Below are 50,292 nucleotides of genomic sequence, written 5' to 3' on the forward strand. Positions count from 1 at the left end.
TTTTTCCTAGTTATCGACAAGATTTTCTCGCCTCAAAATAGACCACTTAATTAAGCAAATTGGTATAAAACCTCTACTTTGAGTCGCTGTATATTTCTTTGTCGCTGTTATCCATTATGATTGCTTGATTATATCTCTTAACTAAGTTTGCTATTTTGAGACAAAAAACCTGTTGATAGCACTGTCATCGCCAGCGTCTTGATGTCCTAATCTTTAGAATGTCAGCTGGATCCCCAATGCTTTTAAATATCCCTGCTCTTGTTCTAAATCGGCTTCAAATAATGAATGGGAAGCAAGCCACTGTGCTCCAACGTGCAACACTAGCGTATTGTCTAGGGCTGCGATACTAAGTTCAGGAAGTTGCTCCTGCTGACGCTTTTGGTTCACTAGTATACTCAAGCGAAAAATTGCCAATAGGCGGCTAAAATGACTTAATTCCCCTTCAATCAGCTCAAGTAATTCAGGTAATTTAATTTTCTTTCGATAAAACCGTACCAATGCGCTGAGTGTTAATTGCTGAGCTTGCGTAAAGCCTGGCAGTTGACTGTGTCTAACAATATACGCCCCGTGTTTATGCATTCCTGATGAGTTAATCGCGAGGCCTACCTCATGCAGTTTTGCTGCCCAGCAAAGCATTTCTACATCGTAGTTTGATAACGGCCAGTGGGTTTTCAGTTGCGATGTAAACAACTGAATAGTTTCACATATATTGTCAGCATGTAATTTATCTATGTTGTAATGGTCACTAAAAGCATTGATAGTTCGGGTTCGAATATCAAATGCTTCCGTTTGATGCATTTCAAATAATAAGCCTTCTCTAAGCGCATAATCACTTAGACGCATGGTTGCAATATGTAGCTGTCGGAATAATGCAATTAATACTGCAAGGCCGCCTGAAATACTGACTTTTCTTTCTTCTGGCAGTGATTTTAAAGTGACGTTATTAATATGCTGAGCGTCAATAAAGAGTTGCTTTATTTGCTCAAGCTTTGCAAGTGTTATCTCATCACTTGCGGTTAACTCAGCGACCATAGCTGCAATAGTTTTGATAGTTCCAGAGGTGCCTATCACCGTATTCCAGCCAAGTTTTAAGTAGCTAGCAGCAATACTCTCGATATGCTGTTCGGCTTTGATCTCTGCTTTTTTAAAGCGTTTTGCTGATAACTTGCCATCAGCAAAATATGCTTTATTCATGGTCACACAGCCAACATTACGACTACTCAAAAGCTTATGGGTCAGGTGTTGTCCTATCACCAGTTCTGTACTGCCACCGCCTATATCGATAACTAAGCGGTTGTGCGTATCATGTTCGTAATTTGCTACACCTTGATAAATAAGACGCGCTTCTTCTTGACCAGAAATTACATTAATCGGGTAGGGAAAAACTTGTTTTGCTTTGGCAAGAAAGTAATTGAGATTTTTGCAATTTCGTAATGTATAAGTCGCTACTACTTGAACAGACTCTTTTGGAAAGCCATGCAAAGTTGTCGCAAATTGTGACAAGGTATCTAGTGCTCTTGCGATAGCTTCGTCACTGAGATTAAAGTTGCTGTCCAGACCAGAGGCCAAGTAAACTCTTTGTTTCTCTTTATGGAGCAGTTGTAAGCGACCATCAACTTCTCTTGCAACAACAAGGTGAAAACTATTTGAACCTAAATCCACAGCTGCAATAGAAGGGTAGTCGCGCATACATTAATCCTAACAAGTTTACTCTTTAGTTCCCGTTAATTGCTGTGATTCCCATTTTTTTAGATGGTCATAAATCGCAATTTGAGAACGAATTTTTTTACGGTTGCCACGGCGAACGTACAGATTCTTCTGTTCGGCGTCAATGACTCTTGCTTTCGTCCTATCTTTAAACTGCAACTCAATGACGTCGATGATAAGCTTTTTCAAATGCTCTGCATAAATAGGGGTGCCCACTTCAACGCGGTGGTCAAGGTTGCGGGTCATCCAGTCAGCAGATGAGATAAACACTCGTGGCTCGCCATTATTATCAAATATCATTACTCTAGGGTGTTCTAAAAACCTATCGACAATACTAATGACTTTGATGTTATCGCTAAATTGATGTAATCCCGGTATAAGCGCGCACATACCGCGCACAATCAGGCGGATCTTTACCCCTTTTCGAGATGCTTCGTATAGTTTATCAACAAGCTGTTTATCGACTAAGTTATTAATTTTTATTGTTACTTTTCCGCTTCGCCCTTGCTCTGAGTGTTTGATTTCATCATCAATTAACTCAGTAATTTTACTACGAGCATTAAGTGGTGAAATCATTAGGTGGTCAAACTTAAATGGCAAATAACTACTTTCGATAAAACGAAAGACACTATCACATTCTTCTGTAATATCGGGATGTTTAGTGAATAAGCTAAAGTCGGTGTAGATACGCGCCGTTTTTTCGTGGAAGTTACCAGTACCAATATGCGCGTACTTTACTATTTTTCCTTTTTCTTTGCGGTGTACCACACACAGCTTGCTGTGTACTTTGAGTGCCGGGATCCCGAGCATCACTTTGATGCCATACTCGCTCATAAGCTTTGCCCACTCAATGTTATTTTGTTCATCAAACCGCGCTTTTAGCTCAACCATTACGGTAACTTTTTTACCGTTTTTTGCTGCACTGACCAAAGAGGCAATCAGCCGAGACTGTTTTGCAACACGATAGATATTTACCTTTATTTGGGTCACTCGTGGATCGAATGCAGCTTGACGCACATACTCAAGCATATGATTAAAGGTGTGATACGGATAATACAGCAAAATATCTTGAGCAGATATTGCTCTAAAGACACTGCTATATTTGCTAAAAGCTGCGCTTTGTAGTGGCGGTAATGGTTTATTTTCTAAGTAGCCACGGCCAACATTTGGAAATGAAATAAAGTCTCTGAAGTTACGATAGCGACCTGCTGGGATCATAGCGTCTTGGCCGGTAACACCTAATCGTTTTTTCATCAGCTTAAGCATTTCTTCAGGCATTGTCTCTTCGTATACAAGCCTCACAGGTTCAGCATAAAGGCGCTGTTTGAGGCCCTTAGACATCGTATCAAGTACGCCTTCTTCTAATTCGTCGTCTAAGTTGTATTCAGCATCTCGGGTGAGTTTCATCGAGTAAGCGTCGATACGTTCGAATTTAAAGAAACTCTTGAACACGTCGGCAATAAAAAAGCGCACGACATCATCCAGTAAAACAATCGTTTTATGTCGGCGTGTTTTTTCAGGAGGGAGCTGTACAAAGCGGTTTAGGCGATCAGTCGGAACCTCTAAAAAAGCATGGTGCTGCTTTTCACCATTGAGCTCAACGAACAGATAAGTCATGGTGTCATTCATATTGTCTGAATAGTCTTTACTCTCATTAATCATCATCGGTAGCAAGTGTGGCAAAACTTGATCTTTGAAATAATTTGCTAACCAATTTTTATGAAAATCAGATAAGACTTCAGGCTGTTCAACGTGAATATTATGCTCATTCAAGTCCTTCAATATTTGAGCGTATATAGCATTGAACTTTTTACCGAGTTCTAGTACTTTTTTTTGAATGTCAGCAAGTAGTGCCTCATCTTCGTCAAAGTTAGTATCAGGTAAGTTATTTAGCAGGATACGACGTTTAACGTCTGCGACTCGTACTTGAAAAAATTCATCTAAGTTATTGGAAAAGATACCAAGAAATCGGATCCGTTCGATGATCGGATTAGCGGGATCCTTAGCTTCTTGTAAAACGCGTTCGTTAAACGAGAGCCAGCTTAATTCTTTGGCAAAGTATGTGATGGTTTTATGCTCTAAAGATACGGCCTGCATTGTGCTTTCCATAGGTACAGCTTTTCTACAGCTTAAGTAGGGTGTATGACACTATTATGACAAACACGACGCGCCTGTTGTGTTTGCCATAAGACTATCTTGAGTATAGTGCAGCTTTTAGCTCTCTTCTATGTCGACAATCAAATCACTAGTGATTGATTCAAGTGCATCTACGACGTTTTCTTTCACCATGCCAACGGGTAAAGTAACTGTGGCAAAAGCGCTAAAAATAGGGAGTCCCCAATTCGGTGCACTGCGTTGTTTCGATGTGAGGTGGGTAATATTCGCCCCTTTATGGCGAATAACAGTCGCGAGCTCTTGGACTATTCCCGGTCTGTCATTACCAGTAATCACTAAATTGAGCGTGTCGGGCTCTGCCTGTGTTGCTGACGTTTCGCCTGACTCTATTTTTACCTCTAAACCAGGTAGTGCGTACAGTGCCTCTTGTATTTCTTGCAAATGTTCTTCAGCGACTTCAATTTGCACTATACCTGCAAAGTGACCTGCTAAATGACTTAAATTACTCGTTAACCAATTACCATGGTGAGAAAGAATTGTAGATGATATTTTCTCGACGAGACCCGGCTGGTCCTTACCTATAAGTGTTAATATTAACTGCTTCATATCATGTCTCTTTTTTTGTGGCGCCCGTAGGCGAAAAAACGAATTCGGCGCATGATTTAGACTAGTCTAAATACTGGCTTTGTCCAGTCTCTGGAAACACTTAATGTAAAGAAATGCAACGAGATTTAGGTCTTTACTCTAGCTTAACATTGAGGCTGTTTTTTGTTCTGTTTGGTTTGTTTTTTTTGATAATAAAACTCTGCACTAAGGTAATTGAATAACGTGCAATTGTGTATTGGGTGTAACACAACTGTCATCTTGATGAAATATAATGCCCGCAATTTTAAAACCAAAGGGTATATTGATGACTTCCAATCCGCAAAAGCCATCCTTTAAAACGGATAGAAGCCGTCTATTCAAAGACAGGTTTGCACAATTTGGCATTACCTCCGGTGGAGTAATGGTCTTAATCGCACTTTTACTTATCTTCTTTTACTTACTGTATGTTGTTCAGCCCATTTTTGAATCTGCAAAGGTTGAAAAAAGAATGGACATTCAGCTAGTGCAAGAGCAGAAATACCTAGGTATCGGCGTTGAAGAACAAACTGAAATTGCCTATTTACTTAGCCGCAGCGGTACGGTTGATTATTATCAAATCAAAGGCGAAGGTGCTGGTAAGCTACTGGACTCGCTTAACGTTGATCTTGATGGCAATGTAACTGCATTTGCGGAAAGTGCCCCATTTTTGGGTCAGTATGCATTTGGTCTTGATAATGGACAAGTGCAGCTAGTCAAGCCCATGTTTATGGTCAGCTTTCCCGGTAATCAACGTGTATTGACACCACGTCTAAGTTACCCACTAAACGCCAAGCAACTTATTGTAGATGAGCAAGGTCAAGCAATCCGCAAATTTGCGTTTAGCCATTTTGAAGACAAAACTGCAGTGGTTGCGCAAACAGCTGACAAGCGTGTAATTTTTGCTTCTTACGTTGCTGAAGAGAATATGTTTACTGGTGAAGTTGAATGGGCGGTTGAGCGCACGGAGTTGGATATAGACGGTCGTGTTGACGAGCTACTGATTTCACCAGACACATCACGCACCTTTGTTCGTTCTGCTAACCAAGTCTATGTGTTTGATACACGGTATGCTTCAGAAGTAGAGTTATTCCAATTACTCGCGGCAAATGAAGAAAATGCCAACTTAGTCAATATGAATTTGCTCGCTGGTGCAAACTCGCTGATGCTTGCTAATGATAATGGTGAAGTGTCTCAATGGTTTGAAATCAATACCGATAATGGGCGTCAATTTGACAAAATACGCTCATTTGAGACGCCCAAGAGTAAAAGAGTAAACTTGTTCAGTGAGTTTTATCGTCGCACTTTTTTCACAACCAATGAAAATGGTGAACTTGGTCTGTATTACACCACCAGTGAAGCACACTTATGGCAAGGTAAAGTGACGGATAAAGCAATACAAAAATTTGCTGTTGCACCACGTGCGAACGCGGCTTTACTACTCGCTGATGATACCTTGACGGTTGTTGAACTGCATAATGAACACCCAGAGGTAACGTGGTCTGCATTATGGCAAGAGGTGTGGTACGAAGGTTACCCAGAGCCTGCTTACACTTGGCAATCCACATCAGCTAGCGATGACTTTGAGTCTAAATTTTCCCTAGTACCAATTTCATTCGGTACGATTAAAGCAGCAATGTACGCCATGTTATTTGCAGTACCTATAGCGCTAGCGTCAGCTATTTACACGGCTTACTTTATGTCCAGTGAGTTGCGCCGAGTCGTTAAACCAACGGTAGAAATTATGGAAGCACTACCTACGGTTATCTTGGGCTTTTTAGCGGGTCTTTGGCTTGCTCCTTTAATTGAAACTCATCTACCAGCAGTGGTTGCTCTATTGGTGTTATTACCAATAGCAATGATTGCAACGGCATTTGGCTGGACTAAATTACCCGCAAAAATAAGACACGTAGTGCCTGAAGGTTGGCATTCAATTTTGCTTATCCCAGTGGTACTGATTGTTGGTTGGCTCTCGTTTGCCATGAGCGGTGGTATTGAGTCTTGGTTGTTTGGCGGTAATGTGCGCCAATATTTAACTAATGAACTAGGTCTAACATTTGACCAGCGCAACTCCCTAGTAGTAGGTATCGCAATGGGCTTTGCGGTCATTCCTACTATCTTCTCGATTGCTGAAGATGCGGTATTTAGCGTACCCAAGCACCTTTCAAATGGCTCACTGGCACTCGGTGCTACGCAGTGGCAAACTTTGGTTCGCGTTGTATTACTGACAGCAAGTCCTGGTATCTTCTCTGCTGTGATGATGGGTTTAGGACGCGCAGTTGGCGAAACCATGATTGTATTAATGGCAACGGGGAACACGCCAATTATGGACTGGAGTATATTTCAAGGTATGCGTACGCTTGCAGCGAATATCGCGGTTGAAATGCCAGAATCTGAAGTGGGAAGCTCACATTACCGCATCTTGTTCTTAGCTGCCTTTGTATTATTTATTTTTACTTTCGTATTTAACACCGTTGCTGAATTTGTCCGCCAGCAGCTGCGTGAAAAATATAGTTCAATGTAATTGGAGTGACATGACATGGTAAAGCAGTGGTTTAAGTCAGGTTCTCCGTGGATCTGGATGACAGGTGGCGCGGTCAGTATTAGTTTGATTTCGGTCATTGGACTCTTGGCAATGATAGCGTGGAAAGGGCTCAGCTTTTTCTGGCCATCACAAGTGGTAGAAATGCAATTAGAGGGATCCGTTGCGCAGCAAACAGTGATCGGTGAAATTTATGATCGCGAAATGGTACCAAAGTCTCGACTTGAGGCCGCAGGTTACGACTTATCTGACTATCAGGCCGAATATGTAGAGCGTTTGCTAGTTAAAACAGGTAACCGTGAATATGTGGAGCTTGACTTTAGATGGGTCTTGTCCACTGATATAAAGCGTCAAACAGTACCAGCTGATCTGGCTGTATTTGAGCGCAGTAAAAATGGTAACTTCTATGGCTATGTCGTCCGTGTTTTAGAAGATGGCAATGCCGTTGTGGAGCAACCAGTTGAGAAACTGCATGAGTTAGTAGAGCGCGCCGTAGACTTAAATGAAGAAGCACTAGATCTACAAAACAGTGAAATCGGTCATATTAACTATGAACTTGAGCGTTTACGCTTAAAAGAAAAATCATATCAGTTAGATAATGAACTGACTGATGAGAGGCTAGCTGAGCTAAATGCTCGTCGTGCAGAGTTGCGTGAAGATTACAAAGTATTTGAGAAGCGCCTTTTTGAGCTAAGAAAGCAAGCAAAGCGTGACCAAGTCGTTGTCCGCGACATGCGTGGTGAAGAAGTAACACTTCCATTGTATCAAGTGCTGGATGTGTGGTTCCCAAATGATATGGGCTTTTTCGCTAAAGTAGGTCATTACTTGGTACAAATTAGCAAGTTTGTAAGCGACGATCCGCGTGAAGCAAATACCGAAGGTGGGGTTTTTCCTGCAATCTTCGGTACGGTATTCATGGTGATGTTGATGGCAGTGATTGTGACGCCATTTGGTGTGGTCGCAGCAATTTACTTGCATGAATATGCGGCAAAAAATGCGATCACTAAGATGATACGTATCGCAGTGATAAACCTCGCAGGTGTACCGTCTATTGTATATGGTGTATTTGGTCTTGGTTTCTTCGTTTATATGTTAGGTGGCTCAATTGACGAACTGTTCTACCCTGAAGCTGCGCCAAGCCCTGTATTTGGTACGCCAGGGGTTATCTGGTCAGCGTTAACGTTGGCAATTTTAACGTTACCTGTGGTTATTGTTTCTACAGAAGAAGGTTTGTCACGTATTCCAAGTTCAGTACGTCATGGTTCATTAGCGCTTGGCGCAACTCAAGCGGAAACGCTTTGGCGGATCATTATACCAATGGCAAGCCCTGCAATTATGACCGGCCTTATCCTTGCGGTAGCACGAGCTGCTGGTGAGGTAGCACCACTGATGCTGGTGGGGGTGGTAAAGATGGCACCAACACTACCGCTAGATGGAAACTTCCCCTATATTCACTTGGATCGTAAGTTTATGCACCTAGGTTTCCATATTTATGATGTAGGTTTCCAAAGCCCGAATGTTGAAGCAGCAAGACCTTTGGTTTATGCAACTGCGTTCTTGCTGGTTACGGTGATTATTGCACTAAACATTACCGCTATCGGTATTCGTAACCACTTACGCGAAAAGTTCAGATCACTAGAGCATTAATAGTAAAGATTTTTAACAGGTAAAAACATGATTACAGTAGCGCCAGAAGTCAATCAAGCAAATGCTAACAACAAGCTTGATTTAGCAAATTTAAGTCCAGAACTCACCGCACTAGAGATCAAGAACCTAGATCTTTACTATGGTGATAAACAAGCTCTTAGCAACGTCAACATGTTGATCCCAAAAGGGCAGGTAACCGCATTTATCGGTCCATCAGGTTGTGGTAAATCAACATTACTGCGTTGTATTAACCGCATGAACGACCTGGTTGATAGCTGTCGTATTGAAGGAGAAATCAATCTTCAAGGACAGAACATTTATGATAAGAGCGTCGATGTTGCAGCGTTACGTCGCAACGTGGGTATGGTGTTTCAAAGGCCAAATCCATTCCCTAAATCTATTTATGAGAATGTGGTTTACGGCCTACGCCTACAAGGTATCAAAGACAAGCGTAAGTTAGACGAAGTGGTTGAAAAATCACTGCGCGGCGCTGCGCTTTGGGACGAAGTCAAAGACCGACTTCATGACAGTGCATTTGGTTTATCAGGTGGTCAGCAGCAGCGTTTGGTTATTGCTCGCTCAATTGCGATTGAACCAGAGGTGCTGTTACTTGATGAACCAACATCGGCACTGGATCCAATTTCTACGCTAGTTATTGAAGAGCTCATTAACGATCTGAAAAACAAGTATACTGTAGTTATCGTTACACATAACATGCAGCAAGCTGCGCGTGTATCTGATCAAACTGCGTTTATGTATATGGGTGAGTTAATCGAGTATGCAGATACCAATACTCTATTCACCACGCCGTCTAAAAAGAAAACTGAAGACTATATTACTGGTCGTTACGGTTAAGACGCGCTTGCGAGGAGAATATTATGGAACACAATATTAATAAGCACATTTCTGGCCGCTTTAACGAAGAGCTAGAAAACGTGAGAAATCACGTACTCAGTATGGGTGGACTGGTAGAGCAGCAACTAAACACAGCGCTTGATGCGGTTAATCACAATGATGCTGAAAAGGCGAAAAAGGTCAGTCAGAACGACTACAAAGTCAATGCCATGGAAGTCAACATTGACGAAGAGTGTACGCGAATTATCGCCAAAAGACAGCCTGCTGCCAGTGACCTACGTTTAGTCGTTGCGATTGCAAAAACCATCGCGGATCTTGAGCGTATCGGTGATGAGGCTGAGCGAATTGCAAAAGTAGCACTCGATTCATTTACCAAAGATCAGCAAGATTTATTGGTAAACATTGATAACATGGGACGCCAAGTCTCGCAGATGCTGCACGATGTATTAGATGCGTTTGCGCGTATGGATGCGCAAAAAGCATTTGAGGTTCACAAAGCGGACGCAAAGGTCGACCGCGAGTATGAAGCTGTCACACGTCAAATAATGACTTATATGATGGAAGACCCACGTTCTATTCCAAAAATTATGGACTTAATTTGGTCCGTACGTTCATTAGAGCGTATCGGTGACCGCTGCCAGAATATTGCAGAATATGTAATTTACTTTGTAAATGGCAAAGATATTCGTCATACATCTCAAGAAGATATCGCAAAAACCTTGTGATGCTTATCAAGTAGTTGCGCGCTTTGGGCGCGCAATTTCATACTAAGTTCATCTAAACTTGTAATAAAACCGTTCACAACGGCGCTCAATGCTGTAAAATTACTCTTTGCACATGCATACAAATATGATTTAAGGGTCAGTTATGCCTAGTAACGCGTTTTTAGGAGTGTTTGCTAAATCTCCTATTAAGCCAATTGAAGAGCATATAAAAATAGTCCATCAGGCCAGTGCGGCCTTGATCCCATTTTTTAACCATGTCTTCAAAGGGGAGTGGGCGGAAGCGGATGCAATTCGCATTGAAATCCGAAACCTTGAGCGTGAAGCAGATGAACTTAAGCGTGAAGTTCGCTTACAGTTGCCTCGCGGTTTATTTATGCCAGTAGAACGGACTGACTTACTGGAACTAATTACTCACCAAGATAAGATTGCCAACAAAGCGAAAGATATCGCCGGTCGCGTTATCGGTCGTGAAATGGTGATCCCTGAATCCATTCAAAAAGACTTTCTTGCTTACGTCACCCGTTGTGTAGACGCGACTAAACAAGCATCTGAAGCAATCAATGAGCTTGACGAGTTACTTGAGACTGGCTTTAAAGGCCGTGAGGTTACACTCGTTGAAAAAATGCTCGTTGAGTTAGATGCTATTGAGCAAGATACCGATGAAATGCAAATAAAGATTCGTCAAGAGCTACGTGCTGTTGAAGGCGAGCTAAACCCGATTGATGCGATGTTCTTATACAAAATCATCGAGTGGGTAGGTGGCCTTGCGGATATTGCAGAGCGCGTTGGTTCACGTCTTGAGCTGATGTTAGCTCGTTAATAAAAATCGATCTTTGAAAATAAAGTAAGGTTTGTTATGGATTTTATTGCATCCTACGGCACGGTATTGGTTTTAGTTGCCGCAGCAGTTGGTTTCTTTATGGCTTATGGTATTGGCGCAAATGATGTTGCTAATGCGATGGGTACTTCGGTAGGTTCAAAAGCACTTACCATCAAACAAGCAATTATTATTGCTATGATCTTTGAATTCGCGGGTGCTTATCTTGCGGGTGGCGAAGTAACATCAACGATCCGAAAAGGGATCATTGACTCTACTCCTTTTATTGATATTCCTGAACTTATGATATTGGGGATGATATCAGCATTATTTGCCGCAGGTAGCTGGTTATTATTAGCTTCTATGTTGGGCTGGCCGGTATCAACTACGCACTCAATTATCGGTGCTATCATTGGTTTCGCACTGGTCGCGGTAGGTAGTGAAGCTATCCAGTGGGGCAAGGTTGCAGGGATAGTTGGTAGTTGGGTAATTACTCCTGCTATTTCAGGCTTTATCGCCTATCTTATTTTCATGAGCGCACAAAAGCTTATCTTTGATACCAATAAACCACTAGAAAATGCCAAGCGTTTCGTCCCTATTTATATGGGTCTAGCGGGCTTTGTGATGTCATTAGTTACCATTAAGAAGGGACTAAAACACATCGGTATCAACATGGGTACTTTTGAAGGTTTTGCGCTGGCAATCGGTATCGCTATCGTGATTGGTATCATCGGTAAATTTGCAATTTCTAAATTGAAGATGGATCCAAATGCAGATAAGCAAATGCAGTTTAATAACGTTGAAAAAGTATTTGCTATTCTGATGGTGCTGACAGCGTGTTGTATGGCATTCGCACATGGTTCAAATGATGTAGCAAACGCAATCGGTCCTTTAGCAGCTGTAGTAAATATTGTTGAAAATGATGGTGAAATTGCAAAGAAAGCGGCGCTTGCGTGGTGGATCTTACCATTAGGTGGTTTGGGTATTGTTGCTGGTCTTGCGATTCTTGGTAAAAAAGTAATTAAGACCATTGGTGAAGGTATTACGCACCTTACTCCGAGCCGTGGTTTTGCAGCAGAGCTTGCAGCAGCCTCAACAGTTGTTATCGCCTCTGGTACCGGTCTCCCTATTTCGACAACTCAAACCTTAGTTGGTGCAGTTTTAGGTGTAGGTATGGCTCGTGGTATTGCCGCATTGAATATGGGTGTTATCCGTAACATCGTAGTTTCTTGGGTAATTACATTGCCAGTTGGTGCTGCCCTTGCTATTGTTATATTCTACATTTTGAGATTAGTGTTTGGCGTTTAAAAGCAAACCACACCTTTTCAAAAAGACAGACTTTTAGCTTGAAAAGATCTCAACACCTTTGGTGTTGGGGTCTTTTTATTTGTGCTGTTGAAAATAAAGAGTAAAGCTTGTGACGAATTTACCCAGTATCAAACAACTACAATACCTTCTTGCGGTGCATCAGCATCAACACTTTGGCCGAGCAGCCGAAGCTTGCTTTATCGGTCAGTCGACGCTAAGTAGCGCGATACAAAACCTTGAGGAAACACTTGGGTGTCAGCTTATTGAGCGTGAAAATCGCAGCCTAATGTTTACTGACATTGGCGAAGAAGTGGTAGAGCGAGCACGGAAAATTATCGATGACACCATGAGTGTGAAAGAGCTGACCAAAAGCTATAAAAACCCACTTTCTGGTAAGCTAACTTTAGGTATTATCCCAACTATTGCGAGTTTTATTGCAGCACCCCTTTATCAAGCTTGTAAGAAAGAGTTTGAAGCACTTAACCTAGTGCTAGTTGAAGACACCAGTGATAACCTATTAGATAAATTAGAGCATGGGCATATCGATATGGCGATGCTTGCACTGCCATATAGAACGGATAAGTTCCATACTCAAGTCTTAGCCAAAGATCACTTTAGCTTAGTTCGTCATGCAGATTATAGTGTGCCAGAGCCAATAGAAGATTTTAATTTATTACCAGAGCAAAGCGTCTTCTTGCTGGAAAAAGAACACTGCATGACGGGGCACGCATTGAGCGCTTGCCACTTAAATCGTAGCGCGTGTATCAACCCGTTTGAGGCGGCAAATCTGCATACATTACTGAGCATGGTCGAATACAAAAATGGTGTCACCTTCTTACCACAAATGGCCATTAATGCTGGAATTTTACAAGGTAAGCCCCTTATTGCAACGCCCCCACAGGATCATGCCTATAGGGAAATAGGCTTAATATGGCGCCGTACCACTGGACGGATAAGGGATTTTAGACTGTTTAGTGATTTTGTTAGAGGCTATATTTCATCACAGTGTCAAGCCAAAGCTGACAGTATGAAGTAAGATTCAATCCTATCTATCGCACCAGTAATGGTGCTTTTTTCAAAAAATTCTCTATTGATACAACTTTTTTAATACTTGCAGCGATTAACTGATAAAAGAATTAATGAGTGAGCTGAGTGTTTTTTAATAGCGAAAAACAATTAATAAAAAGAGCACTACAAGGCAATCAAGGTGCTTGGGCATCATTATGTAAACAGCATCACAGTCGAGTATACAACCAGTGCTTAAGGCTCGTGGGTGAGCCGCAAGATGCGCTGGATATAGCACAAGATGTATTTATCAGTATGCACCGTAATTTACATACATTTAATGGTAACTCTCAGTTTTCAACTTGGGTATTTAAAATTACCCACGCAAGGATTGTTGACCATATGCGTAAGCGGAAATTCGAATCAATTGAAGGGAAAGAGCCGGAGGTACTTCAAGCTGGACCTGATGCTGGAGTGGCTCAACAGCAGAGTAATCAAGAAATTTATGATGCACTAAAACAGCTTCCTTTTGAGCAACGGATTGTGGTTGAACTAAAGTTTTTCCAGCACTACACATTCGAAGAGATTGCTATGCAACTTGAACTATCGACTAACACGGTAAAGGCGCGACTATATAACGCGCTTAGCAAAATGAAAGGGCAACTAGAGGTGCGTGATCATGGCTAAATTGGATGTTTTGTTTGCAAAATGGTTAGAGGGAAAGCCAATCACAGAGGATGAATTAGCAGCGCTGCGTAATAACAGTGAATACCGTGACATGCTCCAAGCTGCAACGCAATGGCAGCAACATGCCAAGACGTACCAAGTGCAAACACCACCACCACAACTTACTCAGCAGTCAAATACTGATACTTGGTCCTTGTCGACTGTAGCTGCTTGGTTGGTCGTAGGATTGGGAGTTGCAGGTTTATGGTTACAAAACTTGGGGTTACACGAGCAAATGACTGCGCAACAAATGCAGTTGGCCAAGCAACAAGAGGTAATTCAGAAGGTCTTATCCCAGTTTGATGAAGTGAAACCGATAGAGCAAGAAGCACTCTCCAGATTAGTGACCCAAGTTGTGGAGCAAAATCGCAAAGAACGAAGTTTAGCAATGAATAACTTGGTTGATCTTATCCAAGCGCAACGTGCGCAAGATCAAGCACTACTTAGATTGCAACTAAATGAACTTGCAGAGCAAGTAGAGCAGACACCAACGCAGAATTTAGCACAGTATCGAGGTAAACCATGAAGTTAATTACATTGTGCCTAGGCGCAGCTGCAACATTATGTGCAAGCTTGGTCCAGGCTGAGTCGCCAAATCCATCTTTACAGCGTGAAGTGGCTATTTTTGAACGTGTACTAACTAGTGCGCTACAGCATGACACACAAGATCAAGTCCGTAGCGTTTCTGGTTACTACCTTCATGATCAAGGAGCAGTGTTTGAATTAGTATTGAAACGTCGACATCGACTAGAGTGGCTATCACATATAGAGAACCTTGACGATGTTGCAGCTATTGGTGAGTTTGAATTACCAGACTTAGACATCGCGATTGCTGAAGTAGAAGTCTCAGAGCCAATTGCTGAGGCTTTCTCTGAAGCTTATGCCGATGTTGCTGATAAAGTAAGAGCGGGTGCTGAAAAAGTAAGAGAAGCTGTTGAGCAAGAAAGAGAAAACCGGATCAGACTCAGAGAACTTGAGCGCGAAAAGGCTGAACTTGAGTTTGCGAAAATGCATGAGCAGGAAGCCGACAGCCAGAAGTTTAGTGAGTCTTTAAAAGAAGTCGAAAAACGTATTGTGCAACTCTCGCATAAAGACACCGAATTAAAAGCCTTAAAAGATAAACTCAAGAGCAGTCTAGAAGCATCTCGAGCGAAAAGGGAAAAGGAAAGAGTACAGCAGCAGCGAGCACTCGAAGAAACGCTTACGATGAGTTTAGCAACCAGTCTATGTGATTACGGTGCCGGCTTACGCAGCTTGCCTGATGATGAATATATTAGTTTTATCTACAGCGAACCAAATAACACAAATAGCAAACAAATACGTATCTATCCAAAATCATTGATACAGCAATGTGTGACTGGAAAGAAAAGTGCAACAGAGCTACAAGAAGCGGCTGTTAGCTACCGCTTCTAACTAATACCATTAATTTGACTTAATACTTGCTCAATTTGAAGGAGTAAATCTGACGCTAACCGCGTTAAAAATTGCTTATTTAGAACAACTAAACAGCAAAATTTTTGCCTTGCCTACAGGACGTAGGTACCTCGGCGTGAGCAGGACGCGGAAGCGGTGTTATCGACAAGATTTTCTCACCTCAAAATAGACCACTTAATTAAGAAAATTGGTATAACCTGAACTTAAAGTTAGAAATAGGCTAATCAACAAAAGTACCTAAGCTTAACAGCGGAATATTACTCTAGCCAAAAAGTATTTCTTAATGCAAAGCAAATGTCATGATGTGGTTAGGGATAGTGGCTAGAGCATCACCTTTTTACCGAGTTCAGGTTATCGTTCTGCGCTATATCGGGAACCCTAATAAAAACAGCATGCCAAGAGTAGCGGCATGCTGTTTTTGATTAAATATAGTACTTTACCAACGCACTTTGTCTGAATGGACGTTGACACTTTGGCGATAGCAGGCAGCGATGCTGGTGTTATCGACACGGATTACTCATTGCAGAATAGGCGTCAAATTGAGTAATCTAGTGTTACGCTTGTTCAATATTTTTGGCCGTAGTCAAGTTCGGTAGAAAGAGTAAGTATACCCACACGACCAAGTTAAAATAGGGTAGCAGTCCAAGCCCCGTGAATAACTTTACTGGATATCCCTTAGCACTAGCATAACGGTAGCACTGATATGCGATGAGCAAGTTTGCAAGTATTAAAAAAAGCGATAATGACAGCATAATTTACCCCTTGAAGTCCATAGCAAGATGTAGCTCAATCCTTTGAATGTCTATATTTTTAAGGTGTTACCTTAAAATTTGATGACATTTTAAACTGGTATCTTTAATTATAGTGAACTTTGCAAGAAGTAAAAGTAACCTTTAGTATAAAGTTGTTACTGCTCTGTTTTTAGGGATAAAATAGTTTTTAGGTTGCATTCCAACTGCTCGATGGGAAGTGGCCTCGAGATAAAATAGCCTTGACCATAATCCACACCAATCTCTCTAAGTTTATGAAATATATCTTTATTCTCAACGTATTCAGCTACCGAACACTTGTCTAATGAGTGACTGATATCGTTTACAGCCTTGACCAAAGCCAAGTCGATAGGATCATTTAACATGTCTCGTACAAAGGAGCCGTCAATCTTAACATGCTGTGCAGGAAGCTGTTTTAGGTAGCTAAAAGTACTAAAGCCTGTTCCAAAATCATCAATAGCAAAATGGCAGCCTAAGTCGTTTAGATTTTTGATCATAGACTGTGTTGCATTTAAATTATTAATACTGGCTGATTCGGTGATCTCGAATATAACGCGATTCGCACTTACCTGATACTCAGTGAGACAGGCTTGAATATGTGGTTGCAGTCTCTCATCTAAAAAAGAGTGTGCAGACAAGTTAATCGCCACTTGGCTGAGCACATCAAACTCTGAAAGTGCCTTGATCGCAGTTCTGATAACGCATTGATCCATTAGAAAAGTATCGTTTAAAAGCTCCAATGCGGGGATAAACTGATTGGGGTACACGATTTCATCATTGATTTTCAACCTGAGTAAGGCTTCGTAATACGCAACTTGTTGCTTTTTGAAGTCCCAAATAGGTTGATAATGAAGTTCTATACTGTCATTTTGTAGCGCTTGTCTGACACTGTGACCCCACTCTAAGCCGATTTGTAGTGTTTGGTTCTGCTCATCTTCTTTGTTGTAACAATGAACTAGATTACGCCCCAGATTTTTTGCAATATAAAGTGCAATATCAGCTTGCTTCAAACACTCATTGGGATCAGCATTGTCACTGTTAATTTGGGTCAAGCCAATCGAGCAACTAATAGAGTAGGCATTATCTTCGAAATGAAACTTATGCTTTTCAATGGCCATACAAATACTTTCCGCATACATATGGGCATCGAGTAAAGCGGTATGTTTGAGTAAAATTGCAAATTCATCACCACCAATACGAAACGTAAGGTGCTGTTCTCCAATTTCATCCCCAAACAGCTCTGACACTTCTTTTAGAACAATATCGCCTTGTTGATGACCTTTGCTGTCATTAATGATTTTAAAGTGATCTAAGTCGATGTAAATCAGGGCATGCTCAATATCATTTGTAGACTTTACTTCATTACACAGTTGATTAAGCTGCTGGTCAAAATAATAGCGATTATGCAAACCTGTCAGTGTATCGTGTAATGCTAAATGTCTGAGTTGCAATTCTGCTTGTTTACGCTCATGAATGTTATCAAGCGTCGCAGTGATAGCTACGGAGCTAGATGTATTTTTGATAAGTTGCAAACGGCACTCCACCCAAATGAGATGACCGTTTTTATGACGTAGCTGTAATTCTATTTGAGCATGCTGTCGCTCACCATTTTGCATTTCTTGCATTACGGTTTGCAGCGTTACTAGTTCCTCTTTGGCGATATAGTCATGTAGTTGGGTATGCAAACTAGACTTTATCCCAAACCCTGACAGGTATTCCCATGCTGGGTTAATAAATCGAATCGCGCCTTCTAAATCAAGTTCAACCACAACCGTTCTTAAATGAAGGAGGATCCTTTGGTGTGCGGAAAACAAATCTTTATAACGATTTTCACTTCTGCTTAGCTGTTCAACCTTATTTGCAAACTCAGCGTAACTCACCATAAAGTCTTCTCGCCGTGCGGCGTGATCACATACTTTACTTAAAAATGGCATATCGTATGGTGCCCGAACAAAGTCGGTTACGCCAAGTAGTAATAGTTGCTCAGCATGATCGGCATCACGTTTGTCAATAATGGTCACAATTGCTTGACTAGGTTTATGTTTTAGAATGCTCTCTACGAGTTCGTCAGCGGAGCCAGAAAGGTTGGTCGTTGTGTCCATTAAGACGATAGCATAGTTACCCTGAAGAAATAGCGATAGGGCACTGTTTGCTGTATTTACATGCGTACAAGAGAAATTATGTGATAGATGCGCACAAATTTTTTCAGCTTTATTTTGGTCCGGTTCAAGGAGTAGTAAGTTGAGCCGGCTACTTTTATCTAGATGTGTCGACAATACGTTTGCCAAGATCTGCGGCAGCATATCTTGTCGCTCAAACGGTAGCACAGCATCTATACTGTAGCTGCGCGCGGTCGTCTCAGCGATACGCTCACAATAAGTTGGCGGAATAAGTACGATAGGCGTACTTTTTGAGGTAGCGAGCAAGCCTGAACGTATCATACGAGAAAAGCGCCAGCCATCAATTTTACCGATGTTGAGGCCGGTAATCACTAAGTCGACGGGTTGAGTTTTTAGTAAACTCAAAGCATCTTGTGAGTCAGATTTAGTAATAATAGTAAAGACATCTAATACGCTGAGCGTTTTAGTTAAAGTTTGCGTTTCGTGAGTACTGGCGTTAACAATGAGCAACGTTAGTTGTCTAGACACAATAAAAAAACCTCACCAGATACTGGCATACGATTACAACGGTTGACGGTATAAAATGTGCGCTAAAAGGCATAAGCTATTGTTTCAACTTAAAGAATAAAGATTGTACAGCACTTTGTGCTTTAACTTCGTAAAATCTTTTAAGTGAACGCCATTTTAGACCCGCTAGGTTAAAGGTATTTACGCAAGGTTACAAGCACTTGATTTCGCTAAAACACCGCACTAGACTTGGCGCAATTTTCGAAATGAGGCTTTTCCATGCGCGTAGCAGACTTTAGTTTTGACCTTCCTGATGAGTTGATTGCAAGACACCCAATGAAGGAGCGTTCTAGCAGTCGTCTTCTTACCTTAAATGGCAATAGTGGTGAAATCGAGCACAAGATTTTTAAAGATATTGTAGCGCTTATTAACCCTGAAGATTTAATCATCTTTAATAACACAAAAGTGATCCCTGCTCGCATGTTTGGGCAAAAAGCCAGTGGTGGAAAATTAGAGGTATTAGTCGAGCGTGTCGTTGATGAGCGGACAGTACTCGCTCATGTTAGAGCAAGTAAGTCGCCAAAGCCTGGTACTAAAATTGAGCTTGAAGGCCAAGCAACCGCTGAAATGGTTCAGCGTCATGGTGAGTTATTTGAGTTAAGGTTTGAAGGCGAAGAAAACGTGTTGGCGATTTTAGATAAAATTGGCCATATGCCTTTACCACCATACATAGACAGACCTGATGATGATGAAGACAAAGAGCGTTATCAAACTGTTTATGGAGAGAAGCCAGGCGCTGTTGCAGCGCCTACAGCTGGACTACACTTTGACGATGAGTTGATGGCCAAGCTAAAGGATAAAGGCGTTGAGATGGCTTTTGTGACTTTACATGTTGGTGCAGGTACATTTCAGCCTGTGCGAGTAGATTCGGTGGAAGAGCATGTCATGCACTCAGAATACATCGAAGTCTCAGAAGACGTTGTTCAGGCGATTAAAGCGGCGAAAGCGAGAGGAGGGAGAGTTATAGCGGTAGGGACTACGTCAGTGCGCTCACTTGAATCTGCCGCAAAAGCGAATGGCGGCGAGATTGCTCCGCTTTACGGCGATACCGATATTTTCATTTACCCGGGTTACCGCTTTAATGTGGTTGACGCCATGGTGACTAACTTTCATTTGCCAGAATCGACATTAATCATGCTAGTGAGTGCATTTGCAGGGCAAGAACATATTATGAATGCCTACCAAACTGCAATCGCAAAGCAATACCGCTTTTTCAGTTACGGTGATGCTATGTTCTTGCAAAAGCAAGATAAGTAATTTACACCATACAACTATTAAAATGCCCAGTATTACTGGGCATTTTGCTTTTTCTGACTGTAAAGTTGTCGGCGTGATATAGACTTTGGGTTTTTTATCCCAATATTAGAATTGAGCCGTTAATCTTGGTAGAATCGGAAGATCACCGCCCTAAATATGGGGTTAGCATGTTTTTTAATCAATGTTGGACTGTTTTTCTGACAACGAGGTAACAATGAAATTTGAATTAGATCGCAAACAAGGCAAAGCTCGCCGAGGTCGCTTAATCTTCGACCGTGGTGTAGTAGAAACTCCTGCGTTTATGCCGGTTGGCACTTATGGCACAGTAAAAGGCATGACCCCAGACGAGCTTAAAGAAACGGGCGCGCACATCTGTTTAGGCAATACCTTCCACTTGATGCTACGCCCAGGCACGGAGATCATCAAACAGCACGGTGATCTGCATGATTTTATGAACTGGGATAAGCCTATCTTGACTGATTCTGGCGGCTTCCAAGTATTTAGCCTAGGTGCGATGCGTAAAATTTCTGAAGAAGGTGTGCTATTCAAATCTCCTGTTAATGGTGAAAAGATTATGTTGTCGCCAGAAAAAGCGATGGAGGTGCAGCGTGACTTAGGCTCAGATATCGTCATGATTTTTGATGAATGCACCCCATATCCAGCAACAGAGAAAGAAGCTAAAGATTCAATGGAGCTGAGCTTACGCTGGGCAAAGCGCTCTAAAGAAGCACATGGTGATAACCCGTCAGCGTTGTTTGGTATTATTCAAGGCGGTATGTATCCTGAGCTTCGTGCTGAGTCGCAAAAGGGCTTAGAAGAAATAGGTTTTGATGGCTATGCACTAGGTGGTTTATCTGTTGGTGAGCCAAAAGAGGACATGATCAATATTCTTGATCAATGTGCATATAAAATGCCTGAGCAAAAACCACGCTACTTGATGGGCGTGGGCAAACCAGAAGATTTGGTTGAGGCAGTGCGCCGTGGTATTGACATGTTTGATTGTGTAATGCCAACGCGTAACGCTCGTAATGGTCACTTATTTGTGACCGGTGGTGTGGTGAAAATCCGTAATGCAGCACACAAAACGGATACCAGCCCATTGGATGCAGAGTGTGATTGCCACACTTGTCAGAATTACTCTCGAGCGTACTTACATCACTTAGATAAGTGTAACGAAATTTTAGGCGCTCGACTCAATACCATCCACAACTTACGTTATTATCAACGTTTGATGGAAGGAATGAGAAACGCCTTGTCAGAAGGCACATTTGACGAATTTGTCGAAGACTTTTATGCGCGCCGTGGCATACCGGTGCCAGAGTTGGCTGACGTTGGTTTGACAGAAAATAATTAATTTTATAAACGAGGAAGTGAAATGAGCTTTTTTATCTCAAGCGCGCATGCTAGCAGTGCAGCGGCTGCACCAGCAGGTGGCGGTATGGAAATGCTAATCATGTTAGGTATTTTTGGTCTGGTATTTTATTTTTTAATTTACCGTCCACAAGCTAAACGTGTTAAAGAGCACAAAGACCTAATGGGCGCATTAGGCAAAGGTGACGAAGTACTAACTCAAGGTGGACTTGTGGGGAAAATCACAAAGGTAGCCGATGATAAGGATTTTGTTGTAATCGCACTAAACGACCAAGCTGAAGTGACAGTGCAAAAATCAGCGATTTCAGCAGTACTTCCTAAAGGTACAATGAAGTCTCTATAAGAAAAACAATAAAGGGATAGTCCAGTGTTAAACAAGTATCCAATGTGGAAGTACTTACTTGTTCTCGCTGTGTTAGCTATCGGTATTCTTTATGCCACACCTAACCTGTATGGTCGCGATCCGGCCATCCAGGTATCTGGCACAAAAGGAGCAGATGCGACACTCAGCGTATTAGATCAAGTCAACGAAACCCTGCAAAAGAATAACCTTGGCGTGAAATCTTCTGTGCTTGAAGATGGCCAAATCCTTGTCCGCTTCAAAAACGTTGAAGATCAGCTTAAAGCGCAAGATATTCTGCGCAATACTCTAAGTGAAGACTACATTTCCGCTATTAATATGTCCCCTGCACAACCTGAGTGGTTAAAAGACTTAGGTGCAAATCCAATGAAACTTGGTCTTGATTTAAGTGGTGGTGTTCACTTCACAATGGAAGTGGATATGGTCACAGCGATGGACAATGCACTAGAGCAAATGGAGCAAGACTTTAAGAGCGACTTGCGAGAGGAAAAGCTACGCTATCGTACCGTTAGACGAGTATCTAATAGTGAACGTGTGCAAGTAACTATGCGTTCTGAAGAAGACAAAGATGCGGCATTAAGTTTCTTGCGAAAGCGCTATCCTGGTAATGACTTTATCAATGACAGCAGTGACAGCCTTGCTTTCTTCTCAAGCCTTAGCGATCTCAAGTACAAAGAGCTTCGTGAATATGCGATTAAGCAGAACGAAACGATTATTCGTAACCGTATCAACCAACTAGGTGTTGCTGAACCAAACGTACAACGTCAAGGCGGTGAGCGTATTATCGTACAATTGCCAGGTGTTCAAGATACAGCTCGTGCAAAAGAAATTCTTGGTGCGACGGCGACACTGGAGTTTCGTGAAGTAGACGAAAATGCCGATGTTCGCGCAGCTGCACAAGGTCGAGTGCCACCAGGTACAGAAGTTATTCTACATAAAGATGGCTACCCTGTGGTGCTTAAAAAGCGCGTTATTCTTGAGGGTACTCACATCACAGGTGCGCAATCTGGAATGGATGAATATCAGCGCCCACAGGTTAATATCAAGCTAGATAGTAAAGGTGGCGCAAAGATGAACGCCTTTACAAAACGTGCCATTGGTAAACGTATGGCGACGGTTTTCATCGAGTACAAGCCATCAGGCAAGAAAGACGAAAATGGCAAAGCGTTACCACCTATCAAAGTCGAAGAGGTGATTAACGTGGCGACGATTCAAGCGCGTTTAAATAGCTCTTTTCGTATTACTGGGATTGATAGTCCGGCAGAGGCACATAACCTAAGCTTACTACTTCGCGCAGGTGCGTTGGTAGCGCCAATTCAAATTGTTGAAGAGCGTACTGTAGGTCCGAGCCTTGGTCAGGAGAACATTGAAGCTGGTATGACGGCGGTTGTTCTTGGTTTTGCGTTTGTTCTTGCCTTTATGTTGCTGTACTACAAAGGTTTTGGTCTGGTAGCAAACCTAGCGCTTGCTGCTAACCTAATTATGATTGTGGGTGTAATGTCGATGATCCCAGGTGCCACACTTACGCTGCCAGGTATTGCCGGTATCGTATTAACAGTTGGTATGGCTGTTGATGCTAACGTTCTGATTTTTGAGCGTATTCGTGAGGAATTAGCAGAAGGGCGCAGCCCGCAACAAGCGGTACACCATGGTTATGATAGCGCATTTAGTACAATCTTCGATGCCAATATCACGACACTCATCGCGGCGGTGATCCTATTCTCTGTTGGTACAGGTCCAATTGCAGGTTTTGCGGTAACGTTAGCTATCGGTATTATCACGTCAATGTTTACAGCGATTGTTGGTACGCGTGCGGTAATCAACGCTACGATCGGTGGTAAACGTATTAACAAGCTATCAATCTAGGAGACGGACATGCAATTATTGAATTTAAAAAGCACTATCCGTTTTATGTCGGCAAGAAAGCTATCAATGGCTTTCTCGGCGTTATTGATTTTAGCGTCAATCGGCTCGTTTATGGTCAAAGGATTAAACTTTGGTTTAGACTTTACCGGCGGTACCGCGGTTGAAGTTGGCTTCTCACAACCGGCTGATTTAGCCAAGGTGCGTAGCGTGTTGGCCGAAAATGGTTTTGCTGATGCCTCGGTACAGTTGTTCGGGTCTAGCCAAGAAGTGCTGGTACGCCTAGCGCCAAGAGGCGATGATGTTAAGGCTGAAGTACTTGGTAATCAATTGATAGCTGCACTTAAACAAGCTGATGAAAGCGTTATTATGCGTCGTATTGAGTTTGTCGGGCCAAGCGTGGGTGAAGATCTTAAAGAGCAGGGCGGTTTGGCGATGCTAACCGCGCTTATCTGTATCTTAATCTATGTTGCTTTTCGATTTGAATGGCGTTTTGCTGTAGGTGCTGTGGCAGCACTTTTCCACGATGTTGTCTTAACGATGGGATTATTTTCCATTCTTGGCCTTGAGTTTGACTTAACAATTTTAGCAGCGATACTCGCCGTAATAGGATACTCCTTGAACGATACTATCGTTGTGTCAGACCGTATTCGTGAAAACTTCCGCAAAGTCCGAATTGATGACACATTAGAGATTATTAATATCTCTTTGACGCAGACACTTAACCGTACATTAGTCACCTCAATCACGACGATTCTCGTGTTGGTAGCACTATTTGTTTGGGGTGGTCAAACCATTCATGGTTTTGCCACCGCCCTGTTATTTGGTGTTTTCATCGGTACTTACTCATCAGTTTATGTTGCCAGTTCTGTTGCAGTTGCAATGGGTGTGAGCAAAGAAGACTTGATCCCAGTAGAAGTTGAAAAAGAAGGTGCGGATTTAGATGCCATGCCTTAACTACTGACTATAGAGTAAATAACCTGAGCTGCGGATAACTGATACCTTTCTAGCGCTAAAACTCTCTGGCTAGACAAGGAAAAACTAAGTTGTGGCTTAGCAACAGTGAGTTGGAACAGTCCTTATCCAAACCTCAGGTTAAATATCAGAAGCGGCTAACTTAGCCGCTTTTTTGTTAGCATATAATTGTTTCTAAAAAATTACATTGTTGTATAATGATAATCGTTATCAATAAAGGAGATTATCATGTACAAACTCATGATGGCAGTTAGTGTATTAGCCTTAGTTACAGCATGCTCAGAGCAGCCTCAGCCAGAGCAAAAAGCAGCGCCTGCCGTGCAGGAAGCGACTGACTCGCTAAGTATGTATAAAACGCAAGCCGAGGCACTATTAGCCAATATTCGTGTAGAGAAAGAAGATAAAGCCTTAGAGGCTCAGTCAGCAGAGTTGGTGAATTTATCACGCACTCTATTGAACGAATTCGTCGCTAAGTATCCTCAATGTCAGACCTATCTTGATGCTTTAGACAAGGCTGCAGATATCATCCCAACATTACCTTTGGAAGAAATTGAAAGTGGTTATCATGCGGATGGTAAGTTACCAAAATTCGACGACCCAGTTTGTTACCATGCCAAAGATCTATTAGTTCACCCTGCGACAGTTCAAGCGATAGCTATGAATGGCTTTAAAGGGCCTGAAGATTATAAAAGCGCAGAGATGGAAATTGTTGAAGTAATAGCACATTTTGATCAAGTTGAAAGAGCACTGAAGTAAGCGACACTACCTTGTCTTAATACTCACCCAATTTAAAGGTGAAGTAAATTCAACTTTAAATTGGGTACATTTCACCCGATTGACATGTAACTGTCATACACAGTTGCTACCGTGCGCGATTATGTTTTTACAGTGAGCCTGATCCTGTGAAGTCTTCGCGCACGATACTACTCAATACAATAATAAAAGAAAAAGCGATATCTACACTTTTTCAGCCCATCTATGATCTTGCGAGGTGTCAAATTTTAGGATTTGAAGCGCTAAGCCGTGGTATTCCGGGTTCATCACTGGAGTCTCCAGATAAATTGTTTGCAATCGCAAGTCAGCAAGAGCGATTATCTGAGCTAGAAATTATCTGTCGTGATAGTGCGATTAAGCAGTTCGTGTCGCACAACTTACCCGGTAAATTATTTTTAAATGTTAGTCCCAAAGCGTTACTAGATCCTTCCCACCCCAAAGGTGAAACACGTCACCTCACGGAAATTTACGGGCTTGACCCAAAACGTGTTGTAATTGAAGTCACAGAACAAGATAAAGTAGATGATGCACATTTGTTGCTATCCACTATTACACATTATCGAGAGCTTGGATTTCAAATTGCAATTGACGATTTGGGAGCTGGGTATTCGGGACTAAGAAAGTGGTCAGAGCTATGTCCTGATTACGTTAAGGTCGATCGGTATTTTATCGATCATTGCGATCAGAGTGTAGTGAAAAGAGAGTTCTTGAAGTCGATAATAGAGTTGGCAAAAGCCACCAGCACTAAAGTGATTGCAGAGGGAATTGAGCGAGCTGAAGAACTAAAGCTAATTGAACAGTTGGGTATTGTTAATGCACAGGGCTTTTTACTTGCTAAACCTGAAATGAAACCGCCTACTGAGCTTGAGGTGTTTAAGTCACTACACTCAGATCCGTCGGCTGTATCTGGGCGGTTCGAGCAGTCTATGGCTATCGGTTGGCTGGCCAAAGATATTAATGCTATCCATGAGTGTACACAATGTATTGATGCACATAGGTTATTTGAGCAAGATCGAAACTTGGCTAGCATCGCGGTTGTGAATGATGTGAGAGAGCCGACAGGGTTGCTACATCGAGATCAATTAACAGAAGTTTTTGCAGCACCTTATGGTCACGCGCTATTTGACAAAAAGTCAGTGATTAAATTAATGGACAAGCAGCCTCTGGTGGTTGATGAACAGCAAGAGCTTGACTCCGTCAGCAAGCAAATTACCGATCACGAATTTGATATTCGTCGCCATATTATTATCACCAGAAATGGCTGTTATCTTGGCTTAGCGCCGCTTAGAGACATACTAAAGCACATTACTGAGGAAAAAATACGTCATGCTCAGCATGCTAATCCATTAACCATGCTACCTGGTAACGTCGCGATTAACGAAGCGATAGAGCAAAGACTGCGTTCGAATCATGACTTTTCTTTGGCTTATATTGATTTAAACCATTTTAAACAGTTTAACGATTTATATGGGTACGCCAGCGGTGACAGTGTCATTAAGCTTTTAGCTGAGGTGACCATGGATGTTTGTGCCCACAGCCCAAGTTTTGTAGGTCACATAGGGGGGGATGACTTTATGGTGGTATTTGATAATCATGATGCGCAAGCACTATGTCATGAGATTATTGCTGAGTTTGAAACTAAATCCACAGCTTTTTTTACCCCTGAGCATGTCAACGCGGGAGGCTATTGGGCAACAAACCGCGAAGGACAAAAGCAGTTTGTACCATTATTGACTTTATCAATCGGTTTAGTGCGTCCAGATCTACAGCACTGCTTTAACTCCCATCAAGTGGCGGCATTGGCAACTGATGCAAAAAAAGAAGCTAAACGATACCGAAACAGTTACTTATTCGTTTGTAATCGACGCAAACCCACTGTGTCGACGGTTCGGCTCGAAAATGCAGGGTAATAATAGCGTAAGCATACGACGACTTCATAATACTCTTTATCTTTGATAACAAAACGCTATATAAGGGAAAAATATCACTGAAGGAGTAGCAAACTTAGTGCTTTGCTACTCCTATTAGGTGTCTAGCGCTTTTTACGCAGACTGGGGAGGGCGTAGTCATATTCTTCTTTGTAGGTAATTGCGGCTAAAATAAGCAATATTAGACAATTAGCACTATAAATTAAGTACCCGCTAACATCAAAACTATAAAAGAAAATGGTCATTTCGACGCCTTTGGCATTTCTAAAATAATTTTCAATTAAGGCTGCGAAGCTCATAAAAACATTAAAAATCGCCAGCCAAGGCATAATTGCATCGGCAAAGGTGTAGCGTGTTTTTAATTTTGGGAACAGCTTTTTGGTGATCTCGACACGATAAGTCAATGGAAAAACTACCATTAACGCAATTAAAAAGTGAGTTCCAAAAATAAGAGTATTCTGAAGGAGCCGTTGGTCTTTGTCTGAAGAGTCTAAACTAATCAAACCAGACGAAAAAACTGCAGTTTCTAGGGTAAAGGGAACAACTGCTAATAGGGAGAGTGCGCAAATATTAACGTCTTTTAATCGAGCCCCTAAAATAAAGACTGTTAAGACAATAAGCACATAAATAATGTAGAAGTGAAAACGAATGTCATATAAGACTAGGAGACCTACTGCTACAATCGCATAAGGTATCAGTAGGTCTCCTAATGAGAAATTTTTCTTCATAGCACCACACTAGTCTTTGCTAGTTTCTTTTTGTGCGTTAGGGTCGGTTGGTTCGTAAATACCGCCACCAGAAACCTTTTTGCATTCTTTCAAATTTAGCTTTTGCATTACATAGTCCTTATTGAATTTACTTGACGTGCAAGCAATCAAAGTGTTTGAGGTTGATACTCTAATTGCGCTAAACGCAATTTCGGAAAGTCGCCCAGACTACTTAACCGACAATTCCGACCAGTACAAACTTAACACCAAATAAACACAAGGTGAATGAAAAATTAAAGATTTTTTTTAAGTAATAGCCTTGATAAATCAGAATTTGAGCTAGTTTATTAAAAAAAATAATAAATTCATATTGTTATATTCTGAATTTTGCGACCTCAATTTCTAAATTGCTAGAAAGCGCTTTAATGGTATCAGTTGCTTTGTGGGCTTTTTCTGAAACGCTAGCAGTTTGAGACGCAGTATCTGATATTGTGACGACTCGCTGCGCCGTATCTTCACCTGCACTGAGCTGTTCTTGCGCGGCTTGTGCTATTTGATGACTCATATGTAAAATAGATTTTAAAGAATCGGCGACTTGAACTAGTGCTTTAGAGGCATCAGAAGACATGCTAACGGTCTTTTCACTGGTTGCAATACTAAGATTTACCGAGGCTTTTGCATCTTGTGTTGCGCTTTGCAGCTTGGTGATCATATTGCGAATTTCTTCGGTACTGGTTTGTGTTCGTTGTGCAAGCTGTCTGACCTCATCAGCAACTACGGCAAAGCCTCGCCCTTGTTCACCCGCTCTTGCAGCCTCTATGGCAGCGTTTAGTGCCAGCAAATTAGTTTGTTCAGCAATGGATTGAATAACGGTTAGGACGTTCGCTATATTTGATACTTCTTCGTCGAGTACTTGGATGTTATTACCAGCGCTGTCAATTTGCTGCTCTAATAATGCAATCTCTTGCGCGGCTTGAGCTGTGAGTTTATCCGCTGCATTTCCTTGGCGTTCAGCCTCTTGTACTGAGCCTGCTGCTTGTTGAGCATGTTCAACAACGGCTTGAGCTGATGCAGTAAGCTCAGTAATTGCAGAAGCAACCATTTGCGTTTCTGAACTGAGGCTATGGGTGAGCTGCTCCAATTGAATTGAACGTGATTCACTGTCTGACGTTTGAGTCTGCAATGCGCAACTTGCTTGTTTTAACCCTTCAACGACTCCCTTTAGGCCGTCTTGCATGTAAGCCATTGCGGCTAAAATACTATAGTCTTTACAGCTAGCGGTATTAATAGGTGTGGTGAGGTTTCCTCTAGAAACATGCTTTACAATGGTCAATACATCGTTTATTTCTGCCCCCAACTTTTGACTCAAAGACAAACCAAACCGTGCTAGCGCCGTGGTCAGTATAATTGCCACTACTAAAGACAATGCAACTAACCAGATAGCAGTATCCCAATAGCGTTCATTGACTTCTTTGTAACTTATTCCGGTGCCAACATACCAGCCAAACCGAGGTGTTTTCTGAACTACCGAGGTAAGATCGACAATTTCACCGTCCCGTAATGATGTCCAATGATAAGTAATGATCTGATCAACCTCATTACCCACCAGGCGCTTGACCATACCACCTATGCTCTTTCCTGAAGCATCCCTAAAATCGTTAAAGCTAGTGCCATGAAGCTGAGGATCATGGGGGGTTGCAACAAAATCCATTTTTTCATTAACAACATAAACGTATTCAGAGTCGTGATATTTGTTCTCCCGTAGGACCTGAATTGCCATTTTTTTGGCTTGTTGTTCGGTCAATATGTTCTGTTGTGCAAAATGTTCAAATTGTTTCACTATGTTAACCGTACTTTTCATCAGCTGATTGATGCGAGCAATATTATCGCTCTCACTGGCATGGCGTAGTGCTTGAAGACCAACAAAGGCGACGGCAAGCAAAGAAACAAATATTGCCGCTGCAAAGGTAATTATTTTTGCTCTAAGTGTGAAATTGGAAAACACAGGATAGCCCCCTAAAAATACTCTATTAAATGATTTAGCATGTTTAGGGGGAAGTTGTAAGTGGGTTAATGTGCTATACGGACTATTTCGAGATGATATTTACTCATACACCGGAAATTTGAGAGTTAATTTGCATTAATTATGCTAATTTCTTCATCGGTGAGTGGGCGGTATTCACCCTCTGCAAGCGTTGGATCAAGTGTGATACCAGCTATATTTTCCCGATGTAGTTCAACAACTTGATTACCTACAGCGGCAAGCATTCGCTTAACCTGGTGGTATTTTCCTTCACAAATAGACAAGCGTAATGCGTATTTATCTATTTGCTCTGTTTTTGCCGGTAACGTAGCTTGTTTTTCGCCATGAAGTTCAACACCTTGCTCGAGCTGGATCAAAGCTGTGTCGGTCAATTCATCACGACTTTCTAAAACATAAGTTTTAAACTTTTGCTTTTTAGGGGAGGTAATTTGATGTGACCAATCTCCATCGTTGGTGAGCAATACTAAACCAGTTGTGTCGATATCTAACCTACCTGCCACATGAAAATCTTTTAAGTTAGGCTCATCGAGCAAGTCAAAGACTGTTGGGTGTAACTCATCGCTATTTGCACATACATAGCCCTTAGGCTTATTGAGCATAAAATAGCGTAAGCCAAGGTACTGTAGGTGAACACCTGCAAACGTTATATGATCTGCTAAGGTAACTTGGATATCGCCTTTTTTGACGACGTTACCATTGACGGTAACTAGACCTTTTTTAATATTGATTTTGACCTTACTGCGAGGCATTTCAGCAATATGGCTCAAAAACTTCTCTAACCTACATGGAAATTTCATAGTTAAATAGCTCGAATAATAAATTAGTTTTTGCGATAGATTTCAGGTAATAAATCGTAACAATGTACGCTCAGCGCAAACTGTTTGGATACTTTAGCTTGCAACAGTGTTAACGCCCCTTCGGTAAGCGCCTGCTTTTGCTCTATTGTTCTACCCGCCATTAAATGGATCTGTAAATGAATAAATCCTTGTTTGCCATCACCTAGTTGAAAATGCTCGAATGACATTGCACGTGTTTTAACAGAAGCTGGATCGAAAAGACCACACGCACAAGCGAATTGCTGTACTTGTGATACTAAGGCTTCGGTTTCTATTGGTAAATTATCCGAATGTTCGAGAATAAAGTGAGGCATGTGAAACTCCATGTTTTTGCATTAGTCGTAGAGTTTATGCTATTTATCTGGGGTTATTCCACAAAAGAGTGAATTATTAGCATGCTGTCCTTATTTAAATTCTCCCCGTTACTCAGTGAAGAAGAAACTCAGTGGTTGGTCGATACCTTTATTTGGGCATTTGAACACTTTGATGGAGAATACTTTTTAAGCGACACGCAGATTATTACACCGACCCCACACTTTTTCCCCGACCCTGTTTCGAGTATTGAAGAAATGGCTGCTGTTGTTTTTTCCCGAGTAAAGTCATATGCAGGTTTACAAAAATGGCCAATTCATCTGGTATCGCCAGCACAAATGCAAACGACGCATATGGCAAAATTGCAGGTAGCTGGGCGGTGGCGTGGTGATCAAGCTGTCATTTCAGAGGCTTCAACTCCGATAGCGGTGTCTTATAATCCGAATCAAATTAATCAGCCACAGGATCTTGTTGCGAGCCTAGCTGGGGTGCTAGCAAAGGTACTGATTTTACAGCGGGGAGTATTACCGCCGGGAGGGCAGGAACAGCTGGATGCCGCAAGTGATGTGCTTGCCGGTTTTTTTGGTTTTGGCGTGATGGTTTCTAATACGGTGTATCACTTTAGGGGAGGGTGTGGCTCTTGTTATAATCAGTACGCAAATCGTCAGGCAGCACTGACTGAGCAGCAAAGCATATTCGTCCACGCCTTGGTGTGCCATTTTAAAGGTGCAAAGGATGGTCATAAACATCTCAAACCACATTTGGTCGGCCAGTTTAAAAAAGCCAAGAAGCAAATTAAGATGATGATGGATAGCTCTGAGCGTATAGACTTACTTGCTTTACAGGAACATGTTCATGCCCGCTTATCTTGATGAATTTATCATAATCGCGCTTGCTCACTTTTTTGCAGTAGCAAGCCCAGGTCCTGATTTTGCGATAGTGCTCAAGCAAAGTGTACAGCAAGGTAGAGCAAATGCGCTTTGGACAAGTTTTGGGGTTGGCTTGGGTATTTTAGTACATGTCAGTTATTGCTTATTGGGCGTAGCGTTACTGCTATCTCAATCTGAAACCTTGTTCACAGCAGTAAAATATATAGCCGCGCTATATCTGGCTTATCTTGGTGTCCAAGCGTTGCGATATGCAAAACCCAGTTCAGAGCACGAAAATATGACTGAGCACACTGTTACTGAGTCTAATTGGAGTGCGTTGAAGCGTGGCTTTTTAGTTAATGCGCTGAACCCAAAGGCGACGCTGTTCTTTTTATCGCTTTTTACTTTGGTCATAGAGCCAAGTACTCCAAGTAGTGTGCAGCTGTTTTATGGCATATACATGGCGTTGGCAACTTGGTTATGGTTCTCTTTACTGGCTGTTATTTTATCAAAAAAAAATGTCAGGCACTTTTTTCAGCTAGCTGGACATTGGTTTGATCGCGGGATCGGTGTGATCATGTTATTACTCGCAATAAGGCTGGTGGTGTAATGAATGACAAAAACATAATTAATTTTAGCTTTGGTTCGAATATGTCCACGGCTCGGTTATTATCACGATTGCCTGAAGCTGAGCTATTGGGAACTGGCGTGCTAAACGGGTATCGGTTGACCTTTGATATGTTAAGTACAGATGGCTCAGCAAAGTGCAATATCGTGCCATGCTCAGGACTTAACAGTCGAGTTTATGGGGTGTTATACACGCTGAACCTGCAAGAGAAACGACGTTTGGATGAAATTGAAGGCGAGCGCTATGACTGCCGCAGTGTACCTGTCGTAATGCAAAATGGTAGCGTTGTGGAGGCTTGGTGCTACATTGCCAATACCTTTATTGATGATGAGTTGCCTTTTGATTGGTATGTTCAGCACGTACTTGAAGGGAGCAAAGAACATCACTTTCCATCTGAATATCAAAACGTTATATTACAGCAGCCCCATAGGATTGATGAAAATAAAGATAGACAAAAACAAGAGTTAGCGATTTATCAGTCACGCTGCGATTAATATAAAGTTCACGCTCGCACTTAAATGGCTGAGCTGTAATAAATCCAAGGAATAGTAATGAAAATAAAACAATGGCTCATCACAACTGGTTTGGTTGCTGTAAGTATACTGACACCGCCTGCTAGTGCAGCTGTAAATTTACAAGATGTGGAAAGTGCCGTCGAAGAAGCGATGAAGCGGTTCAATATACCGGGTTTAGCGATAGGTATTGTTGAAGATGGCAAAGTTGTGATGACCAAAGGCTTTGGGGTCACACATTTACACAAGCCTGCTAACGTCAACGCTGATACGCTTTTTGGGATCGCATCTAATACCAAAGCTTTTACTGCCGCAGCACTGGCAATGTTGGTTGATCAGGGAAAATTAAGCTGGGATGATAAAGTTGTTCAGCATATTCCTGAGTTTAAGCTTTACGATAGCTATGTCACTCGAGAAATGACCATTCGCGACTTATTAAGTCACCGCAGCGGGTTAGGTTTAGGGGCCGGAGATTTAATGATCTGGCCTGATACAGATAAAACCATGCCTGAACTACTTGCTGGTATCTCACACCTTAAACCAGATTCCAGCTTTCGCAGTCAATACGCCTACAACAATCTCATGTTTGTGGTAGCCGGTGAAGTTGTCAGTCGAGTGAGTGGTAAAAACTGGCGCGACTTTGTTGAGCAAGAAATGTTCAATAAATTGGAGATGGATGATTCCAAAGCTGGGTTTTCTCGGATCCCATCAGATAACATGAACTGGGCAACGGGACATATTCCTATGTCGGGTAAATTGACGCCATTTTTTGTTAACTATCTTGAAGATTTTCGAGGGGCGGGTGCCATTGCGTCCAATGTCGATGATATGACAAAGTGGCTACAAACTCAGTTAGCTGGTGGGCAGCTGCCATCCGGCGAGCAATTATTTTCAGCTGCTCAGCAAGTACAAATGTGGCACCCTCATATAACACGAATACCTGCCAAAAAAGCGGCATCATTTTATCACCAGCAGTTTAGAGGTTACGGCTTAGGCTGGGCGATTGAAGATTATTTCGGTTATAAAAAAGTAGGCCACGGCGGCGGTATTTTAGGCATGGTCTCTCAGGTTGCAATGATCCCGGAGAAGAAGCTGGGTGTTGTTGTGCTGTCAAATCAGCAAAAGTATGCTGCGTTATCAGCGATTATTAATGAAGTATTTGAGGATGCCCTAGGGTTAGAAGATAAAGATTGGGTCAACCTTATTGCTGATGACTATTTTAAAGCTCAGCAAGAAAAGTACGCAAAAGCAGGCATTGCCAAAGTAACGGCGCCGCAGCCATCATTGCCGTTGCAAAATTACACCGGAACTTTGGTAAGCTCATGGTACGGTGATGTGATAATAGAGCAACTTGATAATGTACTGCGAATTGATTTTACGCACACTAAACGGCTAAAAGGAAAGCTTGAGCATCTCAGTGGCAATACTTTTGTGGTACGCTGGGATGAGCCGTTACTTGAGGCTGACGCCTATATCAACTTTACTATTAATAAATCACAACGCGTAGAGTCAGCTGAAATGGAATTTGTAAACCCTCAAATCACCGATTTTAGTTTTGATTTTCACAACCTTGAATTAAAGGCTAAGGCTAAGGCTGCGCCTGCAGCGCATTAGGATATACCAAAGTATCAAAGCCACTAAGAGGTGGCTTTGATATAGTCAAAAGGAGCAATGACTGGACTCAACAGAGTCATACACTAAGCGAGGATGTATTCTACGATGCGTACTGCAATTATCACCCACCCTTATTGCCGCAAGCATAAAATGACAGAGGAACATCCCGAATGTCCGGCCAGATTAGATGCGATATCGGATAGGCTACTGGCCTCTGGATTAGATATAGCCGTAGAACATAAAGCCGCAATTAAAGCTGACACCTCGCATTATGCCTTGGTGCATGATCAAGCCATGATTAAAGAGGTGATAGACAAGATCCCGAGTGAAGGACTGGCGTCATTAGACGGTGATACATGGCTGTGCCCTGACTCGCTAAAAGCAATTGAGCGTGCTGTTGGTGCTGGAATATTAGCGGTAGACGAAGTTATTGCTGGTAATCTCGATGCCGCATTTTGCGCGGTAAGGCCGCCAGGACACCATGCTAATCAAAGTACTTCCTCTGGGTTCTGTGTCTTTAATAATGTCGCCATTGCTGCGGCTTACGCAAAAGCCAAGGGGGTTGAGCGGATTGCAATTTTAGATATTGATGTGCACCATGGCAATGGTACTCAAGATATTTTCAAAGACGATCCTAGCATTCTGTTTTGTTCACTATTTCAGTATCCATTCTATCCTAATACCGCGATTGAAAACCATCAAAGCTTAATTAACTCTCCATTGGCAGCAGGTGCTGATGGCAATGATTTAAAAGCATTATTTCAACAGCAGTGGCTACCAAAACTAGAAACATTTAGACCACAGCTTATCTTTATTAGTGCCGGATTTGATGGCCATCTTGAAGATGATATGGGAGGACTAAAACTAGTTGAGCAGGACTATCAATGGTTTACTGAACAAGTTGTTGCGTTAGCAAAATCACAACACTGCTTAGGTATTATCTCCTACTTAGAAGGTGGATACGATCTGTCTTCACTTGGCCGTAGTGCCGTGACGCACATCAAAGCGTTAGTAGAAGAGGGTGAATTACTTTAGTAACGCAAAAGCTTGCTGAACACTCTGCAATTGTATTTTACTAACACAACATTGTCCTTCGTCAATAAGGTACTGTTGCACTAAACTGGTTAAATCAGGCAGCTCTATGGTATCAACCACATGCCCCTGTAAATTGGTACAACTGCCATTCGATGCGATAACGACGGCATTGCTCTTGGTGGCGTCATCAAGCATATGAATAGAGTCTGATAGCGCTTTATCATCCTCAATAAGCTCTATACTTTGGTCTAATACCAGTAGGATTGGATAATTTTTTATCGTCATTATTTGTTCAAGGTCAAGTTATCAACAGCGACGCTCAGTATACTTCAAATTGGAATAATATTGCGAGAGTGTGCTTATGGTTGGTGATTCACGTCAGTTACAGATCAAAGAAGTATTTACCAATAGCTTGTTATGTTGCGATGAGCAAACGAGTCTTCATGATGCGGTTGCACAAATGCAAGCAAACCGAGTGAGTTCTATTTTTGTTACTCGTGCTGATGATATTATCGGTATTTGGACTGAGTCCGATTGCGTTAAGCTCGACTTTAATGATCCAAATTTTGCTCAAGTGCCTATCAAATCTGTGATGACCTCTCCGGTACAAAAAATTCAGATAGATAAGACATTGAGCGAAGCCACTGTTAAGTTTCATCAGCTGGGGATCCGCCATCTATTAGTCATTGACCTTGATAATATTCCTTGTGGTGTGGTGTCGTTGTCGGATATTGTTCGCAGCCAAGGACTAGACCATTACCTGCACTTTCGGCCAATTGAGCAACACTTTGATTCAAATATTGTCGTGTTAGACAGCCAGGATTGCGTTTCTGATGTGATTAGTAGTATGTGTGAATTAAAGCTCACTGCGGTGCTGGTATATAATCATGCTTTACATGAATATGGGATCATCACCCAACGAGATATTGCCTACATCATTCTCAACCCCGATTGGCGTCAACCATGTTGGAATTTGGCAAGTTACCCGATGCTGGCAATGACCCCAAAGGATAGTTTATTTGATGCCTACCGCATGATGACGGTAAATTCTATTCGGCATTTAGTTGTCACTTGCCCCGAATCTCAAAAAGTTATTGGCTTATTAGCACTGAAGAATGTACTAACTGAAATTGAAACTGCGTATTGCAGTGAATTAGAGAAGGTATTGGTGCAGCGAGATATTGCACTGCAAAAATCTGAGAAGAATTTATACCTTGCCAATCGTATCATTGATGCCTCTTTGGATGGCATCATGATCACCAAAAGTTCGGGCGAAATTATTCAGATCAATCCGGCATTCAGTGCGCTAACCGGTTATAAAGATTACGAAGTGCTTGGCAAAAATCCCAGTATATTAAGCTCTGGCTTACATGATGAATCTTACTACCAGAGTATGTGGCAAACGCTCAGGGAAACAGGGGTATGGCAAGGCGAGATATGCAATCGTAAAAAGAGCGGTGAAATCTATGTTGAATGGCTCACGATTATTGAGATCAGAGAGCCTTACAGTGACGACATGCTCTACGCCGCCATTTTTAGCGATATTACGGAGCGAAAAAATGCAGAAGAAAAAATTGCTCGTTTGGCTTATTTTGATGAATTGACCGGGTTGCCTAATCGTCGCTTATTCTACGATAGACTTTCTATGGCGTTGGCATCCGCACACCGCTACAAGCAAAAGCTTAGCGTGATGTTTATAGATTTAGACCGCTTTAAGGAAGTGAACGACTCTCTTGGCCACAGCGCTGGAGATGAGTTATTAGTACAGGTTAGTGAGCGGATAAAGTCTATTTTGAATGAAGGGGACACGCTGGCGCGACTTGGTGGTGATGAATTTGTCGTGTTACTGAGCGAAGTGAACGGTATGTCGGAGGTCATTGAGTTTGCAGATCAAATCTTAATGGCGTTGTCGCACCCTTTTCAACTTGGTGATATGCAGGTCGCTGCGACGGCCTCGATGGGGGCGGCTATTTACCCCGAGGATGGCCATGATACCGAAACTTTATTGAAGCATGCCGATGTTGCTATGTATCGCTCCAAAGAAGTCGGGCGTAATTCCTTCCAGTTATTCGAAGCGTCGATGAATGCACGTTCATTTGAGCGTTTATCTATGCTCAGTCGTTTTCAAAACGCCTTGGAAAATGATGAGTTTGAGCTGCATTTTCAGCCATTGCAATGTTTAACTAGCAGTCGCATCTCCAGTGTTGAGTGTTTGCTACGCTGGCGTGACCCAAACTTGGGCGTTATATCACCGGCCCAGTTTATTCCACTGGCAGAAGAGCTTGGGCTAATAATCCGTCTTGACCAATGGGTAATAGATAAGGCTTGCCAGCACTTAGCTAAATGGCAACAAGCTGGAATGGAGATAAGGCGCTTAGCGATTAACATTTCGGCGTCACATGTCACTCAGGGGGATCTTTATCAATGTGTCGCCCAAGCATTAAAAAAACACAATGTCGAAGGGAAGTATTTGGAGTTAGAGCTCACTGAGAATAGCTTTATTGGTAATTTATTGGAGGCGAAATACACCTTGAAAAAGCTCAAAGAGCTTGGTGTAAAGCTAGCAATTGATGATTTTGGCACTGGTTATTCCGCATTGAGCTACTTAGCTAAACTCCCTATAGATATACTCAAAATTGATGCTAGCTTTATTGCAAAAGTGCCTGATGAGTATGGTAATAGTGAGATTGTTGCGGCAATTGTTGCTATGGCTAAAGCACTTAATTTACAAGTTGTTGCAGAGGGAGTAGAAAAGCCAGTACAAAAGCGTTATCTACGTAAGCTAGGCTGTCATACTATTCAGGGATATGTCTTCTGTAAACCGCTTACAGAAGACGACTGGCAGGCGTTTTACTCGTCAGAGAAGGTGATCTCGTAGGAGCTAAACTTACGGATGTTGATCACGCCGTTATCAAAAAGCAGGTACTGACCTTTGATCCCCTCAAGTACACCAGATACCACGGGATCCTTGTCAAAGTTAAATGAAGTGATTTTGCTCGGATGTTGCTCCACAGGGAAAGTGAGGTCGACCACCTCTTCATCTAGCACTTCAATAGCTGTCGCGCCAAAGAGTTCGGCCAGCTCATCGAGTTTGGTTTGGATCTGTGGAATAAGCTTAGCGGCTTCTGCCTTGAGGTCTACTTCAGGGTTGATCCCTTTGAGCATATTACGCCAATTAGTTTTATCAGCAATAAACTGCGCCAGTGCTACTTCCACTAACCCTGACTGATGACGGGTCTGCACTTTAAAAATCGGTAATGCTTGCGTCGCGCCTTGATCTATCCAGCGCGTTGGTATTTGTGTATGGCGAGTAATCCCAACCTTTAGTCCTGAAGTATTCGCTAAATAGACATAGTGTGGGATCATACAGTTTTCTTCCCCCCACTTTGGCTCTCTACAGGTGCCTTGATCGAAGTGGCAAGTTTCAGGCTTCATAATACACATGTCGCAGCTTGCGAGCTTTTTCATGCACACATAGCAGTGCCCTTGGGAATAACTCTTTTTGGTTTTTTTACCACAATTACTACAAAATATATTGCCAGTGAAGGTAAGCGTGATGGGTTTTCCGAAGTAATCATTAAGTGATACTAAGTTATCCCCAACCGGTAATTGATATTGAATAGGTTCAACAAGCGTAGATTTTAACTTGCTGAGTGTACCTTGTACTTGCATCTTTGCCCCTAAAAATGCTCATAAAAGGGTAGGATACCATAGCAAATCAAGGTGAACGAAGTACATAAACTAAAAAGGCCAGCAATAGCTGGCCTAGCAAAGCTTAACGTGAATTAGCTTTCGCGTGCGATCGCGCGATATGCAATGTCGGTACGGTATTCCACACCTTCCCAGTGAATATCTTTCACTAGAGAGTAGGCACGTTTTTGTGCTTCAGTTACCGTATGTCCAAGTGCGGTTGCACATAGAACTCGACCACCAGCAGTCACAACGTGTTCGCCATCTTGTTTAGTACCGGCATGGAATACTTTTTCACCTTCAGGATAACTTACCTGTAGGCCTGATATAGCATCTCCTTTCGGGTAACTACCAGGATACCCTTTAGCAGCAAGTACAACGCCAACCGCAGCTCGTGGATCGAATTCAATTGCTGTTTGATCCAGTTCTTCTCGGTTAGCCGCCTCAATCAGCTCAACTAAATCTGATTGAAGACGTAACATAATTGGTTGTGTTTCTGGGTCGCCAAAGCGGCAGTTATACTCGATAACTTTGGGAGTGCCGTCAGCTGTGATCATCAAACCAGCGTAAAGAAAGCCTGTATATGGGTGACCTTCTTTTGCCATCCCTTCAACCGTCGGGTTGATCACTTCAGCCATGATACGATCATGAATGTCCGGTGTGACCACCGGCGCTGGAGAGTAGGCTCCCATACCACCGGTATTTGGACCTTTATCGCCGTCATAGGCGCGTTTATGATCTTGGCTGGTGGCAAAAGGGAGTACATTTTTACCGTCAACCATGACGATAAAAGAGGCCTCTTCACCTTCTAAAAACTCCTCGATAACAACGCGACTACCGGCTTCACCAAAGGCATTACCCGCCAGCATATCGCGAATAGCTTCTTCCGCCTCCGCTTCGGTCATAGCCACGATGACTCCTTTACCAGCAGCAAGGCCATCAGCCTTGACAACAATAGGTGCGCCTTGTGCCTTTAAGTAAGCAAGCGCAGGCTCTATCTCTTCAAAAGTCTGATATGCCGCTGTTGGAATGTGGTGGCGTGCTAAAAAGTCCTTAGTGAACGACTTTGAGCCTTCCAGTTGTGCTGCCGCTTGTGTCGGGCCAAAAATAGCTAGGCCTTCTTCACGGAATCGGTCAACAACACCAATAACTAATGGCGCTTCAGGACCAACAATAGTCAATTGCACATTGTTTTCTTTAGCAAATGCGACCAAAGCATCGATATCTTCAACACCGATAGCAACATTTTCAAGCTTAGGTTCAAGCGCTGTACCTGCGTTACCAGGTGCGACAAAAACAGTTTTTACAGATGGATTTTGTGCGGCTTTGAATGCAAGCGCGTGCTCACGTCCACCGCTGCCAATGACGAGTACATTCATGGCGAAATTTTCCTATTAAAGCTTTTTGAATTTTAAGGTCATGCGGTCGCTTTCTCCAATCGCTTTATATTGCGCGGCTTTCTCATCACCAAGCGCCAAGCGTGGAGGTAGCGTCCATACCCCTTTAGGATGGTTTGCACTATCCAATGGGTTTGCGTTAATTTCACTACTTGCAATCAGCTCAAATCCAGCCTTTTTGGCTATATCGATAACATAACTTTGCTTCATGTAACCAGAAGACTTTTGGTCTTCAGTATCACGGTGCTCTGGTAGACGGTGTTCAACTACACCTAAAATACCACCAGGTTTCAGGGCTTTGTTAAAAGCATTGAATGCGCTAAGCACACCTTCATCACCTTTACCCATGTACCAGTTATGGACATTACGGAAGGTTAGTACCACATCGGCGCTGCCTGCTGGTGCAATATTACTATGTGTAATTGGTGCAAACTCGGTGATCTTAACTTCACTGTAATCTGGGTTGGTTGCCACTTTTTCTTGGTAGCTTTTTAATGAACGTTGATAGTAACCAACATCTGAATCAGCAGGGAAATGCGCTGCGTAGTATGTGCCTTTGCCTTGAACAAGAGGTGCTAAGATTTCGCTATACCAACCACCGCCTGGGGCAATCTCTACCACAGTCATAGCAGGTTCAATACCAAAAAAAGCAAGCGTTTCACTTGGGTTTCTATATTGATCGCGAGCTGTGTTTTTCTCTGCACGATTGTCGTTGGCAACGGCTGTTGCAATTGCGCTTGGTACTGCTTGGTTTGAGTTTGATTCTGTCGCGTTACAGCCTACAAGAGTCGTAAACACGGCAGCAGCGATAAGAGGTTTCATACTTAGATTCATCGTTAGTTTCCTTCATTCTGTTATGATCATGCTGTAGCCAGAATACTGGAAATTAGCTGAAACAAAAAGCGCGAAACTCATCAGTTTCGCGCTTTATTGATTAATGGCGGAAGTGGCGCATTCCGGTGAATACCATGGCCATTCCCGCTTCATCTGCGGCGGCTATCACTTCTTCGTCACGCATAGAGCCACCCGGTTGGATAACTGCGGTAATACCCGCAGCGGCGGCGGCGTCTATACCATCGCGGAATGGGAAAAAAGCATCAGATGCCATCACTGAACCAGGTACTTCTAAGTTCTCATCTGCGGCTTTGATCCCAGCTATCTTAGCTGAGTAAACGCGACTCATTTGACCTGCACCTACACCGATTGTCATACCGTCACGGGCATAAACAATCGCATTTGACTTAACAAACTTAGCGACTTTCCAGCAGAATAATAGATCTTTTAGCTCTTGTTCGGTCGGTTGGCGTTTTGAAACTACCTTCAGGTCTTCCAAGCCAACCATGCCTTGATCACGATCTTGTACTAAGATACCACCATTAACACGTTTGATGTCAGTGCCTGTGGTCTTAGTAGACCATTGGCCGCATTCAAGCAGGCGAACATTTTTCTTTGCAGCAACAATTTGCGCTGCTTCTTCTGAAATACTTGGGGCAATAATTACTTCAACAAATTGACGAGCAACAATCGCTTCTGCTGTGTCACCATCCAACTCACGGTTGAATGCGATGATGCCACCGAAAGCAGAGGTTGGGTCGGTTTTAAAGGCGCGGTCATAGGCTGCCAAGATTGTCTCATCTACAGCAACTCCACAAGGATTTGCATGTTTTACGATAACACAAGCTGGTTTATCAAACTCTTTCACACACTCAAGTGCGGCATCGGTATCTGCGATATTATTGTAAGATAGTGCCTTACCTTGCAGCTGCTTAGCGGTTGCTACAGATGCTTCTTCGATATTGTTCTCAACATAGAAAGCGGCATCTTGGTGAGAGTTTTCACCGTAGCGCATATCTTGTTTCTTCGTGAACTGCATATTGATAGTACGTGGGAATTTAGTCTCTTCAGAGGCTTCCTCAGTATAATCAGGAACCATTTTGCCGAAGTAGTTTGCAATCATACCGTCATACTGGGCGGTATGCTCATAGGCGGCAATAGCAAGGTCAAAACGCGTCTTGTATGTTGTAGAGCCTGTGTTAGCCTTCATTTCTTCAATGATTCGGCCATAGTCACTCGCATTGACAACAATGGTTACGTCTTTGTGGTTCTTAGCTGCAGCGCGAACCATAGTCGGGCCACCAATATCTATGTTTTCGATTGCATCTTCTAGGCTACAGTCAGCTTTCGCAACAGTTTGTGCGAAGGGGTATAAGTTGACTACTACCATATCGATTGCTGAGATATTGTTTTCGGTCATTATGTCTTCATCTTGACCGCGACGTCCGAGAATACCGCCATGCACTTTAGGGTGAAGCGTTTTCACGCGACCATCCATGATCTCTGGGTGGCCTGTGTAATCAGATACTTCTGTTACTTTAATGCCATTTTCTGCAAGTAGTTTGCAAGTACCGCCAGTTGATAGAATTTCCACGCCTTGAGCTTCTAAAGCTGCTGCAAATTCAACGATACCGGTTTTATCTGACACGCTTAGAAGGGCGCGACGAATTGGACGATGTATATCCATGATGGTTCAGGTTTCCTCAATGATTAGTTAAGGGCTAGCTTAGAAAGCCGGTATTTTAGCGCATTATTGTTAAGATGACGATGTTAAAAGGCGAGTTAAATATGAGAAAAGTGCGACATGCAAAGGATAAATGTCCGCTAGCTGCTGAATTTTATACAATAAAAAAGCACCAAAAGGTGCTTTTTTATCAACTAAATTTTACTAACAGTGCTTAGTTCATGCCGTATTTTTTTAGCTTCTTGCGAAGTGTGCCACGGTTGATACCTAAAAGGATCGCTGCACGAGTCTGGTTACCACGAGTATAAGTCATAACCTCTTCAAGTAGAGGTGCTTCAAGCTCAGAAAGAACTAACTCATAAACGTCTTGTACGTCTTGACCATTAAGCTGCTTTAGGTAGTGATGTACAGCTTTTTTAACTGCATCGCGCAAAGGTTGCGGTTTCTCTTGTGACTGAACATGAGCGTTAGTAATAAATGGAGAAGTCACATTTTGTTCGAACATCGTTATGTCTCTTTCTTAGTTAGCTTGCAGGGCAAAAAATATATTTACCCTAATGTTTCAAAATAGTCTTCTAATGCCTCGATTTGCGCCTCAGGCGCTTCAAGAGCATTGAATACTCGCCTAAATTGACCTTCTTGGTCATGGGCTTGCAAATACCAAGATACATGTTTGCGTGCGATGCGCGCTCCCATTGGTTCACCATAGAACTGATGGAGGTTAACTAAGTGTTCCATCAAAATTGCTCGAACCTCTGCTATTTCAGGCTCGGGCAAGTGTTCACCGGTTTTCAAATAGTGGTCTATCTCTCGGAAAATCCAAGGGCGACCTTGGGCGGCTCGACCAATCATAATGGCATCTGCACCCGTGTATTCCAGTACCTGTTTCGCTTTCTCTGGTGACGTGATATCACCATTGGCAACCACAGGGATTGATACTGAACGTTTAATTTCTCTGATCGTAGCGTATTCTGCATCGCCCTTATACATACATGCTCTTGTGCGACCATGTACTGCTAGCGAAGCAATGCCACGACGTTCAGCGATGCGAGCAATCTCAACGCCGTTACGGTTGTCTGTGTCCCACCCTGTACGGATTTTTAACGACACGGGAACCTTTACGGCAGCCACCACCGCAGAGATGATTTCATCTACCAGCTTGGGGTGTTGCAATAGCGCTGAGCCTGCAAGCTTTTTGTTCACTTTCTTTGCGGGGCAGCCCATATTTATATCTATGATCTGCGCACCATTGGCGACATTAAATTGTGCTGCTTGCGCCATCAGCTCTGGATCCGCTCCTGCGATTTGCACCGAGCGAATGCCAGATTCACCACTGTGATCCATGCGATTTTGCGATTTATCGGTTTTCCACACTTTAGGATTTGAAGACAACATTTCAGATACCGCAAGTCCTGCACCTAGACGCCGACACAGTTGTCTGAACGGTCTGTCAGTGATGCCCGCCATGGGTGCTACGATAAGATTGTTTTCAAGTTGGTATGGACCAATACGCACTACAGTTTAATCCGCCTTTCCTCAAGGGGCGCTAAGTTTACGGTTTTTTTTGCAAAAATCAAAGGTTATAAATTGAACATAATTGCTTTTTTTTTGAACTTTATGGGTTGACTTTTGATAACAAGCTGAGAGTTAGGAAAAATCGGCTGAAATTTAACCTAAAAACAATTTTTACTCTAATATGAGTTTAAATAATAAGCTGTAAAAAATGAGTAAAGCCTGTTAATTACAGGCTTTAGCAGTTAAAAGTTACTAACTTTATGAACAGCGAGTGTGCAGGTAAGCGGTGTTGACTTAGCTAACGTAAGCCAGTTCTTACCTTGTTACTTTTTAACCCCACTAACTCGAGTCCATTCTCCTTCTTGAGCAATGTCATCTAAGTGGATAAAGGGGGCGTATACATCTGCCACAGACTGAGCTTGCTCCTCTAAAATACCAGACATGGCAATCGCGCCTTCATTGCCTAAGAAGCCAAGAATAATCTCATGGAGCTCTCTTAAAGGCTGTGCAAGAATGTTAGCGACTACAATATCAGCACTAAAATCAGGCTGGTTTTCTGGTAAGTAGACTTCCAGTTGCTCTTCTACACCATTGCGCTTTGCATTTTCACGACTCGCAACCAGAGCTTGAGGGTCTATATCAATACCAATCACGCGCTCTGCGCCAAGTTTTATCGCTGCAATGCCTAAAATGCCTGAGCCGCAGCCAAAATCGACGACGGTTTTACCGCTGAGATCTTGTTGTTCGAGCCACTTGAGGCAAAGTGCGGTGGTGGCATGTGTCCCTGTACCAAATGCAAGACCAGGATCTAGTAGTACATTTACAGCGCTAGGATCAGGTATGTCGCGCCAACTAGGGCAAATCCATAATCTTTCACCAAACTTAATAGGGTGGAAGTTATCCATCCATTCACGTTCCCAGTCTTTGTCTTCTAGCTGCTCAAGTTTATAATTTAGTGGCTTATCGTGTTGTGATTGCAGGTAATCGACGACAGCCTGCATATCATGGTTGGCTTCAAATAACCCAATGACGGTTGTTTCTGGCCATAAAATTACCTCACCTGGTTTTGGCTCATAAACCGGGTTATTTTTACTATCCATAAATGTCACAGAAGGGCAGCCAATATCCATTAGCATATCGCTTAGGGCATCAGCGTCGGCCTTATCGGCATAAATTCGAATTTGGATCCAAGCCATGTTTGTATACCTATTTAATCCAATTAGTATAAAAAAGGCCGCTTGATAGCGGCCTTAATCTTATTTGCTACTTCTTAGCCTTTAACGTCTAGGAAGCTCTTTAATAGATCAGAACGAGAAGGGTGGCGAAGCTTACGAAGTGCTTTTGCTTCAATCTGACGAATACGCTCACGGGTTACGTCAAACTGTTTACCTACTTCTTCTAATGTGTGGTCGGTGTTCATATCAATACCGAAACGCATACGCAGTACTTTTGCTTCACGTGCTGTTAGTCCCGCAAGTACCTCGTTGGTTGCACCACGAAGACTTTCCATTGTCGCCGAATCAATCGGTGATTCAATAGTGGTATCTTCGATAAAGTCACCAAGATGCGAATCTTCATCATCACCAATTGGTGTTTCCATTGAGATAGGCTCTTTTGCGATCTTCAGTACTTTACGGATCTTATCTTCAGGCATTACCATACGTTCCGCCAATTCTTCAGGACTAGGTTCACGACCCATTTCCTGGAGCATTTGACGTGAAATACGATTCAGCTTATTGATGGTTTCAATCATATGCACTGGGATACGGATTGTTCTAGCCTGATCCGCGATAGAGCGCGTAATGGCCTGACGGATCCACCAAGTTGCATAAGTTGAAAACTTATAACCACGACGGTATTCGAACTTATCAACCGCTTTCATTAGACCAATGTTACCCTCTTGGATCAAATCCAAGAATTGTAAACCACGGTTGGTATACTTTTTCGCGATTGAAATTACAAGACGCAAGTTTGCTTCAACCATTTCTTTCTTGGCACGACGGGCTTTGGCCTCACCAATACTCATGCGGCGGTTGATATCTTTAATACGCTCTATGCTTAATCCAGTGCTTTCTTCAAACACCTTTAACTTATTTACACAACGCTCGATTTCTGGCTTCACTTCAGCTAATTTTGCTGAGTGCTTTTCTCCGGATGCGATTTCCGCATCAATCCAAGCGGTGTCAGTTTCATTGTTAGCAAAATGCTTAACGAATGTTTTCTTTGGTACTTTTGCTATTTGAACCGCTTGTTTCATGATGATACGTTCTTGAACACGTACTTTATCCATCATGTCACGCATGTTATTTACCATGCGGTCAAATTGCTTAGGAACTAGTTTGAAAGTACGGAAATGATCACCAATCTCCTGAATTGCAGCTTGTGCATCAGGATGTGAACGGCCTTTACCTTCAAATATTTCACGAGCATTATTGTAAAGTGTACGAAGATGCTCAAAATGTTCACGTGCTTCTTCAGGATCTGGCCCTGTATCTGCATCATCTGAGTCTTCATCGTCGTCATCAACATCATCGTCTTCGTCGTCTAAGTCTTCATCGCTTAGCTCTGAACCGATGTGTGTTGCTGAAATAGGTGCTTCATCTTCTTCGATAGCATTAGGATCAAAAAAGCCAGAAACAATGTCGCTTAAGCGCATTTCTTCAGCTTCGTATTTATCCCATTGCTCCAAAAGGTAAGTAATAGCTTCAGGGTATTCTGCAACAGAAATCTGTACCTGATTGATCCCTTCTTCAATACGCTTGGCGATTTGGATCTCGCCTTCACGTGTTAGAAGCTCAACAGTACCCATTTCACGCATATACATACGAACAGGGTCAGTTGTGCGGCCGATTTCTTTTTCTACTGTCGCTAGTGCCGCAGCTGCTGCTTCAGCAGCATCCTCATCTGTTGTGGTTTCTTGCATCATCAACTCGTCAGCATCAGGCGCATTTTCAGAGACCTGAATACCCATATCGTTGATCATGCTGATGATATCTTCTACTTGATCTGAGTCTATGATGTCTTGTGGAAGATGATCGTTAACTTCTGCAAAAGTTAAATAACCTTGCTCTTTACCTTTCTGAATCAGAAGTTTGAGTTGTGACTGAGGAGATTGATCCATAGAGAAATTTGCTTCCACTCTGAAAAGTTGATACAACAGGCGCCAGCTAATTAACAGCTAAATTTTGATGACGCAGTGAATAGAACATTATAGCACCGAAAATTACTATTGACTAGAACTTCTACCGTTTAAGCGCTTGCATTAATAGCGCACACTCGAGTCGTTCATCATTACTCAAACCTTCGGTTTTCTCTTTTATAAATAGGGTCTCAAGGCGATAATTTAAACACTGGTCTTCAATAAACTGAAAAGTATTTTTAAATTCATCAGCTAACCTATCTTCAGCAACCCCATGCTGCCAAACTGCAAGCTTTTTCAAAGCATCAAATTCTGACTGCTCTCTGTAATGTTCAAGCAGTTGAGCCGTATTGATCGCTGGATTTTGATGACACAAAGATTGTAGGCCGAGTAAGAGTTGAATACCCGGGATCGACATTTCCGCCAGTTCAGGCATATATTCTACACTTTGTGCCAGATTTGGGTGTTGTAGTAAAAGGCCTATGGCTCTTCGCATTGGCGTTACTTTAAATTGTCGCTCAATCTTATTTTGATGTTTGTTATTCGCTAATTTTGCACTGAGTTGCTCTCGAGTTCGACCAATTAATCGCGCCAAGGTATTCAATAGTGTTTCTTGGTAGTACTCACTGGGAATTTTATTTATCAGTGGGATCGCATCTGTGAGTAATTTGGATTTGCCTGCATCATTTGTTAAATCACATTGCTCGCGTAGTTTGGTAAATAAGACTTGTGTATAATCAGTTGCCTTATCTAATCGTGCTTCAAATGCTTCTTTACCCTCTTGTTGAACTAATGAATCAGGATCTTCACCATCTGGTAAAAACACAAACTGGAGTGATTTACCATCTTTGAGGTTAGGTAAAGCATGCTCTAGTGCTCGCCATGCCGCATCACGTCCAGCTCTGTCACCATCGTAACAACAGATAACTTTATCTGTATTTCGAAAGAGGGTTTGCATATGCTCGGCTGTCGTTGCTGTGCCAAGCGCTGCGACGGCATAGTCAATGCCCTTTTCAGCTAATGCAACGACGTCCATATAGCCTTCAACAATCAATACTTTGTCTAATTGTTTATGTGCTTGCTTGGCTTCATAAAAGCCGTACAGCTCAAAGCTTTTATGAAAAATACGGGTCTCAGGGGAGTTTAGATACTTAGGTCCTTGTTCCGCTCCCATTATTCTGCCGCCAAATGCGACAACTCGGCCTCGTTTGTCGCGGATTGGAAACATTAGTCGATCACGGAAAAAGTCGAACTGACGGCCTGCGGATTTTTCAGAGGCCAGCTTAAGGTCAAGCAGCTGTTGTTTATGTTCTGGTTTTCGTGCAATTTGATTACACAAGGATTCCCACTCAGGTGGGGCGTAACCTATCATAAATTTTTGTACAACTTCGCCACTTAAACCACGGCCTTTCACATAATCAATAACCTGCGAGGCATTTTTATGGTGTTTGAGCTGGTGTTGATAAAATTTGGCAGCCTGTAGCATTAAGTCATAATCTGACTTTTTTTCGGCCATTGAACGTTGCGGCCCTTGTGGGGCATTTTCTCTTGGAACTTCCAAATTTAAGAGCGCAGCAAGCTCTTCAATGGCGTCTACAAACTCAAGTTTGTCATACTCCATCAAAAAAGAAATTGCGTTGCCGTTAGCTCCACAGCCGAAGCAGTGATAAAACTGTTTATCTCGCGATACCGTGAACGATGGTGTTTTTTCATTATGAAAAGGGCAGCAAGCTTGATAGTCTTTTCCGGCTTTTTTCAATCCCACACGACCGTCTATTAGCTCGACAATATCTGCCCTTGCTAGTAAGTCATCAATAAACTGCCTAGGGATTTTACCTTTCATCTACGTTCCGAAGTTAACCAAGTGATTGGGTTATTATATCAAGTTGCGGCGATAAAAAATCAACTTAATTCAATTGCGGTATGTTATACCAATTAAACTTAATACTTGCTCAATTTGAAGGAATAAATCTGACGCTAACCGCGTT

The 50,292-nt window shown here is 42.4% G+C and carries 42 protein-coding genes; 23 read left to right on the forward strand and 19 right to left on the reverse strand.

What is annotated here, in order from left to right:
• Window positions 1–213 precede the first annotated feature (213 nt).
• The 3 genes from D9603_RS09730 to D9603_RS09740 form a co-directional block, all read right to left on the reverse strand.
• Window positions 214–1,689 carry an exopolyphosphatase gene (locus D9603_RS09730; RefSeq protein ID WP_128731158.1) on the reverse strand — a complete coding sequence of 492 codons (1,476 nt, stop codon included), beginning with the start codon at window positions 1,687–1,689 and terminating at the stop codon, window positions 214–216.
• 18 nt (window positions 1,690–1,707) lie between these two features.
• On the reverse strand, window positions 1,708–3,804 hold the full coding sequence (gene ppk1 / locus D9603_RS09735) for a polyphosphate kinase 1 (RefSeq protein ID WP_128731159.1): 2,097 nt from the start codon (window positions 3,802–3,804) through the stop codon (window positions 1,708–1,710).
• Between the two features lie 117 nt (window positions 3,805–3,921).
• The gene (locus tag D9603_RS09740) at window positions 3,922–4,428 is read right to left on the reverse strand and encodes an ACT domain-containing protein (protein WP_128731160.1); all 507 of its coding nucleotides are present in this window, start codon (window positions 4,426–4,428) and stop codon (window positions 3,922–3,924) included.
• Window positions 4,429–4,732: 304 nt separating this feature from the next.
• Between D9603_RS09740 and D9603_RS09745 the strand changes: the two genes are divergently transcribed.
• The 10 genes from D9603_RS09745 (at window position 4,733) to D9603_RS09790 (ending at window position 15,481) form a co-directional block, all read left to right on the forward strand.
• Window positions 4,733–6,967, forward strand: a complete 2,235-nt coding sequence (locus D9603_RS09745; protein ID WP_128731161.1) for an ABC transporter permease subunit — start codon at window positions 4,733–4,735, stop codon at window positions 6,965–6,967.
• A 15-nt stretch (window positions 6,968–6,982) separates the two neighbouring features.
• Window positions 6,983–8,632 carry a phosphate ABC transporter permease PstA gene (gene pstA / locus D9603_RS09750; RefSeq protein ID WP_128731162.1) on the forward strand — a complete coding sequence of 550 codons (1,650 nt, stop codon included), beginning with the start codon at window positions 6,983–6,985 and terminating at the stop codon, window positions 8,630–8,632.
• 27 nt (window positions 8,633–8,659) lie between these two features.
• Complete coding sequence (gene pstB, locus D9603_RS09755) at window positions 8,660–9,487, forward strand: phosphate ABC transporter ATP-binding protein PstB (RefSeq protein ID WP_125252137.1); 828 nt, start codon at window positions 8,660–8,662, stop codon at window positions 9,485–9,487.
• 23 nt (window positions 9,488–9,510) lie between these two features.
• On the forward strand, window positions 9,511–10,212 hold the full coding sequence (gene phoU / locus D9603_RS09760; RefSeq protein WP_010607158.1) for a phosphate signaling complex protein PhoU: 702 nt from the start codon (window positions 9,511–9,513) through the stop codon (window positions 10,210–10,212).
• A 142-nt stretch (window positions 10,213–10,354) separates the two neighbouring features.
• Window positions 10,355–11,032, forward strand: coding sequence for a TIGR00153 family protein (locus tag D9603_RS09765; protein WP_125252136.1), 678 nt, complete (start codon window positions 10,355–10,357; stop codon window positions 11,030–11,032).
• Between the two features lie 36 nt (window positions 11,033–11,068).
• Window positions 11,069–12,337, forward strand: coding sequence for an inorganic phosphate transporter (locus D9603_RS09770; protein WP_128731163.1), 1,269 nt, complete (start codon window positions 11,069–11,071; stop codon window positions 12,335–12,337).
• A gap of 109 nt (window positions 12,338–12,446) precedes the next feature.
• The gene (locus tag D9603_RS09775) at window positions 12,447–13,373 is read left to right on the forward strand and encodes a hydrogen peroxide-inducible genes activator (protein WP_128731164.1); all 927 of its coding nucleotides are present in this window, start codon (window positions 12,447–12,449) and stop codon (window positions 13,371–13,373) included.
• 116 nt (window positions 13,374–13,489) lie between these two features.
• Window positions 13,490–14,029, forward strand: a complete 540-nt coding sequence (locus tag D9603_RS09780) for an RNA polymerase sigma factor (RefSeq protein WP_125252133.1) — start codon at window positions 13,490–13,492, stop codon at window positions 14,027–14,029.
• Window positions 14,022–14,594 carry a hypothetical protein gene (locus D9603_RS09785; RefSeq protein WP_128731165.1) on the forward strand — a complete coding sequence of 191 codons (573 nt, stop codon included), beginning with the start codon at window positions 14,022–14,024 and terminating at the stop codon, window positions 14,592–14,594. Before D9603_RS09780 ends, D9603_RS09785 begins: the two co-directional genes overlap by 8 nt.
• Window positions 14,591–15,481 (forward strand): hypothetical protein, encoded by an 891-nt coding sequence (locus D9603_RS09790; RefSeq protein ID WP_128731166.1) that lies wholly within the window; start codon window positions 14,591–14,593, stop codon window positions 15,479–15,481. The genes D9603_RS09785 and D9603_RS09790 overlap by 4 nt, the downstream gene beginning before the upstream one ends.
• Window positions 15,482–16,056: 575 nt before the next feature.
• On the opposite strand, the gene D9603_RS22100 is transcribed toward D9603_RS09790, so the two are convergent.
• Together D9603_RS22100 and D9603_RS09800 are read right to left on the reverse strand one after the other, a co-directional pair.
• Window positions 16,057–16,254, reverse strand: coding sequence for a hypothetical protein (locus tag D9603_RS22100; RefSeq protein WP_125252130.1), 198 nt, complete (start codon window positions 16,252–16,254; stop codon window positions 16,057–16,059).
• A 155-nt stretch (window positions 16,255–16,409) separates the two neighbouring features.
• Window positions 16,410–18,920, reverse strand: coding sequence for an EAL domain-containing protein (locus D9603_RS09800; RefSeq protein WP_128731167.1), 2,511 nt, complete (start codon window positions 18,918–18,920; stop codon window positions 16,410–16,412).
• Window positions 18,921–19,178: 258 nt separating this feature from the next.
• Between D9603_RS09800 and queA the strand changes: the two genes are divergently transcribed.
• From queA to D9603_RS09835, 7 genes are all read left to right on the forward strand, one after another.
• Window positions 19,179–20,216 carry a tRNA preQ1(34) S-adenosylmethionine ribosyltransferase-isomerase QueA gene (queA, locus tag D9603_RS09805; protein WP_125252128.1) on the forward strand — a complete coding sequence of 346 codons (1,038 nt, stop codon included), beginning with the start codon at window positions 19,179–19,181 and terminating at the stop codon, window positions 20,214–20,216.
• A gap of 214 nt (window positions 20,217–20,430) precedes the next feature.
• Window positions 20,431–21,570 (forward strand): tRNA guanosine(34) transglycosylase Tgt, encoded by a 1,140-nt coding sequence (gene tgt, locus D9603_RS09810; protein WP_125252127.1) that lies wholly within the window; start codon window positions 20,431–20,433, stop codon window positions 21,568–21,570.
• A 21-nt stretch (window positions 21,571–21,591) separates the two neighbouring features.
• Entirely contained in the window at window positions 21,592–21,930 is a 339-nt protein-coding gene (gene yajC / locus D9603_RS09815; RefSeq protein WP_125252126.1) for a preprotein translocase subunit YajC, read from the forward strand.
• A gap of 24 nt (window positions 21,931–21,954) precedes the next feature.
• Window positions 21,955–23,814 carry a protein translocase subunit SecD gene (gene secD / locus D9603_RS09820; RefSeq protein WP_128731168.1) on the forward strand — a complete coding sequence of 620 codons (1,860 nt, stop codon included), beginning with the start codon at window positions 21,955–21,957 and terminating at the stop codon, window positions 23,812–23,814.
• A 9-nt stretch (window positions 23,815–23,823) separates the two neighbouring features.
• A complete protein-coding gene (gene secF / locus D9603_RS09825) occupies window positions 23,824–24,768 on the forward strand; it encodes a protein translocase subunit SecF (protein ID WP_125252124.1) in 945 nt (314 codons plus the stop codon).
• Between the two features lie 246 nt (window positions 24,769–25,014).
• Window positions 25,015–25,542: a hypothetical protein gene (locus D9603_RS09830; protein WP_128731169.1), complete on the forward strand. Its 528-nt coding sequence runs from the start codon at window positions 25,015–25,017 to the stop codon at window positions 25,540–25,542.
• A gap of 146 nt (window positions 25,543–25,688) precedes the next feature.
• A complete protein-coding gene (locus D9603_RS09835) occupies window positions 25,689–27,470 on the forward strand; it encodes a bifunctional diguanylate cyclase/phosphodiesterase (protein WP_128731170.1) in 1,782 nt (593 codons plus the stop codon).
• A gap of 122 nt (window positions 27,471–27,592) precedes the next feature.
• On the opposite strand, the gene D9603_RS09840 is transcribed toward D9603_RS09835, so the two are convergent.
• The 4 genes from D9603_RS09840 to D9603_RS09855 all read right to left on the reverse strand — a co-directional run bounded on the left by D9603_RS09840 (window position 27,593) and on the right by D9603_RS09855 (window position 31,389).
• Window positions 27,593–28,216, reverse strand: coding sequence for a hypothetical protein (locus tag D9603_RS09840; protein ID WP_225740673.1), 624 nt, complete (start codon window positions 28,214–28,216; stop codon window positions 27,593–27,595).
• Window positions 28,217–28,568: 352 nt separating this feature from the next.
• Window positions 28,569–30,200 carry a methyl-accepting chemotaxis protein gene (locus tag D9603_RS09845; protein WP_128731171.1) on the reverse strand — a complete coding sequence of 544 codons (1,632 nt, stop codon included), beginning with the start codon at window positions 30,198–30,200 and terminating at the stop codon, window positions 28,569–28,571.
• Between the two features lie 125 nt (window positions 30,201–30,325).
• On the reverse strand, window positions 30,326–31,036 hold the full coding sequence (gene rsuA, locus D9603_RS09850) for a 16S rRNA pseudouridine(516) synthase RsuA (protein ID WP_170178641.1): 711 nt from the start codon (window positions 31,034–31,036) through the stop codon (window positions 30,326–30,328).
• Window positions 31,037–31,059: 23 nt separating this feature from the next.
• Complete coding sequence (locus tag D9603_RS09855) at window positions 31,060–31,389, reverse strand: 5-carboxymethyl-2-hydroxymuconate Delta-isomerase (protein ID WP_125252120.1); 330 nt, start codon at window positions 31,387–31,389, stop codon at window positions 31,060–31,062.
• Between the two features lie 81 nt (window positions 31,390–31,470).
• Between D9603_RS09855 and D9603_RS09860 the strand changes: the two genes are divergently transcribed.
• The 5 genes from D9603_RS09860 (at window position 31,471) to D9603_RS09880 (ending at window position 36,045) form a co-directional block, all read left to right on the forward strand.
• Window positions 31,471–32,259 carry a hypothetical protein gene (locus tag D9603_RS09860; protein ID WP_128731172.1) on the forward strand — a complete coding sequence of 263 codons (789 nt, stop codon included), beginning with the start codon at window positions 31,471–31,473 and terminating at the stop codon, window positions 32,257–32,259.
• Entirely contained in the window at window positions 32,243–32,866 is a 624-nt protein-coding gene (locus D9603_RS09865; protein ID WP_128731173.1) for a LysE family transporter, read from the forward strand. Before D9603_RS09860 ends, D9603_RS09865 begins: the two co-directional genes overlap by 17 nt.
• Window positions 32,866–33,378 carry a gamma-glutamylcyclotransferase family protein gene (locus D9603_RS09870; RefSeq protein WP_128731174.1) on the forward strand — a complete coding sequence of 171 codons (513 nt, stop codon included), beginning with the start codon at window positions 32,866–32,868 and terminating at the stop codon, window positions 33,376–33,378. The genes D9603_RS09865 and D9603_RS09870 overlap by 1 nt, the downstream gene beginning before the upstream one ends.
• Window positions 33,379–33,435: 57 nt before the next feature.
• Complete coding sequence (locus D9603_RS09875) at window positions 33,436–35,010, forward strand: serine hydrolase (RefSeq protein WP_128731175.1); 1,575 nt, start codon at window positions 33,436–33,438, stop codon at window positions 35,008–35,010.
• Between the two features lie 105 nt (window positions 35,011–35,115).
• Window positions 35,116–36,045 carry a histone deacetylase family protein gene (locus tag D9603_RS09880; protein WP_128731176.1) on the forward strand — a complete coding sequence of 310 codons (930 nt, stop codon included), beginning with the start codon at window positions 35,116–35,118 and terminating at the stop codon, window positions 36,043–36,045.
• Here the strand turns inward: D9603_RS09880 and D9603_RS09885 are convergent.
• A complete protein-coding gene (locus D9603_RS09885; RefSeq protein ID WP_128731177.1) occupies window positions 36,037–36,330 on the reverse strand; it encodes a DUF4144 family protein in 294 nt (97 codons plus the stop codon). The two genes, D9603_RS09880 and D9603_RS09885, sit on opposite strands and share 9 nt — an antisense overlap.
• A gap of 76 nt (window positions 36,331–36,406) precedes the next feature.
• Here D9603_RS09885 and D9603_RS09890 point away from each other — a divergent pair, with 76 nt between their 5' ends.
• Window positions 36,407–38,923 carry an EAL domain-containing protein gene (locus tag D9603_RS09890; protein WP_125252113.1) on the forward strand — a complete coding sequence of 839 codons (2,517 nt, stop codon included), beginning with the start codon at window positions 36,407–36,409 and terminating at the stop codon, window positions 38,921–38,923.
• On the opposite strand, the gene D9603_RS09895 is transcribed toward D9603_RS09890, so the two are convergent.
• The 9 genes from D9603_RS09895 to dnaG form a co-directional block, all read right to left on the reverse strand.
• Window positions 38,896–39,717 carry a DUF2797 domain-containing protein gene (locus tag D9603_RS09895; RefSeq protein ID WP_125252112.1) on the reverse strand — a complete coding sequence of 274 codons (822 nt, stop codon included), beginning with the start codon at window positions 39,715–39,717 and terminating at the stop codon, window positions 38,896–38,898. The two genes, D9603_RS09890 and D9603_RS09895, sit on opposite strands and share 28 nt — an antisense overlap.
• A gap of 113 nt (window positions 39,718–39,830) precedes the next feature.
• A complete protein-coding gene (purD, locus tag D9603_RS09900; protein ID WP_128731178.1) occupies window positions 39,831–41,114 on the reverse strand; it encodes a phosphoribosylamine--glycine ligase in 1,284 nt (427 codons plus the stop codon).
• Window positions 41,115–41,129: 15 nt separating this feature from the next.
• Window positions 41,130–41,966: a class I SAM-dependent methyltransferase gene (locus D9603_RS09905; protein WP_128731179.1), complete on the reverse strand. Its 837-nt coding sequence runs from the start codon at window positions 41,964–41,966 to the stop codon at window positions 41,130–41,132.
• Between the two features lie 100 nt (window positions 41,967–42,066).
• Window positions 42,067–43,653 carry a bifunctional phosphoribosylaminoimidazolecarboxamide formyltransferase/IMP cyclohydrolase gene (gene purH, locus D9603_RS09910; protein ID WP_128731180.1) on the reverse strand — a complete coding sequence of 529 codons (1,587 nt, stop codon included), beginning with the start codon at window positions 43,651–43,653 and terminating at the stop codon, window positions 42,067–42,069.
• A 211-nt stretch (window positions 43,654–43,864) separates the two neighbouring features.
• Entirely contained in the window at window positions 43,865–44,155 is a 291-nt protein-coding gene (gene fis / locus D9603_RS09915) for a DNA-binding transcriptional regulator Fis (RefSeq protein WP_010374122.1), read from the reverse strand.
• Between the two features lie 44 nt (window positions 44,156–44,199).
• Window positions 44,200–45,165 carry a tRNA dihydrouridine synthase DusB gene (gene dusB, locus D9603_RS09920; protein ID WP_125252108.1) on the reverse strand — a complete coding sequence of 322 codons (966 nt, stop codon included), beginning with the start codon at window positions 45,163–45,165 and terminating at the stop codon, window positions 44,200–44,202.
• Between the two features lie 323 nt (window positions 45,166–45,488).
• Window positions 45,489–46,361, reverse strand: coding sequence for a 50S ribosomal protein L11 methyltransferase (gene prmA, locus D9603_RS09925; RefSeq protein ID WP_125252107.1), 873 nt, complete (start codon window positions 46,359–46,361; stop codon window positions 45,489–45,491).
• Between the two features lie 74 nt (window positions 46,362–46,435).
• Entirely contained in the window at window positions 46,436–48,286 is a 1,851-nt protein-coding gene (rpoD, locus tag D9603_RS09930) for an RNA polymerase sigma factor RpoD (RefSeq protein WP_128731181.1), read from the reverse strand.
• Between the two features lie 121 nt (window positions 48,287–48,407).
• Window positions 48,408–50,147, reverse strand: a complete 1,740-nt coding sequence (gene dnaG, locus D9603_RS09935; RefSeq protein WP_128731182.1) for a DNA primase — start codon at window positions 50,145–50,147, stop codon at window positions 48,408–48,410.
• Window positions 50,148–50,292 lie beyond the last annotated feature (145 nt).

The sequence above is a fragment of the Pseudoalteromonas sp. PS5 genome, from assembly GCF_004103255.1.
GTDB lineage: Bacteria > Pseudomonadota > Gammaproteobacteria > Enterobacterales > Alteromonadaceae > Pseudoalteromonas > Pseudoalteromonas peptidolytica.

What these genes read in the sequence shown, in the direction of transcription:
- D9603_RS09730 (WP_128731158.1), bottom strand. Translation starts at nt 1,689, where the DNA reads ATGCGCGACTACCCTTCTATTGCAGCTGTGGATTTAGGTTCAAATAGT.
- ppk1 (WP_128731159.1), bottom strand. Translation starts at nt 3,804, where the DNA reads ATGCAGGCCGTATCTTTAGAGCATAAAACCATCACATACTTTGCCAAA.
- D9603_RS09740 (WP_128731160.1), bottom strand. Translation starts at nt 4,428, where the DNA reads ATGAAGCAGTTAATATTAACACTTATAGGTAAGGACCAGCCGGGTCTC.
- D9603_RS09745 (WP_128731161.1), top strand. Translation starts at nt 4,733, where the DNA reads ATGACTTCCAATCCGCAAAAGCCATCCTTTAAAACGGATAGAAGCCGT.
- pstA (WP_128731162.1), top strand. Translation starts at nt 6,983, where the DNA reads ATGGTAAAGCAGTGGTTTAAGTCAGGTTCTCCGTGGATCTGGATGACA.
- pstB (WP_125252137.1), top strand. Translation starts at nt 8,660, where the DNA reads ATGATTACAGTAGCGCCAGAAGTCAATCAAGCAAATGCTAACAACAAG.
- phoU (WP_010607158.1), top strand. Translation starts at nt 9,511, where the DNA reads ATGGAACACAATATTAATAAGCACATTTCTGGCCGCTTTAACGAAGAG.
- D9603_RS09765 (WP_125252136.1), top strand. Translation starts at nt 10,355, where the DNA reads ATGCCTAGTAACGCGTTTTTAGGAGTGTTTGCTAAATCTCCTATTAAG.
- D9603_RS09770 (WP_128731163.1), top strand. Translation starts at nt 11,069, where the DNA reads ATGGATTTTATTGCATCCTACGGCACGGTATTGGTTTTAGTTGCCGCA.
- D9603_RS09785 (WP_128731165.1), top strand. Translation starts at nt 14,022, where the DNA reads ATGGCTAAATTGGATGTTTTGTTTGCAAAATGGTTAGAGGGAAAGCCA.
- D9603_RS09790 (WP_128731166.1), top strand. Translation starts at nt 14,591, where the DNA reads ATGAAGTTAATTACATTGTGCCTAGGCGCAGCTGCAACATTATGTGCA.
- D9603_RS22100 (WP_125252130.1), bottom strand. Translation starts at nt 16,254, where the DNA reads ATGCTGTCATTATCGCTTTTTTTAATACTTGCAAACTTGCTCATCGCA.
- queA (WP_125252128.1), top strand. Translation starts at nt 19,179, where the DNA reads ATGCGCGTAGCAGACTTTAGTTTTGACCTTCCTGATGAGTTGATTGCA.
- tgt (WP_125252127.1), top strand. Translation starts at nt 20,431, where the DNA reads ATGAAATTTGAATTAGATCGCAAACAAGGCAAAGCTCGCCGAGGTCGC.
- yajC (WP_125252126.1), top strand. Translation starts at nt 21,592, where the DNA reads ATGAGCTTTTTTATCTCAAGCGCGCATGCTAGCAGTGCAGCGGCTGCA.
- secF (WP_125252124.1), top strand. Translation starts at nt 23,824, where the DNA reads ATGCAATTATTGAATTTAAAAAGCACTATCCGTTTTATGTCGGCAAGA.
- D9603_RS09830 (WP_128731169.1), top strand. Translation starts at nt 25,015, where the DNA reads ATGTACAAACTCATGATGGCAGTTAGTGTATTAGCCTTAGTTACAGCA.
- D9603_RS09840 (WP_225740673.1), bottom strand. Translation starts at nt 28,216, where the DNA reads ATGAAGAAAAATTTCTCATTAGGAGACCTACTGATACCTTATGCGATT.
- rsuA (WP_170178641.1), bottom strand. Translation starts at nt 31,036, where the DNA reads ATGAAATTTCCATGTAGGTTAGAGAAGTTTTTGAGCCATATTGCTGAA.
- D9603_RS09855 (WP_125252120.1), bottom strand. Translation starts at nt 31,389, where the DNA reads ATGCCTCACTTTATTCTCGAACATTCGGATAATTTACCAATAGAAACC.
- D9603_RS09860 (WP_128731172.1), top strand. Translation starts at nt 31,471, where the DNA reads ATGCTGTCCTTATTTAAATTCTCCCCGTTACTCAGTGAAGAAGAAACT.
- D9603_RS09865 (WP_128731173.1), top strand. Translation starts at nt 32,243, where the DNA reads ATGCCCGCTTATCTTGATGAATTTATCATAATCGCGCTTGCTCACTTT.
- D9603_RS09870 (WP_128731174.1), top strand. Translation starts at nt 32,866, where the DNA reads ATGAATGACAAAAACATAATTAATTTTAGCTTTGGTTCGAATATGTCC.
- D9603_RS09875 (WP_128731175.1), top strand. Translation starts at nt 33,436, where the DNA reads ATGAAAATAAAACAATGGCTCATCACAACTGGTTTGGTTGCTGTAAGT.
- D9603_RS09880 (WP_128731176.1), top strand. Translation starts at nt 35,116, where the DNA reads ATGCGTACTGCAATTATCACCCACCCTTATTGCCGCAAGCATAAAATG.
- D9603_RS09885 (WP_128731177.1), bottom strand. Translation starts at nt 36,330, where the DNA reads ATGACGATAAAAAATTATCCAATCCTACTGGTATTAGACCAAAGTATA.
- D9603_RS09890 (WP_125252113.1), top strand. Translation starts at nt 36,407, where the DNA reads ATGGTTGGTGATTCACGTCAGTTACAGATCAAAGAAGTATTTACCAAT.
- D9603_RS09895 (WP_125252112.1), bottom strand. Translation starts at nt 39,717, where the DNA reads ATGCAAGTACAAGGTACACTCAGCAAGTTAAAATCTACGCTTGTTGAA.
- purD (WP_128731178.1), bottom strand. Translation starts at nt 41,114, where the DNA reads ATGAATGTACTCGTCATTGGCAGCGGTGGACGTGAGCACGCGCTTGCA.
- D9603_RS09905 (WP_128731179.1), bottom strand. Translation starts at nt 41,966, where the DNA reads ATGAATCTAAGTATGAAACCTCTTATCGCTGCTGCCGTGTTTACGACT.
- purH (WP_128731180.1), bottom strand. Translation starts at nt 43,653, where the DNA reads ATGGATATACATCGTCCAATTCGTCGCGCCCTTCTAAGCGTGTCAGAT.
- fis (WP_010374122.1), bottom strand. Translation starts at nt 44,155, where the DNA reads ATGTTCGAACAAAATGTGACTTCTCCATTTATTACTAACGCTCATGTT.
- prmA (WP_125252107.1), bottom strand. Translation starts at nt 46,361, where the DNA reads ATGGCTTGGATCCAAATTCGAATTTATGCCGATAAGGCCGACGCTGAT.
- rpoD (WP_128731181.1), bottom strand. Translation starts at nt 48,286, where the DNA reads ATGGATCAATCTCCTCAGTCACAACTCAAACTTCTGATTCAGAAAGGT.
- dnaG (WP_128731182.1), bottom strand. Translation starts at nt 50,147, where the DNA reads ATGAAAGGTAAAATCCCTAGGCAGTTTATTGATGACTTACTAGCAAGG.